Genomic DNA, 56648 nt, shown 5'->3' on the forward strand with positions numbered 1-56648 from the left:
AGGAGGGCGCGAGAACGTAAGATAAACATCTGAGATGAATTTCAGACCCACGCCTGCGCGATGCGGCGTCGCTGAAATGACCGGGAAGGAACATCGGACCCGAAGTTTACGAGGCCAAGGACCCGATTGTTCCCTCCCCAACTCCGCGTTAGCAGCGTTGTGCGAATCACCTACGCGGCCCGACTGCTACCATGCAAGGCCGTCTATCCACAGCGCTGCTCCTTTCTGTGAATCCCGAGTCGGATTCAATCAAGGAGGCAGCAATGCCCTCATACAAGCCCGGATCGAATACCGGCCGCAACGGCGGTATCTTCCAGGAACAGGGGCCGCGTGGCGGCTCCCGCCCCAACTACACGACGGTCCCGGACAACACCCGGCTTCCGCCGACGACGACCCCAGGCTCGACCTGGAAGCCGTCGCACCGCACGCCTGACAGCAAGCGGTAGGAGGCGCGCGTGACCTACATTCCTCGTCCGCCGACCATCCCGACCCATCGGCCGTCGTTTCCGGGACGGCCTACGCCGGCCCCGATTCCACGCCCGCGCTACTAGTCGGCCCCAAGGGCGCGCGGCCTCGGCTGCGCGCCTGCTCCCCACCATCATCTGTCATCGAGAAAATCCACCATGGCTGACGCTCAAGTCACCTGCATCAACAAGCTGCCGCGCAACAACACCCACGAAGGCATCACCCATCTGGGTGGCACCGGATGGAAGTGGACCCGGCAGCAGGTCATCGACTCCATCGAGGCGAAGTCCAACACGTTCTACACGCTCGTCGGCGGCAAGCGCGCCAACGTCGAGGTCATCAACGGCCCCAACGGCAAGTACCTGCGTACCCGCGCCGACGGCACGCTGAACGACAACCTCCTGTCCCTGCCCGAATGCGCCTGAACAGGTGGCCGGCGCTTCGCGCGCCGGCCACCTACCGCACGTCTGCCGGAAAGCGCTCCTTCGCGGACATGCCGAGGAATTCGTCGAGAGCCGAGAGCGTGACGCTAGTCGGCTTCCACTCCCCGCGCTCCCAGCGCAGCCAGGTGCCTGGATCGACCCCCGTCTCTTCGGCCGCGCGCTCCACGCTCAGTCCCCTGCGCCGCCGTTCGGCGAGCAATGCCTCAGCCAAGTTCGTCGGTTCGGTCCAGGGCTCGTAGCCCAGCAGGTCAACGATCGCCGGATAGGCCCGAACGAATGGCAACCGTTCATCGCGCTCCCACCACATGAGCGTCTTCGGGTCCGTCCCGAGGCGCTCCGCCGCCTCCTTCATCTGGAGGCCGAGCTCGCGCCGCCTCCGGCGAAGCCGCGCGCCGAGCGAGTCGCCCTGATCCCGGAGCAGCTCGGGCTTGAACGCCTGCAGGTGGATCGGAAGGCCCGGCATCAACAAAGCACCGCACCCATGCAAGTGCGGCCATGGCGGGGCCGGTCGCGGCCATTGCGGCCGGGCGCCGCGCTGCCAGGTCGACTATCAGGCCAAGGTCTCCGGCCCGTTCATGGACCGCATAGACCTGCAGATCGAGGTCCCGCCGGTCACCGCCGCCGACCTGGCCCTGCCCGCCCCGGCCGAGGGCACGGCCGAAGCCGCCGCGCGGGTGGCCGCCGCCCGCGAGCTGCAGGCCGAACGCGCGGCCAAGGCCGACGACGCCCGCGCCACGCCCTTGAACGCCCGGGCCGAGGGGGACTGGCTGGAGACCATCGCCGACCTCGATCCCCCCGCCCGCGCCCTGCTGGCCCAGGCCGCGGAGGCCGGGGGCCTCACCGCCCGCGGCTGGACCCGGACCCTGCGGCTGGCCCGCACCATCGCCGACCTCGAAGGCTCGGGCGGGGTGCGGCGCATCCATGTGGCGGAGGCCCTGATCTATCGACGGGTGGGCGCCATGGCGGGGGTGTCGGCCTAAGCGGCCGCCCGCACGAACCGGGTCGGCAGGGTCTTGAAGCCCTGCAGGACATTGTTGCGGATCCGTTTGGCGGGGCCCGTCTCGATCCGCTCGACCTGGCGGACCAGGGCTTGAAGCAGGATCTCCATCTCCAGGCGCGCAAGGTGCATGCCGACGCAGGTGTGCGCCCCGTGGCCCCACCCGACATGATCACGCGGGTTGCGGGTCACATCGAAACGGTCCGGATCCGCATAGTGGCGCTCGTCACGATTGGCGCTGGCATAGAGGACGAGGACCCTCTCCCCTTGGGGGATGGTGACCTCGCCCACCGGATAGGCCTCGGCGGCCAGGCGCGTGAAGCCGCGCAGGGGAGAGCCGATCCTCACGGACTCGTTCACGACGCCCGGTATGAGGGCGGGATCGGCGCGCACCTGGTCATAGGCGCCCGGGGTGGTCGCCAGCCGCCAGACCATCTCCCCCACCGCCAGGATCGTCGTATCCAGGGCGGGGCCGACATAGTCGATGACCATGGCCTGGGCCTCGGCCTGCGAGATATCGCCCCGCTCGGCGGCCTCGAACAGCCGGTCGGCCCAGCCTCCCGGCGTGACGCTGCTGCGCGACAGGCCGCGCACATAGCGCCCCAGGTCGAGCACGCGGGGCATGGCGGCGATCCCGCGGGCGTTCATGACACCCAGCGCATCGAAGGTCGCCGCCGCCCAGCGCAACATGTTCTTTCGCCCGGCCGCGTTCAGCCCGACCAGTTCGGCGACCACGGTCACCGGCAGGTGCGCCGCGAACCGGCTCATGGCGTCGAAGCGCTCCAGCCCGGACAAGGCCGCCACCAGCTGTTCGGCCTCGGCCTCGAGGCGCGGTCGGAGCGCCTTCAGAGGGCCCGGCATCACGGGCTGAATCAGGGTCAGGCGGCGTCGGGCGTGCGTCTCGCCGTCGCTGGTCAGGGTGATGGGGTTCTCGGCGCTGTTCACGAGGTCATTGGCCGCGACGCCCCGGCCGCTGACCAGGATGTCGTCGGCCCGGAGCGCCGCGCGCACATCTTCGAAGCGGCCCAGCAGCCACAGGCCGCGCCTCGGCGACCATACCGCGGGGCCCGCATCTCGGATTCGGCGATAGGCCGGATAGGGATCGGATATCGCGGTCGCGCCGTACAGATCGCCCTGAAAGATAGGCCTCATCCGCCCCTCCATTTAATGACCATATGGTCATTATGCAGGGCCGAGAGACAAGAGGATTTGTTGTGGGCCGCATATTTGATGAGGTCATAAGCGGATATCGATATGACCATCACGTCATATTGGATCGATCACGCGCCTGAAGAACTGTAGGCCGCCACATTCGGCCCTGCCCTTTTTCAGGGCGTGCGGCCCTCGAGCCAGGCCGCCAGTTCCGCGTCCCAGCCATAGACGTCCGGGCGGAACAGCACCCCGCCCATCACGTCGGGAACGACGGTGCGATAGACCACGAACAGCGGCAGGTGCTGATCCAGGTCCACCCGACGCGTGTCCCCCTTGGCGATGGCGGCGGCGATGGCGGCGTCGTCCCAGCCCTGGGCCTTCAAAAGCGCCACAGCCAGCTCCCTGGGCTTCTCCAGGCGCATGCAGCCGTGGCTCAGGGCGCGGCGCGGCCGGGCGAAGGCGCTCTTGGCGGGGGTGTCGTGCAGATAGACGCCGAACGGACTGTCGAGGTCGAATTTCACCTGGCCCAGCGAGTTCTCCGGCCCCGGGGCCTGCACCAGCCGGCCGTTCGCCCAGACGAAATCGTGCTTGGCCAGATAGCCGGGCTCCCGCGCCTCGCGCGGCATGAGCTCGGCCTTGGTGATCGAGAGCGGCACGTTCCAGGGCGGATTGATCACCACCGTCTCCAGCGCCGAGGCGAAGATCGGGGTCTCGTGCTTGGTGTCACCGACCACCACGCGCATGGTCAGGCTGGCCTGTCCCCCCTGGTACAGGACGGCCTCGGCCGAGGCGATGTCGACCTCCAGCCGGTCGGCGGGCATCACCGCCGGCAGCCAGCGGGCCCGCTCCAGATTGGCCTCGATCTGGGCGACCCGCGCGGCGGGCGGAATGTCCAGTTCGGCCCGCACCGCCTTGCCCAGCACCCCGTCGGGCTCCAGGCCATGGCGGAACTGATAGCTCGCCAGGGCCGCGGCCAGGTCGGCGTCGAACAGGTTCGGATCCGCCGGCGCGATGGCGGGGCCGTAGCCCTCCGCCTGCAGGCGCTCCCGCAGGGCGAGGACCGCCGGCCCGCTGGCGCCGAGGCGCAGGGCCCGTCCGGGCGGCAGGCTCGACCAGCTCATCCCCGCATAGCGCTGGGCGGCGGCGCGCAGGGCCAGGGTCGCCGGATCGTTGGGGTCCAGGACGGCGCCCTCGGGCGGGACCAGGGCCCAGAGGCGGTTGATCTCGGCCGGACGGACCGTCGCGGTCTGGGAAAGGACCGGTGGGGTCTGGGAAAGGTCCGGTGGGATCGCGGGCGCCACAGGAGCCTGGGCGCGCGCGCCGACCGCCAGCGCCAGGCCCAGCGCCAGCATCGCCCCGGACAAGCGGTTCATCGGTCGGCCGGCGCCTGGGGCGAACAGCCGTGCGCCTGGGCCACGCCCTTGAGATAGGCGCGGCGCACAATGCCGGCCAGCACATAGGCGCGCAGGTCGCGATCGCGGGTCTCGGCCCCCGACAACCAGCGAACCACGCCGCGGAACGGCAGGCCCACCGCGTCGCGGATCGCGCCCCCGACCAGGGCGCCCGCCATATTGTTCAGCGAGTTCACGGACTCCGGATTGTCGACGTCCTGGCCCAGGACCATGTCGAGCTCGGCGATGCGATTGGCGAGACCGGCGCAGGTGGCCGGCTCCGGCGTCGCATAAGGGGCCGCCCGCGCCGACATCAGGGCCGGCGAGGGATCGACCCGCATCACGCTCAGATCGCGGAGCGGCTGGGTGAAGGCCTGATCGATCGCCCCGGCCTCGGGGGCGCCGGAGGCCGTGGGCGCAGGGCGCGGCGACGCGGGCTTGGCGGGCGCGGTGGCGCAGCCGGCCAGGGCCAGCAGGATCAGGACCGCGGCGGGGGCGGGGTGACGGGTCATCAGACGGCGTGCATGCCGCCGTCCACGGCGAAGACCGCCCCGTTCAGATAGACGGCGTCGTCGGAGCCCAGGAAGGCCACCAGCCGGGCCACCTCCTCCGGCGTGCCATACCGCCCGACCGGGATCGTCTGGGCGAACTGGTCATGCGCCTTCTGCGGGCCGGCCGGGGCGACGCCGCCCTCGATGGAGCGCATCATCCGGCTCTCGATCGGGCCCGGATTGACCGTGTTGACGCGCACCCCATGGGCCGCCCATTCCGCCGCGGCCGAACGGGTCAGGCCGATCACCGCATGCTTGGAGGCGACATAGGCCGATAGGCCCGGCGAGCCGATCAGACCGGCGACGCTCGACATGTTGATGATCGCCCCGCCCTCCTGGGCGACCATGATCGGGATGATGTGCTTCATGCCCAGGAAGACCCCCGTGACATTGACCGCCATCACCCGCTGGAACTCGGCCAGGGGATAGTCGGGGATGGTCTTCACCACCCCCTCGATCCCGGCGTTGTTGAAGAAGATGTCGATGCGGCCGAAGGACTTGCGCGCCAGGTCGACATAGTCGGCGACCTGAGCCTCGTCGGTCACGTCGGCCTCCAGGGTGACCAGGCTGGCGGCCTCGCCGCAGACCTCGATCAGCGGCTTGAAGGAGACGCCGGGCCGATCGACGGCCGCGACGGACGCGCCACGGTCCAGCATCAGCTTGACGGTCGCCGCCCCGATCGCTCCGGCCGCGCCGGTCACCACGGCCACCTTGCCGGCCAGATCGTTTCGCTCGCCCATGGCTTGTCCTCCTCAGTCTGCCGGCCGCCGCGCCGGTCGTTAGACACAGAATGAGGACAGGGCCGCTCGCCCGCCTTGAACCAGATCAAGTCTCCGGTCGCGGCGGCCCGACGGTTCGCCGGTCGCGCCGGAACATCCAGGCGCCCACCGCCAGCGCGCCCAGCACCAGATAGCTCCAGATCACCAGGCCGCGGAAATAGGCCAGCGTCCGCACGCCCCGGTCCACCGCGATGGCGATATGGGTCATGACCGCCAGCAGCTGAAAGGCGGCGGCGAACAGCAGCCAGTTGCGGTCGGTGGTCATGGCCAGGACGGCCAGCAGGACCAGAAAGGCCACGTCGACCAGGAACACGCCCCACTGCGGGTCGATCAGGTCGTTCCGATAGGCCAGGGGGGTGAGGATCCAGGCCAGCACATTGGCCACGGCCACCCACCGCTCGGGCCGCCCGCCGCGCCACAGGGCGAAGCCGGAGACCAGAAGCATGGACAGGGTCCAGATCTGTTGGGCGGGGGTGACGAAGACCAAGAGGGGACCCTCAGGCGCGAGCCCGAAGGTCCCCCATCTTGGGGCGATCCGCAATCGCTCAGGCGACCCGATCGGCGACCGATCGCAGGCTTCGCTCGGCCTCCATGCTGGGCGGCTTGGGCAGGGAGTCGCCGTACATCACGGCCCCCAGGCCGATCTGCTTCTGGGCGACGCTCAGTTCGCGGTGGGTCTCGCAGATCGCGCGCCGGGCCTGGGCCAGCGCCGCATAGGCCTCGCTCGCCCGCTCCACGGCCTGCTGGCCGATCAGGGCCGAGAGGCCGGCTTCCTGGCGCAGGCCAGGCATCAGGCCGGCGAGCTGGGCGGCCTTGGCCAGGGCCGCGTCAATGGCCCCTTCGGCCTCGAACAGGCTGGCGGCCACCTGGTCGGCGATAAGACGACGTTGCTTCAGCATGAGAGATCTCCTGCACGCCGGCCAGGGGCCGGCGCGTTGTGGTCTTCGGGGTGGATGGAAACTCGCCGGAGCGAGATCTTCGGGAGCGCAGACTCCCTAAGCGTGGGGCGCGGCCCTAGGGGCTTGCGCGATAAAGGGATCGGGACATGAGGCGGCTCCCGCGCCGGACCGGCGCGTCAGGTGGAACGGACGTGAAGGGGATGGCGCTAGGCCAGGTCCTGCAAGGCGTGCAGCCCGGCCAGCACCGCGCCGAAGGCGAGCGCGGTCAGCACCGCGATGGCGCCGATCAGGCCCAGCCGGGACAGCGGGTCTAGAGCGTTTCGGCCCCGCCCCCGGGCTCCGGCTGAAAGCCCTCGTCCAGCAGCGCCCAGGTCATGCAGAGGATCTCCCGCAAGACCATCTCCGGCGGCTTGAAACGTGAAAGCTTGCGGGTTCCGGACACCAGGTCCCGCGCCATGGCCGACTTGATGGGATCGCCGGCCAGGTCCGCCAGCTGACGCTCCAGCTGGCTCCAGCTGAACGTCGGCATCGGAACCTCGTCCGTCGTCGGACCCGACCACCGCCGCTCGAAGGCCTCGACGTCCTGGCGCAGGGCCAGGGCCCGCCTCAGCGCCGATTGATGGTCCTGATCCATCTGGCCCAGGGCCAGGGGATCCACGTCCAGCAGGTTTCGAACCCAGTCGTCCATGAACCGCGTCTCCAGTTGCGATCTCATGGAACGCGTCCGCCCCGGCCCTGTCTGTCCTGATCGTGTCCTGTCCTGACGCGATCAGGACATGGCGGTCGAAGTCCGCGAGGCGGCGCGCCGCCTCGTAGCGGTCGCCGGCGCCCAGCTTGCGGCGGGCGCGGTCGCAATAGGTGTCGACGGAGGTCTTGGACATGCCCAGCTCGCGGGCGATCTGCTTGGAGCTCAGATGCCGGTCCACCAGGCGCAGACATTCGCGCTCTCGCGGCGTCAACAGAAGGACAGGGTCCCCTGACATGTCTTGCGCCCCGCCCATAAGGCGAACAAGCTAGCGTTGCGCGCCCTTTGGCGTCCAGCGCCATGGTAAAGCCGGAATGCTGATCCATGGACGTGCTGGAAAGAGGAGGCCCTATGCCCCTAGACGACGCACTGAGCCCGGATCCCGTCGACATGGCGATTGGCGCGCGGATCCGACTGCGGCGAAAATCCCTCGGCCTGACCCAGGGCGCCCTGGCCGGCCGGATCGGCGTGACCTTCCAGCAGGTGCAGAAATACGAGCGCGGCGCCAACCGGGTGTCCGGCTCGACCCTGGTCGCCGTAGCCCATGCCCTGGACACCACCGTCGGCTGGCTGGTCGGCGAGGAAAGCCCCGGCGACGGCGAGGCCGAGGCCCTGCTGCAGTCCCTGGCCACGCCGGGCGCGCTGGAGCTGCTGGAAGCCTATGCCGGCATCGACCGGTCCGGCGCCCGCCAGGCCCTGATCGCGCTCGCCCGCGAGATGGGCGCGCGCGGGGTTTGACCCCCCGTTAAACCCCGGCGCCCTAGATTGGGCGGCGATGGACACCAAGCCCGATCCCCGCGACGCCCGCGTCACCGCCGAGCAGCTCGCCTCGCTGAGCCACGAGTTCCGCACCCCCCTGAACGGGGTGCTGGGCATGGCCCGGCTGCTGGAAGGGACCGGCCTGACCGACGAACAGCGCACCTATGTCGCCGCCCTGCGCGAAAGCGGCGAACATCTGCTGGGCCTGGTCAATGACGTGCTGGACTTCGCCAAGCTCGGCGCCGGCAAGGTCGAGCTGATGCCGGCGCGGTTCGAGATCGAGGGCCTGCTGCGCGGCGTCTGCGAACTGCTCGCCCCCCGCGCCCAGGAAAAGGGCCTGGAGATCGCCTGGGCAGCGCCCGCCGGCGTGGGCCAGGCCCTGGCCGACGAGGGCCGGCTGCGCCAGATCCTGCTGAACTTCGCCGGTAACGCCATCAAGTTCACGCCCGCGGGCGGAGTCCTGGTCAGCGTCGCCGAGACCGGCCCGGACCGGCTGAGGTTCACCGTCGAGGACACCGGTCCCGGCGTGAGCCCCGCCCACCGCGAGAAGATCTTCGAGGCCTTCGGCCAAGCCGATCCGGCCTATGACAGCGTCCAGCTGGGCGGGGCCGGCCTGGGCCTCACCATCGCCCGCACCCTGGCCCTCGCCATGGGCGGGGACGTCGGCGTCGACACCGCGCCAGGCGGCGGGGCCGCCTTCTGGATCGAGGCCCAGATTCCCCACACGCCCGCGACCGCCGAGCTGGTCCTGGAGGGGCGCGTCGTGGGCGTGGCCACCGACAATCCGGTCACCGCCGAGGCCGCGCGCCGCCAGATCGAGGCCTGCGGCGGAGGCGTGATCGCCGCCGACCATCCCGCCGGTCTCGGACCCGAGGCCGAGGTACTGCTGATCGATCACGAGCTCGCGCCCGCAGGCCCGCCCGACGCCCGGCCGGCCCTCATCCTGATCAATCCCGAGGCCCGCAACCGCATCGCCGACTATCGGGCCCGCGGCTTCGCCGGCTATCTGATCAAGCCGCTGCGCCGCGCCTCGGTCGCCGAGCGGGTGCTGGCCGCCGCCGGCCTCGAGACCCGCAAGGCCGCCCACGAGGACGAGCGCGTCGCCGCCGCCGTGGCCACCGGGGTCCGGGTGCTGCTGGTCGAGGACAATGCGATCAACGCCCTGCTCGCCAAGACCCTGCTGACCCGCGAGGGCTGCACGGTCGACCATGCGGCGGGCGGAGAGGAGGCCCTCGCCGCCCTGGCGGTCGGCGGCTACGACCTGGTCCTCATGGATATGCGCATGCCGGGCCTGTCGGGCCTGGAGACGACGCGGCGCCTGCGCGACCTGGGCATCGCCACCCCGGTCGTCGCGCTCACCGCCAACGCCTTCGAGGACGACCGCCACGCCTGCCTGGACGCCGGCATGGACGACTTCCTGGTCAAGCCGCTCGCCAGCGACGCCCTGCGCGCCGTCCTGACCCGGCTGAGCCGCGGCGGCTGGACGCAGACCCCGGCGCGCGCCAAGCTCGGCTGACCGCGGCGGCCGCCCCCATGGCCACGCGCCAGGGGGAGCACCGCCAATGACCGACACGCCCGCAGCCGCGCCCAAGCGCAGCGTCTGGGAGGCCATCGCCGTCTATGGCGAACGCCGCGCCCTGGTCATGCTGGCCCTCGGCTTCGCCTCCGGCCTGCCCAACCTCCTGATCTTCGACACCCTGTCGGCCTGGCTGCGCGACGCCGGCCTTTCGCTGGAGGTGATCGGCTTCTTCAGCCTGGCGACCCTCGCCTATTCCCTGAAGCTGCTCTGGGCGCCCTTGGTCGACCGGGCGACCATCCCGATCCTGACCCGCTGGCTCGGCCACCGCCGCTCCTGGATGCTGGCCTGCCAGGCCCTGATCATGCTGGGCCTGTGGCTGATCTCGGGCGGGAATCCGAAGACCGGCCTGCCGATGATGGCGGCCTTCGCGGTGTTCGTGGGCTTCGTCTCCGCGACCCAGGACATCGTCATCGACGCCTGGCGGATCGAGGCCGCACCTCAGGAGAAGCAGGGCGCCATGGCCGCCGCCTATCAGTGGGGCTATCGCATCGCCATGATCGTGGCCGGGGTGGCCCCCCTGCTGATGTCCGAGGCCGTGGGCTGGAACCTGTCCTATGCGGTCATGGCGGCCCTGATGGGCCTGGGCGTGCTCGGCGTGCTCGGCGCCCCGCGCGAGATCGAGCATCAGGTCCGGCCGATCGACTATGCCGACGCGCCCGAGGCGCCGGCCCGCGACGGGATCGAATGGGCCCTGCGCCTGGCCCTGGTGGTGCTGGGCGCCCTGATCTTCGGCTCGGGCCTGGCCGGCGACGCCACCCTCTTGTCGACCCTGATGGCCCGGATCGGCCAGGGCCCGGCGGGCGAGAGCCTGGCCGCCGCCTGGAGCGCCAAGGGCTCCGGGGTCTTCATCCAGATGGCCGGCATACTGGTCGGGGCCTGTGTGATCGTGGCCGCGGCCATGCCCCTGCCCGGATTCAAGACCCGGCCGGGCATCTATCTGTCCAGCGCGCTCGCCAGCCCCTTCGTCGATTTCTTCCGGCGCTATTCGGGGGTCGCCGGCCTGATCCTGGCCTTGATCTGCGTCTACCGGCTGAGCGATTTCGTGCTCAACATCATGAACCCGTTCTACATCGACCTCGGCTTCAACAAGCTGCAGATCGCCGAGGTCCGCAAAGGCCTGGGCGTGGTCATGTCGGTCGTGGGCGTGGGCCTTGGCGGCTTCTCGGTGGCGCGTCTGGGCCTGATGCGCTCCATGATCATCGGCGCCTTCGCCGGCCCCGCCTCCAACCTGATCTTCGCCTGGCTGGCCTTGCAGGGCCCCCAGGTCTGGGCCCTGTCGGTAGCGATCGGGGTCGACAACATCGCCTCGGGTTTCGCCGGCACCTGCCTGATCGCCTACATGTCCAGCCTGACCGGCGAGGGCTTCACCGCCACCCAGTACGCCATGTTCTCGTCCTTCTACGCCCTGCTTGGAAAGCTGGTCGCCTCCCAGTCGGGGCGCATTGTCGAGGGGGCCGCGGCGGCGGCGGACCACGGGGGCTTCGCCGCCCTCAAGGGTCTGTTCGCCCGCCTGCCGCCCAACGCCTTCGCCAGCGCCCTGGAGAAGAGCCACGTCTCCTCGGCGGCGCTAGGATCGGGCTATGTGGTGTTCTTCTGTTACTCCGCCCTGATCGGGGTCGCCGGGATCGCGCTCACCCTGATGGTCGCGGCCCGCAGCCCCAAGACCCCGTCCGGGGGCGCCGAACCGGTCGCCGATCCGGCCTAGGTGGTCGGCGCGTTGGTCGCCAAGCAGATGACCTGAGCCACCCGCAGGTCGCGGCGCAGGGCGTCGGCGACCCGGCCGTAATTGTCGGTGGTCACCGACTCGCCCATGGCGAAGGCGGCGGGATGCTCGTGGGCCTCGTTGAGGGTGGCGGCCAGGGTCTCCGGCGCGGTGGTGTAGATCCGGCCCCGACGCGGCGCCTCCGCCACGGTCACCCCGATCACCCGCCCGGCGCTGTCGAGCGCGGGCGCGCCGGACAGGCCGGCCAGCGTACCCTTCAGGCCGTCGGTGCGGCCGGTCTCGGCCCAGACCAGCACCGGCTCGGTGCGGGCGCCGCGGCCGCGGACCACAAGGTTCTCACGCCCCAGTAGCCGCGAAGTCGCCTCGCCGGCATGGCCCTGGGGGAAGCCCGGATGATAGGCCCGGTCGCCCCGGCGCAGCTTGAGCGCCAGGCCCAGAGGCAGGGGCGGGGCGCCCCCTCGGTGGTCAGGACGGCGGCCTCGCTGTGCGGATCGATATGGACGGTCGCCTCGACGCCGCGACCCTCGGCCACCACGATGGCGGCCTTGCTGCAGCCATCGACCACGTGGCGGGCGGTCACCCAGACCCCGCGGTCGGCGATGGAGAAGGCGGTGCCGGTCCCGGGTTCGGCCTTGCCCGGCACATCCACCACGACGGAAGGGTCGAAGGGTGAGGCGGGGCCGAGCGGCACGCCTTCCTCGCCGGGCACCGGCGGCGGCGGCGGCGGGGCGTCGGCCCGCTCCTGGCGCCCGACAGCGGCGATCAACAGGCCAAGCACCACGGCGGCGTAGACCAGCCAGTCGGGCAGCTTGGGAAAATGCATCAGAGCAGCAACAACGAGATACTGGGCGTCACAGCCGTTCCGCCCTCAGCCCGCGACCGCCGCGGCCAGGATCAGGGCGGTGGCGAGCTTGGCGCCGACCAGCAGGGCGGCGGCGGAGACCTCGCCCTCCTGGATGCGCTGGGGCAAGCCGCGCAGCACCAGGTCGACCAGGCGGAAGATCAGGAGCTGCACCATCACCGTGGCCGCGCCCCAGATGCCGATCTCGATGATCGAGGTCGAGGCCGTCAGCGACACCGCCAGCGGAATGGCCAGGCCAAGCATCACCCCGCCGAGCGAGATGGCGGCGGCGGCATTGCCCTCGCGGATCAGGGTGATCTCCTTGTGCGGGGTCAGCAGCACATAGAGCGCGCTGCCCAGAAACAGGATCAGCACCGTCACGCCCGCATGCATCAGGGTGAGCGGGAAGCCGGTGGCGAAGGCCTGGATTTCCGGAGACTGGAGCTGGGAAGGCATGAGGGTCCGTTCGGGGTCCGTTCGCTTGAGGGTTAGCACGACCAGCGCGGGGCGGGGCAACCGCCTTCGCGCAGCGGGCGCTATTCGGCCGCCGCCTCCAGCTTGCGCCGTTCGCTGGCCCGCATCTTCTCGCTTTCGCTCTTCAGCTGGCCGCAAGCGGCCAGGATGTCGCGGCCGCGCGGCGTGCGGATCGGCGAGGCGTAGCCGGCCCGGTTGAGGATCGCGGCGAAAGCCTCGATCGCCCCCCAGTCAGAGCACTGGTAGTTCGAGCCGGGCCAGGGATTGAACGGGATCAGATTGATCTTGGCCGGTATGCCCTTCAGCAGGTTGACCAGGGCGCGGGCCTCGGCCGGGCTGTCGTTCACGCCCTTCAGCATCACATATTCGAAGGTCACCCGCCGGGCGTTGGACAGGCCCGGATAGGCGCGGATGCCGGCCATCAGCTCGGCGATCGGGTACTTCTTGTTCAGCGGCACCAGCTCGTTGCGGAGCGGATCATTGGTGGCGTGCAGCGAGATGGCCAGCATGGCCTGGGTGCGGGCGCCAAGCGCCTCGAGCTCGGGGACCACGCCGGAGGTCGAGACCGTGATCCGCCGACGCGAGATCGCGATGCCCTCATTGTCGGCGATGATGTCGATGGCGTCGGCGACATTGTCGAGATTGTAGAGCGGCTCGCCCATGCCCATGAACACGATGTTGGAGAGTCGGCGGTCCTCCTTGGGACTCGGCCATTCCTCCAGGTCGTCGCGGGCGATCTGCACCTGGGCCACGATCTCGGCGGCGGTCAGGTTGCGGACCAGGGCCTGGGTGCCGGTGTGGCAGAAGGTGCAGTTGAGCGTGCAGCCGACCTGGCTGGAGACGCACAGCGCCCCGGCCCGGCCGACGTCGGGGATATAGACCGTCTCGACCTCGATGCCCGGCGCCATGCGGATCAGCCACTTGCGGGTGCCATCCCTGGACACCTGGCGCTCGACCACCTCGGGGCGGGCCAGGCTGAAGCGCTCGGCGATGGCGGCGCGGGTCTCCTTGGCCACGTCGGTCATGGCGTCGAAATCGGTGACGCCATAGTGGTGGATCCAGCGCCACAGCTGGTTGGCCCGCATCTTGGCCTTGTCGGCGCGGACCACGTCGGCGGCGATCAGGGTCTCGACCAGACCCTTGCGGGTCAGGCCCGACAGGTTCGGCTTAACAGGGGCGCTTTTGGGTGCGCGCGTAAGGTCGAGGGTGACGCCCAAGGGGGATGCTCGCTGGCTGGAGAGCCCCCTATATATACAAAGGCGTTGCGGCCTCCAAATGCGGGCCCCGGGACCTTACTTCAAACAAATGTTCGTCTGCGGCCTTCCGCCCGCCGCGAGGCTGAGATAGCGTCCGCCAAACTCGATTTTCGACTGGGAGGACGGACATGAAGGCGTTGTTGAGCAAGGTCGTGGGCGGGCCGGAGACGCTGGTCTTCGAAGACGTTCCCGCGCTCTCGGCCGGACCGGGCCAGGCCCTGGTGGCGGTCAAGGCCGTCGGCATCAACTTCCCCGACGTGCTGATCATCGAGGACAAGTATCAGTTCAAGCCGCCGCGCCCGTTCTCCCCCGGCGGCGAACTGTCCGGCGTGGTCAAGGCCGTCGGCGAGGGCGTGACCCATGTGAAGGTCGGCGACCGTATCCTGGCCCAGATGGGCAATGGCGCCCTGGCCGAGGAAGTCCTGGTCCCGGCCAACCGCCTGACCAAGATCCCGGACTCCATGCCCTTCGACGAAGCGGCCGCCTTCCTGATGACCTATGGCACCTCGTTCCACGCCCTGGTCGACCGCGCCCATCTGAAGGCCGGCGAGACCATGCTGGTCCTGGGCGCGCCGGCGGCGTCGGCCTGGCGGCCGTCGAGCTCGGCAAGGCCATGGGCGCCCGCGTCGTGGCCGGCTGCTCCACCCAGGAAAAGGTCGACCTGGCCATCGCCCGCGGCGCGGACGCCGGCGTGGTCTATGGCCGCGGCCCCTTCGACCGCGACGGCCAGAAGGCGCTGGGCGCCCTCTTCAAGGAAGCCGGCGGCGCGGACGGCTATGACGTGATCTATGACGCCATCGGCGACGCCTATGCCGAGCCGGCCCTGCGCTCCATCGCCTGGGAAGGCCGCTATCTGGTGGTCGGCTTCGCGGCCGGCGAAATCCCGAAGATCCCGCTGAACCTCGCCCTGCTGAAGGGCTGCGACATCGTCGGCGTGTTCTGGGGCGCCTGGACCGCAAAGAACCCCGACAAGTTCCAGCAGTCGATCAAGGACCTCCTGGCCCTCTACGCCGACGGCAAGGTCAAGCCCTACGTCTCAGAGCACTTCCCCCTGTCCAAGGGCGCCGACGCCATCGCCCACCTGGGCAGCCGCAAGGCCATGGGCAAGGTCGTCGTGACCGTCGACTGATCTGACGTTCCGGCGTCGAGCGGGTGAAAACGCGCTCGACGCTGAGCCGGCTCACGGCTAGTTATCAACGATAACCTGAACAATCAGGGGTCTTAGGGAGCGGAATATGGCGGGACGTCTGGACGGCAAGGTCGCGGTGATCACCGGCGGCGTGTCAGGCATCGGCCTGGGAACGGTCGAGCTGTTCGTGGCCGAGGGCGCAAGCGTCGTCGCCGCCGACATCCAGGACGAGAAGGGGGCGATGCTGGAAAAGCGCTTCCCCGGCAAGGTCCGCTATTCCCACTGCGACGTGACCCAGGAATCCGAGATCGCCGCCACCATGGCGCTCGCCAAGGAGGCCTTCGGCGGGCTCGACATCCTGTTCAACAACGCCGGCATCTCCGACCGCATGGGGGCCATCACCGAGGTCACCGCCGACGGCTGGAACTGGATTTTCGACATTCTGGTGCGCGGCCCGGCCCTGGGCATGAAGCACGCCGTGCCCCTGATGCTGGAGCGCGGCGGCGGATCGATCGTCAACACCGCCTCGATCGCCGGGCTGCAAGCAGGCTTCGGGCCCATCGCCTATTCGACCGCCAAGGCGGGCGTAATTCACATGAGCCGCTGCGCCGCGGCCCAGCTGTCGCCCCAGAAGATCCGCGTCAACGCCATCTGCCCGGGTCTGATCGCCACCTCGATCTTCGGCGCCACCATGGGCCTGCCGCGCGAGGGCGCCGACCAGCTGGCCGCCATGGTCGCCCAGAACGCCGCCTCGGCCCAGCCGGTGCCCAAGGCCGGCCTGCCGGACGACATCGCCCAGGCCGCCCTCTATCTGGCCTCCGACGCCGCGGCCTTCGTCTCCGGCATCCACCTGGTGGTGGACGGCGGCATCACGGTCGGCGGCCGTCACAGCTGGGATCCCAATGCGGGCTCGCCCTTCGCCCAGATCTTCGGCGAGACCTTCATGGCCCAGATGGCGGGCGCGGACGCGGGGTGACCGCGACGCCCGCCGCCCCGGCCGAAGGCCTCGCGCCGAACGTCCGGGGCGCCCTGTGGATGCTGGCCTCCGCCCTGGCCTTCACGGTGATGACCACGCTCGTAAAGTTCCTCGGCGCCGACTATCCGCCGGCCCTTCAGACCTTCTATCGCCAGGCCGCCGGGTTCGCGATCCTGCTGCCGGTGATCGCCCGCCACCGCAGCGCGGCCTTCGCCACCACCCGGCCCGGCATCCTGCTGTTCCGGTCGAGCGCCGGCACCATCGGCCTGATCCTGTCCTTCTACGCCTTCCAGAAGATGCCGCTGGCCGACGCCAATGCGCTCTCCTTCACCCGCACCCTCTGGCTGGTGCCGCTCGCCGCCTTCGTGGTGCGCGAGAAGGTGGGGCCTTTGCGGATCGGCGCGGCCCTGGTTGGGTTCGCGGGCGTGCTGATCATGATCCGGCCAGGCGCCGGCGGCCATTTCGCCATCGGCCTGCCGGCGCTCGCCATGCTGGCCTCATCCTTCCTGTTCGCGCTCACCATCACCGGCATGAAGGTGATGACGCGGGACCATTCGCCCACCGTCCTGCTGGTCTGGGCCGCGACGCTCGGGCTTATCTTCGCCCTGCCCGGCGCCTTCATGGCCTGGCGCTGGCCCGCGCCCATGGACCTGGTCCTGCTCTGCGTGATGGGCGCCATGGGGACGGTGACCCAGGCCTGCTACATCCAGGGCATGGCCATTGGCGACGCGGGCGCCATGGCGCCGATCGACTATGTCCGCCTGGTGTTCACGACACTCGCCGGCCTCGTCCTGTTCCACGAAATCCCCGGCGTCCCGACCCTGGTCGGCGCCGGAATCGTCGTCGCCTCGACCCTGTTCATCACCTGGCGCGAGCAGGTGGCGGCGAAGCAGGCCAGGGCGGCTATTGCGGCGGCGCGAGACCTGCCAGAAGCGCCTTGAGCACGGTCTTGGCGGCGGCGTCCCCGCCCATCTCGGCCGAGGCGTTGTCGATCACCAGGCCGCCGTTCCCGGTCTCGGGGAACAGCACGACATAGGCGAACCAGTAACCGTCCGACCCGCCATGGATCAGGGCCGGACCCTTGCGGCCGGCGATCGAGGACTGGACGCCCCAGTCGAGCCCGTTCGGGGCGTGGGGCTGCTGGGTCTGCATCAGCCGGTAGGACGCCGCCGAGAGCAGGCGGCCACGGCCCTTGGCGCCGGCCAGCTGGTCGGCGTTGAACTTCGCCCAGTCGCCGAGGCTCATGTGCAGATTGCCGGCCGGCGCGAACATGTCCGGATTGCTCGGCCCGACGGGCTTGCCCTTGTCATGCCCCATGGGCTGGCCGGGCCCCGTGGCCGCGAAGCCCGCCGTCGTCATGCCGAGCGGCGCGAACACCTCCTGGCGGATCAGGGTCTCATAGGTCTTGACTGTGGCGCGCTCGGCGACAGCCGCGGCGATCAGGAAGCCGGTGTTGCTGTAGCCGGAATCGGTCCCCGGCGCGTAGGCCGGCGCCTCGGCGAGCGCACGGGCGATATAGTCCAGCCGCTGGGCGGAGACCGGACGGGGGTCCTTGAAATAGGCCTCGACGACGGACAGGTCGGCGATGTTCTCCGGCAGGCCGGACTGGTGCGACAGGAGCTGGACCAGGGTCACCGCGCGGTATTCCGGGCGCATCTTCTCCGCCAGGTCGGGCAGCATCTTCGCCAGCGGCGCATCCCAGCTCATCACGCCGCGATCGACCAGCCGGGCGATCAGGGCGGCGGTCTGCGGCTTGGCGGTGGAGCCGATGATCCAGCTGTCCGTCAGTTGGACCGCCGCGGGCTGGTCGGCGCGGCGGACGCCCCGCACGGCCATGGCCTCGATCTTGCCGTCCCGGATCACCGCCGCGCCCATGGCCGGGACGTGGCCGCCCGCCATGGCCGAGGCCAGCAAGGTCTGCAGATCCTGCGCGGTCTCTGCCCGGGCCCCGGCGGCCAGACCCATCAGGCCCACGCTCGCCAGCGCGGCGATCCATCTCGACAACATGCCCCGGCTCCCGTTCGACCTCAGAGGCTGCGGCCTAGGCCAAGCAGCCGACAACGCAAGTGAACTTCCGTTCAGGTCAGTCGGACTGACGCCCTAGGCGTCGCCGCCGAGCTTCGCGAGCAGGGCCTCGGCGGCTTGCCTGTGAGCGGGCTTGAGGTTCTTGCCGACCAGGGCGACGACGGCGGCCAGCACGGCGGCGTCATCGGTAAAGCCGATCACCCCCAGAAAATCGGGAAGGGCGTCGGTCGGCAGGACGAAATAGGCCAGAGCCGCCATCATCAGCCCCTTGGCGGCGACCGGGGTCTCCGGATCGCGGGCGCAGTACCAGACCGACAGAAGGTCCGGGGCGAAGGGAATCTTCGTCGCCACCTTGCGGATCTTCGGCCAGAAGCCCGCCGCGACCCTGCGCTCATTGACCTGGACCACCGACGGAATCAGGGCTTTCGACGGATCGATCACCTCCGCGGGGTCGAATCCGCCGCCCTTGACGTGGCGTGAGTCTTTTGGAGCGGCGCTCATCGGGCTAAAGGCTCGGCTTCGAACGGTTTTAGCAGTCTAACCGAGAACGGGAGCGCAGCGTCCATGAAACTCGATTCCTCCATTTCCGCCGTCATCACCGGCGGCGCCTCTGGCCTCGGCGAAGCCACCGCCCGGGCGCTGGCCGCCCAAGGCGTCAAGGTCGCCATCTTCGACATGAACGAAGCCAAGGGCGAAGCGGTCGCCAAGGAGCTGGGCGGCGTGTTCTGCAAGGTCAATGTGACCTCGGAAGAAGACGTCGACGCCGGCTTCGCCAAGGCCCGCGCCGCCATCGGCCAGGAGCGCATCCTGGTCAACTGCGCCGGCACCGGCAACGCCATCAAGACCGCCAGCCGCGACAAGGCGACCGGCGCCGTGAAGCACTTCCCGCTCGACGCCTTCAACCTGATCATCCAGATCAACCTGGTCGGCACCTTCCGCTGCATCGCCAAGTCGGCGGCCGGCATGCTGACCCTGGACCCGCTGGAAGACGGCGACCGCGGCGCGATCGTCAACACCGCCTCGGTGGCGGCGGAAGACGGCCAGATCGGCCAGGCGGCCTATTCGGCGTCCAAGGGCGGCGTGGTCGGCATGACCCTGCCCATCGCCCGCGACCTGTCGAATGACGGCATCCGGGTGAACACCATCCTGCCCGGCATCTTCAACACCCCGCTGCTGGCCGCCGCGCCGGAAGCGGTGAAGGCCGCCCTGGGCGCCCAGGTTCCGCACCCGAAGCGCCTCGGCAACCCCGAGGAATACGCCCAGCTGGCGCTCACCATGATCACCAATGGCTATTTCAATGGCGAGGACGTCCGTCTGGACGGCGCATCCGGATGGCGCCGCGCTAAAACCGCGGAACGAACACGACACCTATGCGTTCCCCCGGCCTTGGGGCTCAGTGTAATGAGCCCAGGGGTCGGGGGACGTCTGCACTATGAGCGCACCGTGGGCCGGACGCTTCTCCAAGGCCCTTGAGCGGCCCCCCATCGCCTATGCCGCCATCCTGCTCGCCGTCGTCCTGGCGGCCCTGATGCGCGGTTTCGTCGGGATGTTCATGCCGAACGCCCCGAATTTCATGGCCTTCTTTCCGGCCATCATGTTCGCCGCCATGGTCGCCGGCGCGTCGGGCGGCGCCCTGGCCACCCTGGCCAGCGTCTCCCTGGTCTGGATCTTCTTCCTGCATGACGAAAGCGCCGCCGAGCTGTGGCGGGCCGAGCGCGTCCAGCTGGCCCTGTTCGCGGTCACCGCGGGCTTCACGGTCTGGCTGACCACCGTCCTGCGCCGCGCGCTCCGCCGCAGCGCCGTGATCGAGCAACGGCTGGCGGTGGTGCAGGCCCAGGCGCTCGACTCCTTCGTCATCCTCGAGCCGATCCGCGCCGACAGCGCCGTGGTGGACTTCACCTGGATCTATTCCAATGTCGCCGCCGACCGCACGACCCCCAGCGCCAAGGGCGGCCTGACCGGCCGCCGCGTCCTCGACGTCTTTCCGGACCAGACCGGCGTCGACATGGTGCGCCGCCTGGCCTCCGCCCTGGAGGCGGGAGGACCGGACGATATCGAGGTGCCCCGGGTGATCGAGGGCCGGGAACGCTGGATGCGCTCCTCGGCCCTGCCCCTGGGCGACAGCGTCGCCGTCACCTTCCGCGACATCACCGCCCAGCGCGAGGCCGAGGCGGAGGCGATCCGCAGCCGAGACCGCTTCGAGCACATCGCCAACGCCGCCCCGGTGATGATCTGGATGAGCGGACCCCAATTGGGCGGCTCATGGTTCAACGCCTCCTGGCTGACCTTCACCGGGCGCAGCCTGGACGACGAGATGGGCCGCGGCTGGACGGATGGCGTCCACCCCGACGACCTCGACCGGCTGCTGGCCGCCTATGCAGAAGGCTTCGAACACCGCCAGACCCTGCGCATCGAGTACCGGCTGCGCAACGCCCAGGGCCAGTATCGCTGGCTCGACGAGGTGGCCACCCCCTGCTTCGACGCCGACGGTGCCTTCACGGGCTATATCGGCTCCTGCGTCGACGTCACCGATCGGCGGACCGCCGAACAGGCCCTGCGCAGCGGCGAGGCCCGCGTCCGGGCCCTGGTCGACTCCCTGCCGCAACTCCTGTGGTCCAACCGGGTCGATGGCTTCTGCGACTATCTCAGCCCGCAATGGGTCGCCTATACCGGCGTGCCCGCCGAACAGCATCGCGGCGATGGCTGGCTTGACGCCATCCATCCGGACGACCGCGACCACGTCCAGGCCGCCTGGGCGCGGGCGGTGGCCGGGATCGAGCCCCTGAACGTGGAATACCGGATCCGCCGCCATGACGGGGTCTGGCGCTGGTTCAGCGGCCGGGCCGCCGCCATCCTCGAGGACGACGGCACCGTCCGGCGCTGGTTCGGCTCGTCCTCGGACATCACCGAGATCGTCGAGGCCCGCAGCGACCTCGAGGCGGCGGTCGCCACCCGCACCCGCGAGCTCGAAGAAAGCCTGGAGGAGCGCGCCCGCGCCGAGGCGGCGCTCGCCCAGGCGCACCGGCTGGAGACGCTCGGGCGGCTCACCGGCGGGGTGGCCCACGACTTCAACAACCTGCTGACCGTGATCATCGGCGGCCTGGACATGATTCTCAAACGGCCCGCCGACACCGAGCGCGTCAGCCACCTGGCCGACGCGGCCATGTCCGCCGGCCGCCGCGGCGAGCGGCTGACCCGCCAGCTGCTGGCCTTCGCCCGCCGCCAGGAGCTCAAGCCCGAGGTCGTCGACCTGACTCAGCTCGTCACCCAGGCCGAGCCCCTGTTGTTGCGGGCGGTGGGGGCCGGCGCGGACCTGACCCTCGATCTTCCGCCGGATCTCGGCGCGGCGCGGCTCGACCCCGCCCAGTTCGAGGCCGCCCTGCTGAACCTCGTGGTCAATGCGGCGGACGCGATCGGCGAGCATGGCCAGGTGACGATCCGCGCGCGGCGCCGCCAGCTGGCGGCCGGCGAGGTGCAGACGGTCGGGGCCGGAGCCTATGTGGCGATCGCGGTCAGCGACACCGGACCGGGCATGAGCCCCGAAACCCTGCAACGCGCCTTCGAGCCCTTCTTCACCACCAAGGAGGTGGGCAAGGGCACCGGCCTGGGCCTGGCCCAGGTCTACGGCTTCATCACCCAGGCCGGCGGCGCCGTCACCATTGACAGCGCCCTGGGCGAGGGCGCGACGGTCACCCTCTATGTGCCGGTCACCGACGCCCCGGCCGACGCGCAGGCCGAGGTCGCCGATCCGGCTCCCGCCGGCGGGCGGCTGAGCGCCCATATCCTGCTGGTCGAGGACGACGACGGCGTGCGGGCGGTCACCGAGGGCCTGCTGGCGGACCTGGGCTGCCGGGTGACCTCGGAGCCGGACGCCCAGAGCGCCCTGAAGCGCCTGACCTCGGGCGAGGTCTTCGACCTGATGCTGTCGGACATCGTCATGCCGGGCGGAATGAACGGGGTGGAGCTGGCCCGCGCGGCCGCGGCCCGCGCCCCCGACCTGCCCATCGTGCTGACCACGGGATACGCCGGAGACCGGTTCGGCGACGCCTCGGGCGAGACGCCCTGGCCGGTCCTGCGCAAGCCGTTCCGCGCCGATCAGCTGGAGGCCGTGGTCCGCGACGTGCTGGCCGTCGCGGAACAGGACTAGCGGCGACGCCCCCGGCTGCTGGCGCTCAGGCCGCCCAGCACGCCGCGGATCAGTTCCCGTCCGACCTGGGTTCCGATGGTGCGGACCATGGACATGGCGAAGGCCTCGACCGCCGTCTGGCGGCCGGAGGTCCGGGTCCGCGGCGCAGGCGCCTCTTCACGGGGGGTGACCGGGACCGAGGCGCGCCGGGGCGCCGGGACTTCCTCGGGCGGACGGGCCGCATCGGCGCGGGCCTTGAGGGTCTCGAAGGCCGACTCCCGATCCTGCACCTGGTCATAGAGCCCGCGCACAGGGCTGCGGGCGATGACCGCCGCCCGCTCGTCCGGCGTCAGCGGTCCCAGCCGCGAATTTGGCGGACGGATCAGGGTCTTCTCGACCATGGTCGGGGCGCCGCGCTCGTCGAGCACCGAGACCAGGGCCTCGCCCACGCCCAAGCCCTGGATCGCCTCGGCGGTGTCGAAGGCCGGGTTGGGTCGGAAACTGTCGGCCGCCGCCCGCAGCCCCCGCTGCTCGACGGGGGTGTAGGCGCGCAGCGCATGCTGGATGCGGTTGCCCAACTGGCCCAGCACCGTCTCTGGAATGTCGGCCGGGTTCTGGGTGACGAAATAGACGCCGACCCCCTTGGAGCGGATCAGGCGCACCACCTGCTCCACCTTCTCCAGCAGCGGCTTGGGCGCGTCGCGGAACAGGAGGTGGGCCTCGTCGAAGAAGAACACCAGCTTGGGCTTTTCCGGATCGCCCACCTCGGGCAGCTCCTCGAACAGCTCCGACAGCAGCCACAACAGGAAGGTGGCGTAGAGCCGGGGGCTGGCGATCAGCTTGTCGGCGGCCAGCACATTGACATAGCCGCGGCCGGACCCGTCCGCGCGCATCAGGTCGGAGAGCGCCAGCGCCGGCTCGCCGAACAGCTTGGCGCCGCCCTGGTCCTCCAGCACCAGCAGCTTGCGCTGGATGGTGGCCACCGTGGCCGCCGAGACATTGCCGTACTTGGCGCCCAGTTCGGCGGCGTGTTCGGCGGCGAAGGACAGGGCCGCCTGCAGGTCCTTGAGGTCCAGCAGCAGCAGGCCCTCGTCGTCGGCGGCGCGGAACACCACCGTGAGCACCCCCTCCTGGACGTCGTTGAGCTCCAGCATGCGGGCGATCAGCAAGGGCCCCATCTCCGAGACCGTGGCGCGGATCGGATGGCCCTGGTCGCCGAACAGATCCCAGAACACCACCGGGGCGGCGTCGGGATGCAGGGTCAGGTTCATGGCCGCCGCCCGGGCGAGCATCTTGTCGTTCGGCTGGCCGGGCGCAGCCACCCCGCAGAGGTCGCCCTTCACGTCGGCGCAGAACACCGGCACGCCCGCGTCGGACAGGCCCTGGGCCAGGGTCTGCAGGGTGACGGTCTTGCCGGTCCCCGTGGCCCCGGCCACCAGGCCATGGCGATTGGCCCGGTCGAGCCGAAGGGTCTGGGCATGATCGGAAAAGCCGATCAGTACGCCGTCGTCCGCCATGGTCATGTCCTCAAGCTTGCGCGAAGCGCCCAGGCTAGCGACCCGCCCGGACCCGCGCCACCGCCCCGCCCGCCCAGGCCGGGTTCAGGAGCAAGAAATTCGAGGACGGGCGGGGGCGGCGGGACGGGCCATGCGCGTCCCCGCGACCTTTCGTCAAAGAAAGCCGCCTTTTTGCCCGGTGACTCGGTCTAGAAACGGGTTTCATGTCGCTGATCGCCACAGCGATAGGGAGACCGCATGCCCGACGCCGACGCCAGGCCTCACGCGCACCCGACCCAGGTCATCCTGGCGGTCCTCGCCTCCGGCGCCGCGCTCTACGCCCTGGCCGACATCCTGACGCCCCCGGCCATGGCCCTGTTCCTGGCCATCGTCATCGACGGCTTCGCGCGCGTGCTGGAGCGGCGGGTGACCTGGATCTCCAAGCGCTCGGCCATGCCGATCGCCATCGTGCTCTCGACCCTGCTGTTCGGGGCGGCGGTGTTCGTGGTGGCCGACAACGCCACCAGCTTCGCCAACAAGCTGATCACCTATCTGCCCAAGCTCAACGCCCTGATCGCCCGGGGCGCGGGGGTCGCGCACCTAGACGTGGCGCCCACGGTCGACCAGCTGATCGACCGCCTGAACCCGTCGAAATATCTCGGCGACGTCGCCAAGGGCTTCCAGAACTTCGCCTCCAACGCCGTCTTCATCCTGATCTATCTGGGCTTCATCCTGGCCTCGCGCCGGTCCTTCGAGCGCAAGCTGATCAATCTGTCGGGCAATCGCGCCCAGCGGCACGGCGCCATGGAGGCCTTCAACCGCATCCGCGACGGGGTCGAGCAGTATCTCTGGGTCCAGACCGTGACCGGAGTGATGATCGCCGTCGGCTCCTGGGCGGTGATGGCGGCGCTCGGCCTGGAGAACGCGGTCTTCTGGGCCTTCCTGATCTTCATCGCCTCCTACATTCCGATCATCGGCGGCGCGATCGGCATCCTGGCGCCGCCCCTGTTCGCCCTCGTCCAGTACGACACCCTCTGGCAGGCGGCGGTGCTGATCAGCGTGCTCCAGACCATCCAGTTCGTGGTCGGCAACGTGGTGCTGCCCCGCATGCAGGGCGACAGCCTGAACATCGACCCGGTGGTGGTGCTGCTGTCCCTGGCCTTCTGGGGCGCGATCTGGGGCGTGCCCGGCATGTTCCTGTCCACGCCGCTCACCGTCATCGCCATGGTCGTCTGCGCCCAATTCGAAGGCGCGCGCTGGGTCGCGGTGCTGCTGTCGGCCAACGGCGCGCCGGAAAAACTCAAGGACCGCAAGTCGCCGTCCAGTCCTGACGACGGTCCGCCCTCCAAGCTTGGCCGTGACGTCACGCAAGCGTGAAGACTACACAACTCAGGGGTCTTAAACTTGGCCGCTCACTCCCTATCTAAGTTTGGCTCGGGCAAGTCCCGACTTAGCGACGCCCGCCAATACAGCCCCCGGGCGCTGCGAGCACCGAGTGTTCCGCCTCCCCCCAAAGGCGGGACCACACGCCGCCGGACACTCTCCTCCGGCGGCGTTCTCGCGTCTGAGGCCCAACGCGAGATCGCCCAATGACTCAAGCCCCCCGCACCCACGCCGCCGCCGTGAAGGCGCTGAAGGCCGCCTTCGCCGAGATCGCCGACGGCCCGGCGACCCAGGCCTTTGTCGAGCAGGTCGGCCGCGACCTCGCCCCGGACGAACTGCCGGAGCTGAGCGCCGAGGCCCTGGCCGACGCCCTGGTCGCGTTCTGGACCTTCGGCGCCCAGCGCAAGGGGACCGGCCCCGCCGTTCGCCTGACGTCCATGGAGCCGGGCCTGGACCGGCTGGAGATCGTCCAGCCCGACGCCCCCTTCCTGGTCGACAGCGTCATGGGCGAGATCGCCGAGCAGGGCCTGTCCGTGCGGGCCATGTTCCACCCGGTCGTCGAGGTGGCCCGTGACCGCAAGGGCGTCCGGGTCGAGGGGGGAACTCCGCACCGGGAATCCATGATCCTGGTCATGCTCGAGCGCGTGGGCGCCGACCGCGAGGCCGCCCTGATCGAGGGCGTCCGGGCCGCGCTGGGCGATGTCCGCGCCGCCGTCGACGATTTCCCCGCCATGCTGGCCCTGATGGGCCGCACCATCACCGAGGTGAAGGCCCTGCCGCTCACCGGCAAGGAGGCCGCCCGTCGCGACGAGGACGCCGCCTTCCTGGCCTGGCTGAAGGACGAGCACTTCGTCTATCTGGGCGCCCGGGTCTACGAGTACCCGCGCCTGCCCAATGGCGACTACGCGAAGGAGGAGCCGCTTTATCAGCCGCAGGACGGCCTGGGCGTGCTGCGCGATCCGGCCCGCACGGTGCTGCGCCGGACATCGGAGCCGGCCGTGCTGTCGGCCCAGATCCGCAACCGCCTGGCCGACCCCATGGTGGTGGTGGCCAAGTCCAATGTCCGCTCCCGCGTCCATCGCCGCGGCTACATGGACTATGTGGGGGTCAAGCGGTACGGCGCCGACGGCAAGCCCTCGGGCGAGATCCGCTTCGTCGGCCTGTTCACCTCCGAGGCCTATGACCAGCCAGTCGCCGAGGTGCCGATGATCCGCGCCAAGGTCGATCGGGTCCTGGCCCGGGCCCACGCCATGCCGGGCAGCCACAACGCCAAGCGGCTGAAGAACATCCTCGAGAACCACCCGCGCGACGAGCTGTTCCAGACCACCGAGGACGAACTCAAGGACCTCGCGCTCGGCGTGCTGCACCTCTACGACCGCCCGCGCGTGCGCCTGTTCGAGCGCCGCGACCCCTATGACCGCTTCGCCGCCGTGCTGATGTACGTGCCCCGCGAACGCTATGATTCCGGCCTGCGCGCCCGGGCCGGCGCCATGCTCGCCGAGGCCTATGGCGGCCGGGTCTCGGCCTATTACCCCTATTTCTCCGACACCCCCCTGGCCCGGGTCTATTTCATCATCGGCTTCACGCCGGGCGACCACAGGGTTCCGAACTTCAAGGCCCTGGAGGCCCAGATCGCCGCGGCGCGCGGACCTGGGAAGACCGGTTCAGCGACGCCGTGCGGCTGTCAGGCCGCTCCAGCGACCAGGTCGCCGACGTCCTGGCCCGCTATGGCCAGGCCTTCCCGGCCGGCTACCGCGATCGCTACGACGCCGCCGAGGCCCTGTCCGACCTGGCGGTGATCGAGGCCCGCGGCGCCAGCGAGGCCATCCAGGTCCGCGCCTATCGCAGCACCGGCGACGGCAAGACCCAGTTCCGCTTCAAACTCTATCGCCAGGGCGAGCCCGCCCCCCTGGCCGACGTCCTGCCGATCCTGGAGAATATGGGCCTCAAGGCCATGGTCGAGACCGGCTTCCCGATCACCCGGGCGAACGCCGCGCCGATCTGGGTCCACGACTTCGACCTGCTGGACGAGCGCGGCGAGCACCTCGTGTTCGCCGATGTGAAACAGGCCTTCGAGGAGGCCTTCATCGCCGTCTGGGACGGCCGCACCGAGAATGACGGCTTCAACCGCCTGGTGCTGGAGCTGTCGATCTCCTGGCGCGACGCCGCCCTGATCCGGGCCCTGGCCCGCTACCGCCAGCAGTCGGGCCTGGACCCCAGCCAGAGGGTGCAGGAGGCCGCGCTCGCCAACAATCCCGGCGTCGTCCGGCTGATCCTCGACCTCTTCCGCACCAAGTTCCATCCGGCGATCCGCGCCGACCTCGCCGAGCGCCGCAAGCAGGCGGCCGAGGTCATGGCCGAGATCGTGGAGGCCCTGCAGCTGGTCGAGAGCCTGGACGAGGACCGGGTGCTGCGCCGCCTGGCCCTGCTGGTCGGGGCGATCCTGCGGACCAACTATTACCAGCCGGCCGCCGACGGGACCCCGCGCAGCTATATCAGCTTCAAGGTGGCCTCCGGCGAGCTGGCCGATCTGCCGGCCCCCAAGCCGTTCCGCGAGATCTTCGTCTGGGCGACCCATGTGGAGGGCATCCACCTGCGCTTCGGCCCCGTCGCCCGCGGCGGCCTGCGCTGGAGCGACCGTCGCGACGACTTCCGCACCGAGGTGCTGGGTCTCGTAAAGGCCCAGCAGGTCAAGAACGCGGTGATCGTGCCCGTCGGCTCCAAGGGCGGCTTCTATCCCAAGCAGCTGCCCAAGGCGGGCTCCGCCGAGGCGGTGCGGGCCGAAGGGATCCGCGCCTATACGACCTTCCTGAGCGGCCTGTTGGACATCACCGACAACCTCACCCCCGACGGCAAGGTGGTCCACCCGGCCAATGTCATCGTCCACGATGGGGACGATCCCTATCTGGTGGTCGCGGCCGACAAGGGCACGGCGACCTTCTCCGACATCGCCAACGGCATCGCCGAATCCTACGGTTTCTGGCTGGGCGACGCCTTCGCGTCGGGCGGCTCGGCGGGCTACGACCACAAGGTCATGGGCATCACCGCCCGCGGCGCCTGGGAGGCCGTCAAGCGCCACTTCCGCGAGCTGGGCAAGGATATCCAGACCGAGCCCTTCACCGTGGTCGGCGTCGGCGACATGTCGGGCGACGTGTTCGGCAACGGCATGCTGCTGTCGCGGCACACCCGGCTGCTGGCCGCCTTCGACCACCGCCACATCTTCATCGACCCCGATCCGGACGAGGCGGCTTCCTACGCCGAACGCGAGCGCATGTTCGCCCTGCCCCGCTCGTCCTGGGACGACTATGACCGCAAGGCGATCTCCAAGGGCGGCGGGATCTTCCCCCGCAGCCAGAAGGCCATCGAGCTGACCCCCGAGATCCGCGCCCTGCTGGAGATCGCGGCCGAGACGGTGACGCCGGCCGAGCTGATGACCGCCATCCTCAAGGCGCCGGCGGAGCTGCTCTATCTCGGCGGCATCGGCACCTATGTGAAGGCCAAGGCCGAGGGCCACGCCGAGGTCGGCGACAAGGCCAATGACGCCGTGCGCGTCAACGGCGCCGAGCTGCGGGTCAAGGTCGTGGGCGAAGGGGCCAATCTCGGCCTCACCCAGGCCGGCCGCATCGAGTTCGCGCTGAAGGGCGCGGGGGGTCTCGGCGGCAAGATCAACACCGACGCCATCGACAATTCCGCGGGCGTCGATTCCTCCGACCACGAGGTCAATATCAAGATCGCCACCGGGGTGCTGGAGCGCACCGGCGTTCTGACCCGGCGCAAGCGCGACAAGCTGCTCCGGTCCATGACCGCCGACGTGGCCGCCCACGTCCTGACGCACAACACCGACCAGACTCTGGCCCTGTCGCTGATGGACATGGACACGGTGGGCGAGCTCGAACCCCACGCCCAGTTCATGGCCAAGCTGGAGGCCGAGGGCCGGCTGGACCGCGCGGTCGAGGGCCTGCCCGACGCCGCCGCCATCGCCGAGCGCGCCGCCGCCGGCAAGGGCCTGACCCGGCCGGAGGAGGCCATGCTGCTGGCCTATGGCAAGCTGGAGCTCAGCCACGACATGGTGGCCTCGACGGCGCCGGACGACCCCTGGTTCGAGCAGATCCTGGAGGGTTATTTCCCCAAGGCCCTGCGCAAATATTCCGACGTGCTGAAGCGCCACCGGCTGCGGCGCGAGATCATCGCCACCGTGGTCGCCAATGACGCCATCAACCGCTGCGGCCCCTCGTTCCCGACGAGGCTGATGGCGGCCGCCTCCTGCGACGCGCGCGCCTTCGTCACCGGCTATGAGGCCGCCAAGGTGGTGCTCGACCTGCCGCGACTGTGGGACGCGGTGGCGGCGCTCGACAACCAGATCCCCGCCGCCGGCCAGATGGCCCTGTTCCGCCGCCTGGCCTACACCCTGCGCGGCCAGACCTTCTGGCTGGCCCGCCGCGCCTTCCGCGAGGGCCTGAAGGTCGAGGCCCTGATCGGCCGTTACGCCGCCGGCGCCGCGACGCTCAAGAAGCTGGGCGCCGAGATCCTGTCGCCGGTCGAACAGGGCCAGCTGGAGGATCAGGTCGCCAAGCTGGTCGCCGCCGGCGCCCCCGAGCCCCTGGCCCGCCAGGTCGCCGCCCTGCAGCCCCTCACCATCACCGCCGATCTGGTCGACCTGGGCGAGGCCTCCAGCTGGTCCCTGCCCCATGTGGCGCGGCTCTATTACGAGACCGGATCCCGGTTCGCCTTTGACCGCCTGCGGGCGGCGGCCGGCGGCTTCACGGCGGGCGACGCTTTCGAGCGGGTGGCGGTGCGCCGGCTGCTGGAGGATCTGCTGGCCGAGCAGGCGGCGGTCACCCGCACCATCATGGCCTTCGCCGGCTCGGCCCAGGCCGGCGCCGACGCCGAGAAGGCCGCCGCCGCCGTCGCCTCTTGGGCGGCGCTGCGTCGCGAGACCGTGGAGAGCGCCCGCAAGGCCATCGAGGAGATTGAGGCCGCCGGCGGCGGCTGGACCTTCGCCAAGCTCACCATCGCCAACGCCGCCCTGCGAGAGCTGGCGGCGGAAGGGCCGAAAGGGAAGCGCTGACCCATTCCTCTCCCCGCCTGCGGGGAGAGGTTAGGTGAGGGGCCCGGAGCGAAGCGGAGGGTCTTTCGGCGGAGGCTAAGGGAGCGGCGATTCAGCAAGGCCCCTCACCCTGCCCTCTCCCCGCAAAGCGGGGCGAGGGTTCAGAGAGCTCGTCAGACCGCCGCCCGCTTACACCAGCGGTCGAGGTCCCGCTCCCGGCCCATCAGGGCCAGGCCCGAGGCGATGGATTCCAGTTCGCTGCCGCTCTCGATCTTCGCCGGATCGAAGCGGCGGGTGAAGATCTGGCGCACCGCCGGGACCAGGGACGAGCCTCCGGTCAGGAAGATGCGGTCAATGCCGTCGGGACCCAGGCCCGCGTCGGCCAGGGCCCGGTCGACGGCCTTGTCGATCGCCTCCAGCTCCGGGGCGATCCAGCCCTCGAACTCGGTGCGGGCCACCGTACGGGCCAGCGAGATGGTCCCCGCCTCGAACCGGAACTCGGCGGCCGTGTCGCTGGACAGGGCCTCCTTCAGCCGGGAGACCGAGCGGTACAGCAGGTAGCCGTAGTTCTCGTCCAGGGTCTCGACCAGGCGCTCGATCTTCTCCGGCTCGTCGGCTTCGCGCACCAGCTTGCGGATCTCGCGCATGTCGCGGCTGGCCCGCATCAGGGCCAGCTGGTCCCAGCGCGCGAAGGCCGAATAGTAGCGGTTGGGTATCGGCAGGGTCTTGCCGAAGCTCGTATAGCTCGACCCCTTGCCGAGGCTGGGCGAGACCAGATGATCGATGATCCGATAGTCGAAGGCGTCCCCGGCCACGCCCACGCCGGAGCGCCCCAGCGGGGTGGAGCGGATCTCGCCCGCCTCGCGGTGGAAGCGGATGATCGAGAAGTCGGAGGTGCCGCCGCCGAAGTCGCCCACCAGCACGGTGGCGTCCTCCTTGAGCTCGCGGGCGAAGAAGAAGGCCGCCCCCACCGGCTCATAGGCATATAGGATCTCCTCGAAGCCCAGCCGCTTGAACGCCGCCTCGTAGCGGGTGAGCGCCAGCGCCTCGCTGGGGGCCGCGCCGGCGAAGGTGACCGGGCGGCCGACGATCAGTCGCCTGGGCCAGTCGGCGTGGCCGCCCTTCACGTGGTCGCGCATCTTCAGCAGGAAGGCCGCCAGCAGGTCCTCGAACTGGTAGCGCTTGCCCAGGATCTGGGTCTCGCTGAAGCTGGCCGAGGCGCGAAGCTCTTGAAGGACTGGATGAACCGCGTCTCCAGCGGGTCTTCCACATAGGCCTCGATCGCCCAGGGCCCGGCCTCCACCGTGCGGTCGGAGGGCCGTTCGGGCGGGGCGTGGAAGCTGATCGCCGAGCGGAAGGCGAAGACGTCGCGTTCCGGGGCCGGGAAGGTCACCAGCTGGGCTGGCCCGTCGGCGCCGGCGAGCGCCACGACGGTGTTGGTGGTGCCGAAATCGACGCCGAGACTGAGGCCGGTCATCGGGAGCTCCTGTTCGAAGGGGGAGGACGACGGATCGTCCGCCCCCTTGCAAAGGCGCCCGATCCGCTAGTTCGTGGGGCGCATCAGCTCTGAGCCTCCAGGACGTCCTGCTCATAGGCGGCGAGCGTCGCCATCTGCAGGATCTTGGACACCGAGGCCGAGAGCGGCGCGATCTGCACCGCCTTGGAGAGGCCCAGCAGGATCGGGCCGATGACCGTGGCGCCGCCGATCGACTGCACCAGCTGGGTCGAGATCGCCGCCGAGTGAATGGCCGGCATGATCAGCACATTGGCCGGTCCGGTCAGGCGCATGAACGGGTAATTGACCCGACGTTCCGGCTCCAGGGCCAGTTCGGGGGACATCTCGCCCTCATATTCGAAGTCGACCCCCATCTCGTCGAGCATGGAGACCGCCTCGATCACCTTTTCGGACCTCTGGCCCATGGGGTTGCCGAAGGTGGAATAGGACATGAAGGCCACGCGCGGGGCATAGCCCAGGGTCTTCACCGCCTGGGCGGCGCCGACCGCGATCTCCACCAAGTCCTCGGCGTCGGGCATCTCGGTGACCGAGGTGTCGGCGACGAACAGGGTGTGACCCTTGGCCAGCACCACGCTCATGCCCATGATCCGGCGGCCGGATCGGGATCGATGACCCGCAGCACCTCTTCCAGCACCTGGTCATAGGAGCGGGTCACCCCGGTCACCATGCCGTCGGCGTGACCCAGGGCCACCATGGAGGCGGCGAAGGAGTTGCGGTCCTGGTTGATCAGCCGCTGGACGTCGCGCTTCAGGTAACCCTGGCGCGCGAGGCGGGCGTAGAGGAAGTCGACGAACTCGGGATTGTGCTCGGAGACCCGCGCATTGACGATCTCGATGTTGACCTCGGTCGGATCGAGACCCGCGGCCTTCATGTTCTCCAGCACCAGGTCCTCGCGGCCGACCAGGATGGCGCGGCCGAGGCCGGCGCTCTGGAAGCCATGGGCGGCGCGGATCACGCTGGGCTCCTCGCCCTCGGCGAAGACGATGCGCTTCTTCGGCGCCTTCAGCACCGCGCCCTGCAGCTTCTGCAGGAAGGCGGCGGAGGGGTCGAGCCGCTGGGCCAGGCTGGCGCGATAGGCGTCCATGTCCGGGATCGGCTTGCGGGCCACGCCGGTGTCCATGGCCGCCTGGGCCACGAAGGGCGGGATGTAGGCCATCAGCCGCGGATCGAAGGGCGAAGGGATGATGTATTCCGGGCCGAACTTCAGCTGGCGGCCATGATAGGCGGCGGCCACCTCGTCCGGCACGTCCTCGCGGGCGAGCTGGGCCAGGGCGTTGGCGCAGGCGATCTTCATCTCCAGGTTCACCCGCCGGGCCCGCACGTCCAGCGCGCCGCGGAAGATGTAGGGGAAGCCCAGGACGTTGTTGACCTGGTTCGGATAGTCGCTGCGGCCGGTGCCGACGATGGCGTCGGGACGCACGGCGTGGACCTCTTCCGGGGTGATCTCCGGGTCGGGATTGGCCATGGCGAAGATCAGCGGATTGGGCGCCATCTTCATGATCATGTCCTGGGTGAGCACGCCCTTGGCGGACAGGCCCAGGAACACGTCGGCGCCCACCAGGGCCTCGGCCAGGGTGCGCGCGTCGGTGTCGACGGCGTGGGCCGATTTCCACTGGTTCATGCCGGCCGTACGGCCGCGATAGATGACCCCGGTGTTGTCGACGGCGATGCAGTTGTCTGCCCGCACGCCCATGGCCTTGATCAGGTCCAGGCTGGCGATGCCGGCGGCGCCAGCGCCGCACAGCACCACCTTCACGTCGGCCAGATTGCGGCCGGTGATGTGGCAGGCGTTGATCAGGCCGGCGGCGGAGATGATCGCCGTTCCGTGCTGGTCGTCATGGAACACCGGGATGTCGAGCAGCTCCTGCAGCTCGGTCTCGATGCGGAAGCATTCGGGGCTCTTGATGTCCTCGAGATTGATGCCGCCGAAGGTCACGCCGATGTTCTTCACCACCGTGATGATCTCGTCCGGATCGGTGGCCGAGACCTCGATGTCGATCGAGTCCACGTCGGCGAAGCGCTTGAAGAGGACGCTCTTGCCTTCCATCACCGGCTTGGAGGCGAGCGCCCCCAGATTGCCCAGGCCCAGGATGGCGGTGCCGTTGGAGATCACCGCCACCAGGTTGCCCTTGGAGGTGTAGTCGTAGGCGGTCTCGGGATCCTCGGCGATCTTCAGCACCGGCACCGCGACACCCGGCGAATAGGCCAGGCTCAGATCGCGCTGAGTGGCCATGGGCTTGGTCGCCACGATGGCGATCTTGCCCGGGGTGGGGTGCTTGTGGAAGCTCAGGGCTTCCTCGTCGGTGAAGGTGCGTTTTTCAGCGTCGCTCATGACAGCGGCGGATCCTCGGGTCGGCATTTCTATTGAAGGGCGCCAACCTACAGAGGCCGGCGCCGGCGAACAACCTGTGGAATCCCCCGTAACCCAGGGGAATCCGGTGTTTCTCAGCCCCCGCGGGCGGCCAGGGCGGCCCGCATCTCGCCCACCACCTTGATCACGGCGGCGTCGGACTGGACCCGCGCCCAATAGGCGTGGAGCTTGCCGTGGCCGGCCAGCAGGTCGCCCTTGCCGAACACGTGGCCGAACACCCCCAGGAACACCAGGATCGGGACGAGCGCGCAGTCGGCGGTCGTGATGGTGTCGCCCACCGCATAGGCGTCCTCGGTGGCGAACAGATTGAGGTGGGTCAGTCCGCTTTCGAGCTGGGCGAAGGCCGCCTCGACCGCGGCGGCGTCGCGGGTCGCCGGGTTCATCTGGCCGAACAGGGCCGCGCCGGAGGCCATGACATAGAGCTCGGCCACCCGGGCCAGCAGGCGCGCGCGCGCCGTCGCCTCGGCGCCCTTGGGCCGCAGGCCGCTCTGGGGGAAGGCGTCGGCCAGATATTCGACGATGGTGTCGCTCTCCGGGATCACCGTGCCGTCGGCCAGGACCAGGGCCGGGATCTTGCCCATCGGATTAATCGCCAAGTAGTCGGCGCTCTTGGTGTCGCCGCCGGGTGGGGGCAGGATCTCCACGGCCAGGCCCTTGGCGTAGATGGCGAGCCGCACGCGCGCGGCGAAGGGCGAGAGGTCGGCGGAATAGAGCTTCATGGCGTTTCCCGGGGCTTTGCCGTCCGGTCGGACTCCGCCGGGCGCTTTCGTCTTTAGACATGAAGCATGGCTGTAACGCCACCGCCGTGACGGGGATCAAGGCCGCGGCGCCTAACCGGTTGACCAAGGGGGCGGGGGCGCGGGACAAGCGGGCGCCCTCAAGTCCTGGAGACGCCCCATGACCGCTCCGATCCGTATCGCCATCGCCGGCGCCCTCGGCCGCATGGGTCAGGCCGTCGCCAAGGTCATCGAGGACCGCGAGGACGCCGTGGTCGCCGCACGGTTCGACCGGCCGGGCGCGACCGGCGAGGGCCTGGTCCGCCAGGACGAAGCCCTCTCCGTCAGCGACGTGGTCATCGACTTCACCACCCCGGCCAGCTCCGTCGCCTTGGGCCAGGCCTGTGCGGCGCGGGGCGGTCCGGCCCTGGTGATCGGCTCCACCGGCCTGGCCGAGGCGGACCTCGCGGTCCTGGCCCAGGTCGCGGCCAAGGTGCCGATGGTCCAGACCGGCAACTATTCGCTGGGGGTCAACATGCTGGTCGGCCTGGTGGAACAGGCCGCCCGGGCGCTCGCCGCCCAGGACTATGACGTCGAGATCTTCGAGGCCCATCACAAGCGCAAGGTCGACGCCCCCTCCGGCACCGCCCTGATGCTCGGCGAGGCGGCCGCCCGCGGACGGGGCCTGAACCTGCTGACCGTGGCCCAGCGCGTGCGCGACGGCATCACCGGCCCCCGGCCGCCTGGCGAGATCGGCTTTTCCGTCATGCGCGGCGGCGGCATCGTCGGCGAGCATTCGGTGTCCTTCGTCGCCGAGGACGAGATCCTGACCCTCAGCCACTCGGCCCGCGACCGGGGCCTGTTCGCCCGCGGCGCGGTGGCGGCCGCCATCTGGGTCGCGACGCGCCCGCCCGGCGCCTATGACATGCAGGACGTTTTGGGGTTGAAACACAGGCCCTGATCTCGCCACTCTGAATAGTGAGAAGGGGGTCGAGACCAACCTCAGGGGGGAGACATTGGCGCCGCGCGACATCCTCGAACAGGACGCCACCGACCAGTTGCTCTCGCTGGCCTCCAAGCAGATCTCGGCCGTCGAACTGCTGAAACTGGCCCTTGGCCGTCACGAGAAGACCCACAGGCGGCTGAACGCCGTGATCGCCGCCGACCTGGAGCGCGCGCTGGAGACCGCCCAGGTGGTCGACGACCGCCGGGCCCGCGGCGAACTGCTGGGGCCTCTGGCCGGCCTGCCCATGACCATCAAGGACGGGCTGGACGTCGAGCACATGCCCGCCTCATCCGGCGTCGAGGCCTGGCGTCACCGCTGGTGCGAGGACGCCGACGCGGTCGCCCACGCCCGGCGGGCCGGGGCGGTGATCTGGGGGAAGACCAATGTGCCGGTGATGCTCTCGGACTGGCAGAGCTACAATCCCATCTATGGGACCACCAACAACCCCTGGGACCTCAAGCGGACCAGCGGCGGCTCGTCGGGCGGGGCGGCGGCGGCGCTGGCGGCCCGAGTCACGGCCCTGGAGATCGGCTCCGACATCGGCGGCTCCCTGCGGGTTCCGGCCAGCTTCTGCGGGGTGTTCAGCCACAAGCCGACCTATGGCCTGGTCTCTCAGCGCGGCCACGTGCCCCCCGCTCCCGGCGCCTTCGCCGAGCCCGACCTCAATGTGGTGGGCCCCATGGCGCGGTCGGCGCGGGATACGCGCCTGCTGCTGTCGGTGATCTCCGGCGCGGGCCAGGCCAAGGCCGCGCCCGCCGACCTCAGCCGGCTGAAGATCGGTCTGTGGCTGAACGATCCCCTGCTGCCGGTCGATGCGGACTCCGTCGAGGTGATCGAGACGCTCGCCCAGGACATGCGCCGGGCCGGCGCCGAGATCGAGCCGATCAAGAGCCCGGTCCCCGTCGACCAGCTGATGGCGGCCTATATGGTCCTGCTGGGCGGACCGACCGGGGCGGGCCTGCCGCCCAGGCAGCTGCGCGCCATGCAGCGGATGCGGCCTCTGGCCAAGCTCGCCCGGGCGTTCGGGGCGGCGGGCGGCGGAAGCTCCTGGGCCGGCCTCGTCCTGGCCTACACCCCGACCCACGCCGAATGGCTGGCCGCGAATGAGACCCGCGAGCGGCTCTCGCGCCAGCTGGACGAGGTGTTCACCAAATATGACGTGATCTTCGCCCCGGCGACGCCGCGCGCCGCCTTCCCGCACGACCACCGGGCCTTCCAGGGCCGCCGCCTGAAGTTCGAGGACGGCCGCACCGTCCCCTATGCTTCCATCCTCGGCTGGATCAGCCTGGCCACCGCCTGCCGTCTGCCCGCCAGCATGGTCCCGGCCGGCCTGACCCCGCAGGGCCTGCCGGTCGGCATGCAGATCATCGGGCCCTATGGCGCCGACACCAAGACGCTCGCCGTCGCCGAGGCGATCGACGAGAACTTCCGCGGCTTCCTGATCCCGCCAGGATTCTAGAACGCGTAGTTCGGCCGCAGGTGGGCGGTCTCGTTCAGGCTCAGCACATTGCGCTGGCCGCCGCGGGCGCACATGAACCGGTGGACGCTGGTGTAGGCCGGCTCGAAGAACATGCGCGGCGCCATGCCCAGGACGTGGGCGGTCCAGACATTGATCACCCCGCCATGGCAGAACACCGCCACCCGCTGGCCCGGGTGATCGGCGATGATCTCCTCCATCGCCCCCACCACCACCGACTGGAAGGCGGCGACGTCGATGCCGTGGTCGCCGTCCGCCAGGGCCTTCCAGGCCGCATAGTCCTCGCGCTTCAGCTGCTCCATGGGAACATAGGCGCCCGAGCCCTTGTCGAACTCGACGATGCCGTGATGCAGGCGCAGGTCGTGCCCCTTGGCCGCCACGAAGGGCTCGGCGGTCTGGACGGCGCGGATCATCGAGCTGGAGCAGACCGCGTCGATCTTCTCGTCGGTCAGCCAGTGGGCCACGCGGCGGGCCTGGTCCTGGCCCTCCGGCGACAGCGGCGGATCATCTGTGGCGGCGCTGCGGATCGGCAGGCCATGACGGATCAGGATCAGTTCCAAGGCGGTTTCCCCAAGATCGCGGCGGGTTCTCGCCCCGCCTTGTCGTGTCGGTCTATTGCGCGCCGGTGGACCCGAAGCCCCCGGCCCCACGCGCGGTGTCGTCCAGGCTCTCGACCTCAGTCCAGGCGGCCTGGGTGACCGGCGCAATCACCAGCTGGGCGATGCGGTCGCCGCGGCGGATGTGGAAGGCCTCCGCCCCCAAATTGATCAGGATGACCTTCACCTCGCCGCGATAGTCGGCGTCGATGGTGCCCGGCGCATTGGCCACCGTGATCCCCGACTTGAAGGCAAGTCCCGAGCGCGGCCGCACTTGGCCCTCGAAGCCGGTCGGGATGGCGATGGCCAGCCCCGTCTCCACGGCGATCCGGGCGCCCGGTTGCAGCAGGATCGGCTGGTCCGCCGGCACGGCGGCGCGCAGGTCCATGCCGGCGGCGTCGGCGGTCTCATAGGCCGGCAGCGGCAGGTCGGAATTATGCGCCAGGCGGCGGAGCGGGATGACAGGCTTCACGGGAATTCCTTGGCCATGCGTTGGGCGAGACGCCGGGCCACCTCGGCCTTGGGCGCCCGCTCCCATCGCTCGATTCCGCCGCCCGTGACGATAGCCACGGCGTTGTCGTCGCCGCCCATGGTGCCGGCGATGGAGACGTCATTGGCGACGATCCAGTCGCAGCCCTTCCTGGCGAGCTTGGCCTGGGCGTAGGTCTCGACCTCGTGGGTCTCGGCCGCGAAGCCGACCACCAGCTTCGGCCGCCGGGCGGCGCGCGACAGGGTCGCCAGGATGTCCGGATTTTCGACCAGGGCCACGGTCGGCGGGCCCTCGCCGGTCTTCTTGGTCTTCTGCGGCGACACGGTCTCGGGACGCCAATCGGACACCGCCGCGACGCAGACCGCGATATCGGCCGGCAGGGCCGCCTCGCAGGCCGCCAGCATCTCGCGCGCCGTCTCGACATCGACCCGCGTCACGCCCAGGGGCGTCGGCTGGGCCACCGGCCCGGCCACCAGGGTCACCTCGCAGCCCAGCTCGGCGAGCGCCGCGGCGATGGCGAAGCCCTGCTTGCCGCTGGAGCGGTTGGTCAGCAACCGCACCGGATCCAACGGCTCGGCGGTCGGCCCTGCCGTGATGATGGCGCGGCGGCCGGCCAGGGGCCGGGCGGCCGGACCGGCCAGGGCGGCCTGGATGGCGCTGAGGATCACCGCCGGCTCGGCCATGCGGCCGGGGCCGAACTCGCCGCACGCCATTGCGCCCTCGTCAGGGCCGACGAACAGCACGCCGTCGGCCTTGAGCGTCGCCAGGTTCCGCTGGGTGGCCGCATGGGTCCACATGCGCACGTTCATGGCCGGGGCCATCAGCACCGGCTTGTCGGTGGCGAGCAGGGTGGTCGTGGCCAGATCCCCGGCCAGGCCGCTCGCCGCCTTGGCCATCAGGTCGGCGGTCGCCGGGACCACCACCACAAGATCGGCCGAGCGCGACAGCTCGATGTGGCCCATCTCCGCCTCGTCGGTCAGGGAGAAGAGCTCGGAATAGACCCTGTCCTCGCTGAGCGCCGCCAGCGACAGGGGGGTGACGAACTGGGCGCCCGCCTGAGTGAGGATCGGGCGCACCGCCAGCCCCGCCTTGCGGGCCAGCCGCACCAGTTCGAGGGCCTTATAGGCGGCGATCCCGCCGCCCACGATCAACAGAATCCGCTTTTCCGACAAGGCTTCGCGCGCTCCCGAACAGGACCTCGCTCTTAAGCCATAGACAGGCTCTGGACAAACCCGTCGATCTGTTCTTAATTTGTTCCAATTCAACCTGACCGTGCCGGAGGGAGCGGAACATGTCGAAATTCAAGTGGGTGTTGTGCGCGGGGGCGGCCGCCCTGGTCCTGGCCGGATGCGAACGGTCCTCGGCCGTGGCGAGCAAGGACGGATCGGCCTCGGCGCGAGCTCGCGGAGCGATCCTATGGCGGCGGTTCCGACCGCGCGCGGGAGGACCGCGGCCAGGTCGAAGACGCCGACGTCCCCATGGTGGCCGGCAAGCCCATGTGGTCTTCCAGCCGCAAGGGCTCGGCCGAGGAGAACGCCCAGCGCAGCTTCGAGCGCAATGGCGAGGCCTTCGGGGCCAGCGACCTCGACGCCTTTGTCCGCAAGGCCCACGCCTTTGTCGACCACCCGCCGGCCGGGACCGAGACCCTGAAGCGGCCCAATGGCGACACGCTGTTCTATGACGGCAAGGACAACATCTTCGCCGTGGCCAACAAGGACGGCGTGCCCCGCACCATGTTCAAGCCCGACGAGGGCGCGGCCTATTGGGACAAGCAGAAGGCCAATCAAGGCCGCCGCGAAACCGCCCGCGCCGACCGCAAGAGCCGCGCGGGGGATGAGGGGTAGGAGCGGGTTAGCGCAGCAGCGCCGCGAGCGCGAAGGCCAGGCCCGCCACCGCCGCGCCCATCGCGAACCAGAGGCCGGGATGGGCGTCTCGCTCCTCGACCACCGCAACAGAGGTTATGGGTGGGGTCTCGATCAGCCGGGCCAGGTTGCGGATCGCGGCCAGGGCCTCGTCGGCGAAGCGCTTGGCCTGGGCCGCGGGGGACAGCTCGCGCATCATCCAGCGGCGGACCACCGGGTCTGCGGCTGCCCAGATGTCGTGCTCGGGGTCGATGCGGCGGGCCACGCCCTCGACCGTCATCATGGTCTTCTGCAGCAGGACCAGCTCCGGGCGCAGCCGCATCTCGAACAGGGCGGTGATCTCGAACAGCTGGATCAGCACCCGGCTCATCGGCACCTGGCTGGCCGGGCGGCCGAACACCGCCTCGCCCACCGCCCGCAGGGCCTGGGCGAAGCCGGCCACGTTCTGGGTGCGCGGCACATAGCCGGCTTCGAAATGCACCCGCGCGACCCGGTCATAGTCCCGCTCGAGGAAGCCCCACAGGATCTCGGCCAGATAGCGCCGCTCGGGCGCCCCCAGCCGGCCGATGATCCCATAGTCCACCGCCGTCAGCCGGGCCGGCGCCTGGACGAACAGATTGCCTTCGTGCGGATCGGCGTGGAACACCCCGTGGTCCAGGGCCTGGCTGAGGAAAGCGCGCGTCAGGTTGGTGGCGAGCGCCGGTCGGTCGAGGCCCGGAAGCTCCAGGGCGGCGGGATCGGAGAGGGCCACGCCCTGCGCCCATTCCAGGGTCAGCACCCGCTTGCCGACGCCGTCCCAGATCACCTTGGGCGCGGACATGTAGCCGTCACGGGCCATGACCTCGGCGAGCTCGTCGCAGCCGGCGGCCTCCAGCCGCAGGTCGAGCTCCAGCTCGGTCGCCTGGATGACGGTCGCCGCCAGGGCGCGGGGCTCCAGGCGGCGCGCCGCGACGCTCCAGCGCTCCACCAGCCCGGCGGCCAGCCTCAGCACGTCCGCATCCTCGGCCACCCGGCGGGCGATGCCGGGCCGCAGCACCTTCACCGCCACCTTGCGGCCGTCCTTCAGCCAGGCCGGATGGGCCTGGGCGAGCGAGGCCGCGGCCACCGGCGGGCCGAAATCGGAGAACAGGCTCTCGACCGGCTGGCCCAGGGTCAGCTCGATCTCGCGCCGCGCGATCTCGAGGGGAAAGGGGGCCAACTGGTCCTTCAGCCGCGACAGGTCCTCGGCGAACTGGACGCCGAAGATGTCGGCCCGGGTCGACAAAAGCTGGCCGAGCTTGATCGCCACCGGGCCCAGATGCTCCAGGCTGCGGGCCAGGCGCTCGCCCGGCCGGCCGTGGCGGGCCTCGGACCCGGCCAGCAGGCGCAAGCCGTTGGCGAGGGTCCGCACCCCGGCGGGATAGAGATCGTCGAGTTCGCGCGGCAGCAGGGCGTCGTTCCGCGCCAGCCGCCAGCCCGCCCCGATCAGCCGGCCGAAGGCCGCGACGCCGCCCATGCCTAGATCGCCCAGCCCTGGTGCAGGGCCGCCACGCCGCCGGTGAAGTTGGTGTAGCTGGCGCGGGCGAAGCCGGCCTTGGTGATCATGCCGACAAAGGTCTTCTGGTCGGGGAAGCGGCGGATGCTCTCCACCAGATACTGGTATGAGGCCCGGTCCTTGGCCACCAGCTCGCCGATCGCCGGGATGACCTTGAAGCTGTAGGCGTCATAGGCCTTGCGCAGGAGCTCGGTGGCCGGATGCGAAAACTCCAGGCACAGGAACCGGCCGCCGGGCTTCAGCACGCGGCGCGCCTCGACCAGGGCGGCCTGGACGTCGGTGACATTGCGGATGCCGAACGAGATGACATAGGCGTCGGCGCAGGCGTCGGGCAGCGGCAGGCGCTGGGCGTCGCCAACGCCCCAGGCCATTTCCGGCTCTCCGCCCTTGGCGCGACCGGCGGCGATCATCTCGGCGTTGTAGTCGAGCACGAAGACCTTGGCGTCCTCCCCGCCCCGGCGCTGTTGGGCTGCGCGGGCCATCTTGGAGAACCGGCGCGCCATGTCGCCGGTGCCGCCGGCGATATCGAGAATGACCTCGCCGGGCTGGGGGTTGAGACGGGCGGCGACCGCGTCCTTCCAGAGCCGGTGCACGCCCGCGCTCATCAGGTCGTTCATCAGGTCGTAGCGGCTGGCGACGGAATCGAACACGCCGCGCACCAGACGGGGCTTCTCGGCGGGATCGACGTCGCGGAATCCGAATGTCGCTTCGGGCATGGGGCCTCTTAACGCCGGACCGGCTCGGGCGCCACCCGCCTTCGCGCCGATCTCCGTTGCGCGCGCGCGTCTGCCTGTGCCAAGCCCAGCACATGCCTGAACTCCCAGAGGTCGAAACCGTTCGCCGCGGCCTGCAGCCGGTGCTGGAGGGCCGCCGCCTGACGCGCGTCGAGGCCCGCCGCCCGGACCTGCGCTTTCCGTTTCCCGAGGGCTTCGTCCAGCGCCTGACCGGGGCGCGGCTCGTCGCCCTGAACCGCCGCGCCAAATATCTGATGGCCGAACTCGATCGCGGCGAGACCCTGGTCATGCATCTGGGCATGAGCGGCCGTTTCGAGATCGCGCGACCGGAAGGCGCCGTGCGCCCCGGCGAATTCCACTACGCCGCCGACCCGAACCCCAAGCACGCCCATGTGGTGTTCGAGACCGAGGACGGCGGGCGCGTCACCTATTACGACCCACGCCGGTTCGGCTACATGGACCTGATCGAGACCGCGACCCTCAACGACCATCCCTGGTTCAAGGGGCTGGGCCCGGAACCCCTGTCCGAGGCCTTCGACGCCCGGCGCCTGGAAACCGCCTTCGCCGGCCGCAAGCAGGGCCCCAAGACCCTGCTGCTCGACCAGAGGGTCGTGGCGGGGCTGGGCAATATCTATGTCTGCGAGGCCCTGAACCGGTCGAGGATCTCCCCCTTCCGGCCGGCGGGCGAGATCCCGCGCAAGAAACTTGGGCCGCTGGTCGAGACCATCCGCGAGGTGCTGGGCGAGGCCATCGAGGCCGGCGGGTCCACCCTGCGCGACTACGCCGCCGCCGACGGCGCGCTCGGCTATTTCCAGCATCGGTTCCGCGCCTATGACCGGGAGGGCGAGACCTGCCTCAATCCCGGCTGCGGCGGGACCATAGCCCGCGAGGTCCAGGCCGGACGGTCCACCTTCTTCTGCCCGCGCTGCCAGAAGTGACATGGCGCCCCGCCGCCTGAGCCCCTAGATTCCGGCTCATGTGGAAGCTTACGCGCCTCTGGGCGACCCTCAGCGGCCTCGCCGCCGCCCTCGCCCTGGCCTCGCCGGCCCTCGCCAAGCCCCCGGTCTGGATCGTCCGCGACGCGGATTCGGAGATCGTGCTGTTCGGCTCGATCCATGTCCTGCCGCCCGGACTGGATTGGCGCCCCGCCGCCCTGGACCAGGCCATGGCCGCCGCCGACGACATCTGGTTCGAGCTGCCGATCGATCCGGCCTCGGAGGCCGAGACCGGCCGGCTCGCCGCCGCCAAGGGCTATCTGCCCGCTGACCAGTCCCTCAACGCCCTGCTCTCGCCCAAGGCCCGGACCCGGCTGGCCGCGGCCTGCGTGAAATATGGCCTGAGCCCCGACCAGATCGATCGCCTGGAGCCCTGGTACGCCGAGGTCGCCCTGGCCGTCGCCCAGTTCCGCGGCGAAGGGGCCAATACGGATGTGGGGGTCGAGAAGACCCTTTCCGCCGCCGCCCCGGCCACCGCGGCCCGCCGCGCCTTCGAGACCCCGGCCCAGCAGATCGACATGTTCGACGCCGCCCCGCGTGCGGCCCAGGTCGCCTCGCTGGAGGAAAGCCTGGCCGAGCTGGAGACCGATCCCAAGGCCTATGGAAAGCTGCTGTCGGCCTGGATGAAGGGCGACGTGCGCCGGCTGGACAAGGAAGCCCTGGCCCCCCTGCGCCGGGCCTCGCCGGCCATCTTCGAGCGCCTGGTCACCGCCCGCAACAAGGCCTGGACCCAGACCCTGGACGCCCGGCTGAAGGGCAAGGGCCGCACCGTGGTGGTGGTCGGCGTCGGCCACCTGATCGGCCCCGGCGGCGTGCCGGCAAGGCTGCGGGCGCTTGGCTATTCGGTCGAGGGGCCTTAAGCCGCTTCCAGACCAAAACTGGAGCCGGACATGGCCTATGACACCCTGCTCGTGACGACCGAAGCCGGCGTCACCCTCATCCGCCTCAACCGGCCCGAGGCGCTGAACGCCCTGAACAGCCACCTCCTGGGCGAGCTCTGCCAGGCCCTGGACGCCGCCGAGGCCGACCAGGCCGTCCGCTGCCTGGTCCTCACCGGATCGGATCGCGCCTTCGCCGCCGGCGCCGACATCAAGGAGATGTCGGACAAGTCCTATGCCGACATGTTCAAGACCGACTTCTTCGGCGCCGCCGCCCGGCGGATCGAACAGTTCCGGAAGCCGATCATCGCCGCGGTCGCCGGCTACGCCCTGGGCGGCGGCTGCGAGCTGGCCATGCTGTGCGACTTCATCATCGCCGCCGAGACCGCCAAGTTCGGCCAGCCCGAGATCAATCTCGGCGTCGCCCCCGGCATCGGCGGCACCCAGCGCCTGACCCGCGCGGTCGGCAAGTCCAAGGCCATGGAGATGATCCTGACCGGCCGAATGATGGACGCCGCCGAGGCCGAGCGCGGCGGGCTGGTGTCGCGCGTCGTCCCCGCCGACAAGCTTCTGGACGAGGCCCAGGCCGCGGCCGCCAAGATCGCCGGCCAGTCGCCGCTCGCCGTCATGATGAACAAGGAGCTGGTCGAGGCCGCCTTCGAGACCACGCTGACCGCCGGGGTCGCCCTGGAGCGGCGCCTGTTCCACTCCCTCTTCGCCTTCGACGACCAGAAGGAGGGCATGGCCGCCTTCATCGAGAAGCGGAAGCCCGACTTCAAGGGCCAGTAGCCTGTGCGGCTGATCGCCTTTGGCGACAGCGTCGTCGCCGGCGCCGGCGACCCGGACCATCTGGGCTGGGTCGGCCGGGCCCTGGCCGGACGACGTGAGATCACCCTCTATAATCTGGGCGTCCGGCGGGAGACCTCGTCCGACATCGCCGCCCGCTGGCGGGCCGAGGCCCTCCCGCGGATGACCGCCGACGAGCCCATGCGGATCGTCTTCGCCTTCGGGATCAATGACGCCAATCTGGCGGACGGGGCGCCGCGGGTCAGCGCGGTCCAGACGCTGAAGAACGCCCAAGCGATCCTGACCGCCGCCCAGGCGCTCTGTCCGGTCCTGATGGTCGGTCCGCCGCCGGTGGCCGACGCCGGGCTCTGCGCCCGCGTGGAGGCCCTGGGCGAGGCCCTGATGGCGCTCTGCGGGCGGCTGAGGGTTCCCTATATCGACGTCTTCCGTCCCCTCGCGGCCGGGGGCCTGTGGCAGGCCGAGGCGCTCGCCTGGGACGGCGCCCATCCCGGCGCCGGCGGCTATCAACAGCTGGCCGACCTCGTCGCCGCCCACCCCGCCTGGCTGCGATTCACCGCGGTGTCAGATTAGCTCAGCCAGCGCATTGACCCGGCCGGGCCCTTCCCGTATATCCGCGCCTCCATTTTACCGCCGGGCCTTGGGGTCGGGCGCGATCCGTTTTGAGAGCTGAAGCATGGCCAATAACCCCGGCGCCAAGAAAGCGGTCCGCAAGATCGCCCGTCGCACGGAAGTCAACAAGGCGCGCCGCTCGCGCGTTCGCACCTACCTGCGCAAGTTCGAAGAGGCCCTGGCCGCCGGCGACGCCGGGCTCGCCAAGGCGGCCTTCGTCGAGGCCCAGTCCGAGCTGATGCGGGCGGTGTCCAAGGGCGTGGTTCACAAGAACACCGGGTCGCGGAAAGTGTCGCGCCTGGCCGCTCAGCTGAAGAAGCTGGCCGTCGCCTGAACTTTCGGCGCCAGCCCTGTGGCTGGCCTATAAGTTCCTGAAATTACTGCGTTAAGTGACACACCCGCTGACCGAAAGGTTGGCGGGTGTTTCTGTTCGCCTCACCCAAAATGGTGGGTGTCCTGCGACAAAGGCGCTCAGTTAACGGAAGGTCAAAAACGGGATTCCCTTGCCGCGCGAGGGCTCGTTTTGAGTCAACGAAAATATCCGCAAAATGGGTGAAGAATCTCCGTTGACCCCCCTCCGCCCCTGGCTAGTGTTCAACCTCTAAAGACGATCTTCCATCTGAACTCGGATGAAAAACCCGACGGCGAGAGTCTACTCTCACGACGGCTAGGAGATTGTTTTTCTTAATCTAAGGCCGATCGGGTCGTGGGGGCCCGGCCGGCCCGGCTGTTGACAGGGGTGAATTTCAGATGACGAGCGGGGGGATCGCGGAAACGATGGCGACGTCGCCGGCCGGGGCTGTCTGGACGAAGACGTGCCAGGCCCTGAAACGCGAGTTGGGCGAGGCCACCTTCGGCTCCTGGCTTGGTCAGGCCGCGCTGCGCGAGCACGGCGACGATGTCTGCCTGGTCGCCGCCACCGGCGTCGCCCGTGACTGGATCCGCCGGCACGCCTGGCGTCGCATCGGCGAGCTCTGGGCCCAGAACGACCCCATGGGTCGTCGCCTCGACCTGAAGTCCCGGATGGAGTTCGACGCCCTCGGCGGCGTCGCCCCCATCCCCGCTCCGGCGTCCGCCGCGCCCGTTTCGGCCGCTGTGACGTTCACGCCGGACGACACCGGTGTCATCGAGATCGAGGTCGACCTGGCCGCGCCTGAGCCCGCCAAGGCCGCCCGTCAGCAGGGCCTGCAGGAACGCTTTTCCTTCGAGACCTTCGTCCCCGGCCCGGCCAATGAATTCGCCTTCGCCGTGGCCCGCCGCGTCGCCTCCTGGGCGGACGGCCATTTCAATCCGGTCCTGTTCCACGGCCCCTATGGCTTCGGGAAGACCCACCTGCTGAACGCGCTCGCCTGGGAGGCCATGCGCACCGGCCCCGGCAAGCGGGTGGTCTATCTGACCGCCGAGCGCTTCACCTCGACCTTCGTGAAGGCCCTGCAGGACCGCCAGACCGCCGCCTTCAAGGAAGAGCTGCGCACCGCCGACCTGTTGCTGATCGACGACGTCCAGTTCGTGGCCGGCAAGTCCTCCACCCAGGAGGAGCTGTTCCACACCCTCATCGCCCTGGTCGAGGACGGCCGCCGCGTGGTCATGACCGCCGACCGCTCGCCGGCCGAGCTGTCGGAGATGGAGCCGCGCCTGCGCAGCCACCTCCAGGCCGGTCTGGTCTGCGGCATCGAGCCCGCCGACCGCACCCTTCGCCTGGGCATCCTGGAGCGCAAGCTGGCGACCCTGGCCCAGCAGGGCCGCTTCGTCCCCTCGGCCCGCGCCGAGGTGCTGCAATTCCTCGCCGACCGCTTCACCGACAGCGTGCGCGAGCTGGAAGGGGCCCTCAACACCCTGGTGGCCCGCGTGGGCGGCGAGATCGCCCGCCTGACCCTGGACGAGGCCCAGGCCATCCTGCGGCCCCACCTGGCCTGCAATGACCGTCGGGTGACCGTCGACCAGATCCAGAAGGCCGTGGCCGAGCACTATCAGCTCAAGCAGGCCGACCTGATCTCCGAGCGCCGCGCCCGCGCCGTGGCCCGGCCCCGCCAGGCGGCCATGTGGCTGGCCAAGCAGATCACCACTCGCTCCCTGCCCGACATCGGTCGCCGGTTCGGCGGGCGCGACCACACCACGGTGCTGCACGCCGTCCGCCGCATCGAGGCGCTGAAGGCCGAGGATCCGGCCCTGCAGCGGGACCTGGACGTGCTGCTGCGAAAGCTGCGTGGGTGAGGAGCGGCGTTCCGCTCTTGCGGGGCGCATGCGATCGACAATGGTTTGTCGATCGTCGCGACGAACGCCCGGAGCGCAAGCGGAGGGCGGGAAGTCCTCCAACAGGTTGAAATGCAGAAGGCCCGCCCTCACCGGCGAGCCTTTCGCGTTGCGAAGCCTTCTCCCTCGCCCCGCGTCGCGGGGAGAGGGTTGGGGTGAGGGGCTGGCGGATCGACCAGGCTCAGAGCCTATCGCGCCACACCTAAGTCACCGCTCGCCCAAGAGCGAGCGCCCCTCACCTAACCTCTCCCCGCAAGCGGGGAGAGGAAGTGATCAGCCCGCCCGCGCCGCATAGGCCTGGAGCATGGCCGGATAGTCCGCCATCCCGGGAAATTCGTCGAAGCTATAGGCGGCCGGCAGGGCGACCCAGGAAAGCTTGTCCTTCACGCAGGTCTCCATGAACGGGGCAAACCCGGCAGGCTCGTCCAGCAGGGTCGCCCGGACATTGACCAGGTGGGGCGCATCGTCGGCCGGGTGAACATCCAGCTCATGCAGTGCGGGCAGTGGAAGTGCTTGGGCGAGCCATGCAGGCCGCCGATCACCGGCTCGCCCGCCGTGACCGTGAACCCGGCCGCGGGAACCAGGACGCTGAGCGAGAAGGCGCTGGCGGTCATGCGCTGGCAGCCGCGGCAATGGCAGGCCATGGTGATCAAGGGCGGCGCGGAAATCTCGAACCGGACCTGGCCGCAGCGACAGCCGCCGGCGAGGGGAAGCGGGGGCATGAGGTCCTCCTGGGATGATGCCGCCCCAGCACGCGCATGACCCTGTCCGGCCCGCAAGCCCGTCCTGAAACCAAAAGGGCGGCCGCATCGCTGCGGCCGCCCCCTGAAGTCTTTGGCTGAGTGAGGAGACTTTACGCCTCTTCGGTCTCGGCGCCTTCCTTCTTGGAGAGGTCTTCGCCGGTTTCCTGGTCGACGACCTTCATGGACAGACGGGTCTTGCCGCGATCGTCGAAGCCCAGGAGCTTCACCTTCACGGCCTGACCTTCCTGGAGGACGTCAGAGACCTTGCCGACGCGCTCGTTGGAGATCTGGCTCACGTGAACCAGGCCGTCCTTGGCGCCGAAGAAGTTCACGAAGGCGCCGAAGTCGACGATCTTCACGACCTTGCCGGTGTAGATCTGGCCGATCTCCGGTTCCGAGGCGATGGACTTGATCCACTCCTTGGCCGCGTCGATCTTGGACTGCTCGGCGGCCGCGATCTTGATCGTGCCGTCTTCGCCGATGTCGATCTTGGCGCCGGTCTCGGCGGTGATCTCGCGGATCACCTTGCCGCCCGAACCGATCACTTCACGGATCTTGTCGACCGCGATCTTGATGGTTTCGATCTTGGGCGCGTGCTCGCCCAGCTCGGCGCGCGGGGCTTCCATGGCCTTGGCCATTTCGCCGAGGATGTGCTGACGCCCACCCTTCGCCTGTTCAAGAGCCTGCTTCATGATCGCTTCGGTGATGCCGGCGATCTTGATGTCCATCTGCAGCGAGGTGATGCCGTCCTCGGTGCCGGCGACCTTGAAGTCCATGTCGCCCAGGTGGTCTTCGTCACCCAGGATGTCCGACAGAACCGCGAAGCCGTCCTTCTCGAGGATCAGGCCCATGGCGATGCCGGAGACCGGCTTCTTCAGGGGCACGCCCGCGTCCATCAGGGCCAGCGAGGAGCCGCAGACCGAGGCCATCGAGGAGGAGCCGTTGGACTCCAGGATCTCGGAGACCAGGCGGATGGTGTAGGGGAAGTCTTCCTGGCTGGGCAGCATGGGGCGGATGGCGCGCCAGGCAAGCTTGCCGTGGCCCACTTCCCGACGCCCGGGAGCGCCCATGCGGCCCGTTTCACCCACCGAGAAGGGGGGGAAATTGTAGTGCAGCATGAACTTCTCGTAGTACTTGCCTTCCAGCGCGTCGATCAGCTGCTCGTCGTCGCCGGTGCCCAGGGTGGCCACGACCAGGGCCTGGGTTTCACCACGGGTGAACAGGGCCGAGCCGTGGGCGCGGGACAGAACGCCCACTTCCGAGACGATCTGGCGGACCTTGTCGACGGTGCGGCCGTCGATGCGGATGCCGGTGTCCAGGATGTTGCGACGAACGACGTCGGCTTCCAGCTCCTTGAACACGCCGCCCAGCTTGTCGGGGGCGTAGCCGGTCGGATTGGCGTCGGACTTGCCGAACTTCTCGGTGGCCTTGGCCTTGGCGGCGGCCACGGCGTCCTGACGGGCGCCCTTGGCGACGATCTTGTAGGCCGCGGCCAGATCCTTGCCGATCAGCTTCTTCACTTCGGCCTTGATGGCGTCGGTGTCGTCCGGGGTGAACTCGAAGGGCTCCTTGGCGGAGTGTTCGGCCAGTTCGATGATCGCGTCGATCACCGGCTGGATGCCGTTGTGGGCGAACATGACGCCCTTCAGCACTTCGTCTTCGCTCAGTTCCTGGATCTCGGATTCGACCATCATCACCGCCTCGGCGGTGGAGGCGACCACGAGGTCCATCTTGCTTTCCTTCTGCTCGTCGAGCGTCGGGTTCAGCACATATTCGCCGTTGATATAGCCGACGCGGGCGCCGCCGATCGGGCCCATGAAGGGCGCGCCGGAGATCACCAGGGCGGCGGAGGCCGCGACCATGGCGACGATGTCGGGATCATTTTCCAGGTCGTGGGCCAGCACGGTGCAGACCACCTGGACTTCGTTCTTGAAGCCCTTGACGAACAGCGGGCGGATCGGACGGTCGATCAGGCGCGAGGTCAGGGTTTCCTTCTGGCTCGGCGCGGCTTCGCGGCGAGGGAAGGAGCCGGGGATCTTGCCCGCGGCGTAGAACTTTTCCTGATAATTGACGGTGAGCGGGAAGAAGTCCTGACCGGGCTTCGCGCTCTTGGCGTAGACGGCGGTCGCCAGGACCATGGTCTCGCCATAGGTGGCCAGGACGGCGCCGTCGGCTTGACGGGCCATGCGGCCGGTCTCGAGGGTCAGCGTCTTACCGCCCCACTCGATGGTCTTTCTTTTGATGTCGAACATTTTCTCTTCTTTCTCGTCCCGCGGGCGTATTCCCGGCGGGGGCGGACAGGGCGTCGGACTTCCGAAATCCTCTCCAGACGACAGGCGGTGAGGATCTCGTTGAACCCTCGGCGTGTAGTGACCGGCTTCCATCCGAAGGAATCCGGTTCGCCGCCTGACCCCGGCCTGTCACGGGGCGAAGCGGCGCTTTAGTCGCAGTACCTGATACGCAAAGCCCCCGGTTTCCCGGGGGCCGACCTTGGTCTTAGCGACGCAGGCCCAGCTTCTCGATCAGAGCCTGATAGCGGCCCTCGTCGGACTTCTTCAGGTGGTCGAGCAACGACCGGCGGTGGGAAACCAGCTTGAGCAGGCCCCGACGCGAGTGGTTGTCCTTCTTGTGCATCTTGAAGTGCTCGGTGAGATTGGCGATCCGTTCGGACAGGATCGCCACCTGCACTTCAGCGCTGCCGGTGTCGGCCTCGGTGCGGCCGTGGGTCTTGATGAGGTCGGCCTTGCGGTCGGTCGTAATCGACATCGGTTAGTCTCCGCTCTTGTCCAGATGGAAGACCCGCGTGGGCTCGAGCTTGCCCGCACGCATCTCGCAGAGCGCCACCATCACGCCGCCGGCCAGGGTTGAAACGGTTCGAGAACCGGGCGTGAGCCGGGCTTTCAAGGCTTCGACCTGTCGGGGAACGAGAACGATCGGTCGTCCCTGCTTTAATCTGAAAGCGTCTTCGGCGGTCACGGCCAGCTCCGGGATGTCGTCCAGGGCGGTCTCAACCGGAAGCAGGTGCTCCAGATGCGCGGCCTTATGCCCGAATTCCTCAAGCAATTCCAGCGTTATCGCCAGGTCCTCGGTGAAGGGGCCGACCCGCGTGCGGCGCAGCGCGCTGACATGGCCGCAGGCGCCGAGCGCCAGGGCCAGGTCGCGGACGATGGCGCGGACATAGGTGCCCTTGCCGCACTCGATCTCGATCTCGATGTGGTCGGCGTCGGGGACGTCCGAGACCCGGGCGTTGTGGATCACCACGGGCCGGGGCTTGAGCTCCGGCGTCTCCCCGGCGCGGGCCAGGTCATAGGAGCGTTCGCCATCGACCTTGATCGCCGAATAGATCGGCGGGATCTGCTGGATCTCGCCGACGAAGGCCGGCAGGGCGGCCTCGACCGCGGCCCGGTCGGGGCGCACGTCGGACTGGTCGATGACCTCGCCCTCGCGGTCATAGGTGGCCGTGGTCCGGCCCCAGGCGATGGTGAAACGATAGGCCTTGTCGGCGTCGACCAGGAACGGGACCGTCTTGGTCGCCTCGCCGAGCGCGATCGGCAGGATGCCGGTGGCCAGGGGATCGAGGGTGCCGGCGTGGCCCGCCTTCTGGGCGTTGAACAGGCGGCGGACCCGGCCCACGGCGTGGGTCGAGGTCAGGTCATAGGGCTTGTCGAGGCAGATCCAGCCGGAGACGGCCTCGCCCTTCTTGCGGCGGGCCATCAGGCGTCGCCGTCTTCGTCGTCGCGGGCCTCAAGGTCCTGGCGCACGCGCGGGTCGTCGAACAGCCGCATCAGCCGGGTGGCCTCGTCGAAGCTCTCGTCGTGCAGGAACTTCAGGTCGGGGGTGAACTTCATGTCGATCATCCGGCCGAGGCGCCCGCGCAGGAACTTGGCGTGGCGGTTCAGGGCCTTGACCACCTGGGGCGCATGGCCGCCGCCGAGCGGTTCGATGAAGCAGTTGGCGTGGCGCAGGTCCGGGCTCATCCGGATCTGGGTGACGGTCACCGACACGCCCTCCAGGTCAGGATCGGCGAAGTCTTCCTCGCGGAGGATCTCGACCAGGGCGTGGCGGACAAGCTCCCCGGCGCGCAGCTGGCGCTGGGTGGGGCCGGCGGGCGCAGGGCGGCCGCGGCTGATGGGACGTTTCATAGGATCTCGGCCTCGATGAGCCTGAGGCGGGGATCGGACGCGCCCTCAGGGAAGGCGCGGCTTCTAGTGCGAGGCCGCGCCCTTGTCCACCGTCGGCGCCGATCAGGCCCCGGTCCGTTCCTTGAAGAAGGCGATGACCCGTTGCTCGGCGGCCTTGGACGGCCCGTCGTCCTTCAGGTGAATGGTCAGGACCGAATGGGGCGGGCGTTCCGAGGGCCGGGCGTCCTCGTCCTCCAGCTCGATCGCCTCGAACTTGTCGCCGAACTCGCGCTTGTAGGTCTCGAAGCGAGCGTCGGGGACCAGGGCGTCGCTCTTGAACCTCAGGCCGATCATCGACAGGCCCTCGTCAGCGAACCTCTGCTTGGCGCAGGCGATCTCGCGGGGCGAGGCGTCGATGCCGGCGGCGCGGGTCTTCGAGCCGGCCGCCATGGGCATGGAGGGCTGGGACAGGACCGGCGCCACCACGCTGGGCTCGGTCATCATGGCTAGAGCGAAGCCGCCGGTGAAGCACATGCCGACCGCGCCCACGCCCTTGCCGCCGCATTCGGCGTGGGCCTTGCGGGCGAGCGCCCGCAGCCATTCGACCACCGGGCTCGACTTGCCGGCCTGCCAGACATTGAACTCGCGGCGGATGCAGATGGCGTTGAACATGGAGCCCAGCGCATAGCCCGTGGTCACCGGTCGCCCCGGTTCGCCGAACAGGCTGGGCAGAAACACCGTCATGCCCTGGGCGGCCACCCGGTCGGCGAAGGCGACGACCAGGGGGTGGAGGCCGGGGATCTCATGGATGATGATCACCGCGGGGCCGGAGCCCCGGCGATAGACCGGCCGGGTCCAGGGGCCGTCGGTGAACTCGAACTTCTGGTACTCGGAAAGCGCCGCCTCGTAGCCCATCACGTCCCCCTGTCGGTTTGGGGGAGCTTGGCTGATCAGAGCTTGATGCGCAGCATGGAAATGTCGCCCTCGAAGCCGGAAAGCTTCCAGACCCCCTGGGTCTCGGTGAAGATCAGCATGCAGGGGCCGTTCTTGGACTTGGTCGCGCAGACCCGCCCGTCCTTCAGCGGCTTGAGCGAGCCGGCGATGGCGATGGCGCCCGGCAGGGGGGTGTCGGGCTTGTAGCCGTAATATTCGGCCACCTGGCGGAACACCCGGGGCTGGACCAGGGCGTCACCGGCGATGTCGGCCAGGGCCGGGGCGAGCATGGCGCCGAGCGCCTTCCAGCTGTCCTTGCCCTTCATCTCATGGGTGCGGTCGACCAGGCGGCTCTCGATCTCGGCCTTGAGCGCCGGGCGGTCGACATGGGCGTCGAAGGCCGTGCGGTCATTGTCGCGGATCGAGACCAGCAGGGCGTGGACGTCGTTGGCGGCCGAGAGCCGCTGGGCCGTGGCGCAGGCCGAGAGGCCGAGCGCGAGGGCGATCACCAGGATGAGCCGCACTTTGATCTCCTCTGTCCCCGCCGATCGGTTAGGCCAAAAATGGGGTGGCTTCGTGGCCTTCGCCAGGGCGTTTCATACAGTTGTTGAACAGGTGGCCCTAGGGGGTTCGATATATCGAAAGGGCCCCCTCGATTCCTCGAGGAGGCCCTTTCAGATGTCGATCCGGTCCCGGGGGGACTAGAGGCTGCGCTTGACCTCTTCGAGGGTGAAGCACTCGATGGTGTCGCCTTCCTTGATGTCCTGGAACCCTTGGAAGAACATGCCGCACTCCTGGCCGGACTGGACCTCGTTGACCTCGTCCTTGAAGCGCTTGAGCGTCTGCAGGGTGCCGAGTTCGAGGACCACGATGTCCTTGCGGATGATCCGGACGCGGGCGCCCTTGCGGACGGTGCCTTCCGTGACCTTACAGCCGGCGACGCGCCCGACCTTGGTGATGTCGAACACCTGCAGGACTTCGGCGTTGCCCAGGAAGGTTTCGCGTTGTTCCGGCGCCAGCATGCCCGAGAGCACGCCCTTGATGTCGTCCAACAGGTCGTAGATCACCGAGTAGTAGCGGATCTCCACCCCCTCGCGCTCGGCGAGCTGGCGGGCTTGGCTGGAGGCGCGGACGTTGAAGCCGAGGATCGGCGAATTCGCCCCCTTGGCCAGCATGACGTCGCTTTCGCTGATCGCGCCGGCGCCCGACAGGATGATCCGCGCGCGGACCTCGTCGGTGCCGATCTTGTCCAGCGAGCCGACAATGGCTTCGGCGGAGCCTTGCACGTCGGCCTTGATGATGACCGGCAGCTCCGAGACCTTCTTGTCCTGCAGCTTGGCCATGAAGTCGGCCATGGTCACGCCGGCGTTGGTCGGGGCGCCGGCCTTCTCGCGCTTCAGACGGGTGCGGTAGTCGGTCAGCTCGCGGGCGCGGGCCTCGTTCTCCACCACGGCGAAGGCTTCGCCCGGCGCCGGGGTGCCGTCGAGACCCAGGATCTCCACGGGCACCGACGGACCGGCGCTCGGCAGCTGTTCGTCGCGCTCGTTGAACAGGGCGCGGACGCGGCCGAAGTTCGAGCCAGCCACGACGATGTCGCCACGCTTCAGGGTGCCGCGCTTGACCAGCACGGTCGAGACGGCGCCGCGACCGCGGTCGAGCTTGGCCTCGATCACCACGCCGTCGGCGGTGCGGTCGGGATTGGCCTTCAGGTCCATCAGCTGGGCCTGCAGCAGGATCGCCTCGATCAGATCGTCGAGACCCATCTTCTGGGTGGCCGAGACCTGGATCATCTGGGTGTCGCCGCCCAGGCTTTCCGCGACGATCTCGTGCTGGAGCAGCTCGTTGATCACGCGGGTCGGATCGGCGCCCGGCTTGTCGATCTTGTTGATGGCCACGATGATCGGGGCGCCCGACGCCTTGGCGTGCTGGATGGCCTCGATCGTCTGGGGCATGACGCCGTCGTCGGCGGCCACCACCAGCACCACGATGTCGGTCACGTCGGCGCCGCGGGCCCGCATGGCCGAGAAGGCCGCGTGGCCAGGGGTGTCGAGGAAGGTGACGGACTCGCCGCTTTCCAGACGCACCTGATAGGCGCCGATGTGCTGGGTGATCCCGCCATGTTCGCCGCTGGCGACATCGGCGGACCGCAGGGCGTCCAGCAGCGAGGTCTTGCCGTGGTCGACGTGGCCCATCACGGCCACGACCGGCGGACGCGGCAGCAGATGATCGTCCACGTCCTCGGCGCCGATGAAGCCTTCTTCGACGTCGGCTTCCGACACGCGGCGGACGGTGTGGCCGAATTCGGTGGCCACCAGTTCGGCGGTGTCGTTGTCGATCACGTCGTTGATCTTCAGCATCACGCCCTGACGCATCAGGAACTTGATGATGTCGACGCCGCGGGTCGCCATCCGGTTGCGAGCTCGGCCACGGTGATGACGTCGGGGATGACGACTTCGCGGGCCGCGCGGGCCTGCTCCTGGCCGCCGCCCTTGCGCTTTTCACGTTCGCGTTCGCGCGCCCGACGGACCGAGGCGAGGGAGCGCATCCGTTCGACGGCGCCCTCATCGTCACCGGCCACGGCCTGGATGGTGAGACGGCCTTCGCGGCGCTGAGCGGCGCCCTTGACCCGGCTGATCGCCTTGTTGGCCGGGGCGTTCGCCGCCTTGCGGCGCGTATCGTCATCATCGTCGGGACGACGGTCGAGATTGGCCGAACCGGGCCGCGGGGCCTGGCGGGTGGCGCGTTGAATTTCCGGCGTGGCCGGCGGGGCG

Annotated in this window: 45 protein-coding genes and 9 pseudogenes (1 of these 54 only partly in view); 23 read left to right on the forward strand and 31 right to left on the reverse strand. The window is 69.6% G+C overall.

Annotated features, from left to right (window positions below; translation table 11 throughout):
* The first annotated feature begins 263 nt into the window (after positions 1-263).
* Complete coding sequence (locus MQH10_RS12740; RefSeq protein WP_242564422.1) at positions 264-446, forward strand: hypothetical protein; 183 nt, start codon at positions 264-266, stop codon at positions 444-446.
* Positions 447-623: 177 nt separating this feature from the next.
* Positions 624-890, forward strand: a complete 267-nt coding sequence (locus tag MQH10_RS12745; protein ID WP_242564423.1) for a DUF3892 domain-containing protein — start codon at positions 624-626, stop codon at positions 888-890.
* Between the two features lie 31 nt (positions 891-921).
* On the opposite strand, the gene MQH10_RS12750 is transcribed toward MQH10_RS12745, so the two are convergent.
* Positions 922-1371, reverse strand: a complete 450-nt coding sequence (locus MQH10_RS12750) for a helix-turn-helix domain-containing protein (protein ID WP_242564424.1) — start codon at positions 1369-1371, stop codon at positions 922-924.
* A gap of 7 nt (positions 1372-1378) precedes the next feature.
* Here MQH10_RS12750 and MQH10_RS12755 point away from each other — a divergent pair.
* Positions 1379-1888: pseudogene (locus tag MQH10_RS12755) on the forward strand (magnesium chelatase subunit ChlI family protein); the annotation flags it as partial.
* On the opposite strand, the gene MQH10_RS12760 reads toward MQH10_RS12755, so the two are convergent.
* The 6 genes from MQH10_RS12760 to MQH10_RS12785 form a co-directional block, all read right to left on the reverse strand.
* On the reverse strand, positions 1885-3057 hold the full coding sequence (locus MQH10_RS12760) for a cytochrome P450 (RefSeq protein WP_242564425.1): 1173 nt from the start codon (positions 3055-3057) through the stop codon (positions 1885-1887). The pseudogene MQH10_RS12755 and the gene MQH10_RS12760 sit on opposite strands and share 4 nt — an antisense overlap.
* Positions 3058-3233: 176 nt before the next feature.
* The gene (locus MQH10_RS12765; protein ID WP_242564426.1) at positions 3234-4430 is read right to left on the reverse strand and encodes a L,D-transpeptidase family protein; all 1197 of its coding nucleotides are present in this window, start codon (positions 4428-4430) and stop codon (positions 3234-3236) included.
* Complete coding sequence (locus MQH10_RS12770) at positions 4427-4960, reverse strand: hypothetical protein (RefSeq protein WP_242564427.1); 534 nt, start codon at positions 4958-4960, stop codon at positions 4427-4429. Before MQH10_RS12770 ends, MQH10_RS12765 begins: the two co-directional genes overlap by 4 nt.
* Positions 4960-5739 carry an SDR family NAD(P)-dependent oxidoreductase gene (locus MQH10_RS12775; protein ID WP_242564428.1) on the reverse strand — a complete coding sequence of 260 codons (780 nt, stop codon included), beginning with the start codon at positions 5737-5739 and terminating at the stop codon, positions 4960-4962. The genes MQH10_RS12770 and MQH10_RS12775 overlap by 1 nt, the downstream gene beginning before the upstream one ends.
* 85 nt (positions 5740-5824) lie before the next feature.
* Positions 5825-6265: a hypothetical protein gene (locus MQH10_RS12780; protein WP_242564429.1), complete on the reverse strand. Its 441-nt coding sequence runs from the start codon at positions 6263-6265 to the stop codon at positions 5825-5827.
* 58 nt (positions 6266-6323) lie between these two features.
* Complete coding sequence (locus MQH10_RS12785) at positions 6324-6677, reverse strand: hypothetical protein (RefSeq protein WP_242564430.1); 354 nt, start codon at positions 6675-6677, stop codon at positions 6324-6326.
* Between the two features lie 146 nt (positions 6678-6823).
* Here MQH10_RS12785 and MQH10_RS12790 point away from each other — a divergent pair, with 146 nt between their 5' ends.
* Positions 6824-6991: a hypothetical protein gene (locus MQH10_RS12790; protein WP_242564431.1), complete on the forward strand. Its 168-nt coding sequence runs from the start codon at positions 6824-6826 to the stop codon at positions 6989-6991.
* On the opposite strand, the gene MQH10_RS12795 is transcribed toward MQH10_RS12790, so the two are convergent.
* Both MQH10_RS12795 and MQH10_RS12800 read right to left on the reverse strand, forming a co-directional pair.
* Positions 6988-7392, reverse strand: coding sequence for a hypothetical protein (locus MQH10_RS12795; RefSeq protein WP_242564432.1), 405 nt, complete (start codon positions 7390-7392; stop codon positions 6988-6990). The genes MQH10_RS12790 and MQH10_RS12795 overlap by 4 nt on opposite strands.
* Before the next feature lie 97 nt (positions 7393-7489).
* Positions 7490-7678 (reverse strand): annotated as a pseudogene (locus MQH10_RS12800) (response regulator transcription factor); the annotation flags it as partial.
* Positions 7679-7773: 95 nt separating this feature from the next.
* Between MQH10_RS12800 and MQH10_RS12805 the strand changes: the two are divergent.
* The 3 genes from MQH10_RS12805 to MQH10_RS12815 are packed head-to-tail and all read left to right on the forward strand — an operon-like array spanning position 7774 to position 11465.
* Entirely contained in the window at positions 7774-8160 is a 387-nt protein-coding gene (locus tag MQH10_RS12805; protein WP_242564433.1) for a helix-turn-helix domain-containing protein, read from the forward strand.
* A 37-nt stretch (positions 8161-8197) separates the two neighbouring features.
* Positions 8198-9697: a response regulator gene (locus MQH10_RS12810; protein WP_242564434.1), complete on the forward strand. Its 1500-nt coding sequence runs from the start codon at positions 8198-8200 to the stop codon at positions 9695-9697.
* 46 nt (positions 9698-9743) lie between these two features.
* Positions 9744-11465, forward strand: coding sequence for an AmpG family muropeptide MFS transporter (locus MQH10_RS12815; protein WP_242564435.1), 1722 nt, complete (start codon positions 9744-9746; stop codon positions 11463-11465).
* Here MQH10_RS12815 and MQH10_RS12820 read toward each other — a convergent pair.
* From MQH10_RS12820 to rlmN, 3 genes and pseudogenes are all read right to left on the reverse strand, one after another.
* Positions 11462-12306 (reverse strand): annotated as a pseudogene (locus MQH10_RS12820) (S1 family peptidase). The gene MQH10_RS12815 and the pseudogene MQH10_RS12820 sit on opposite strands and share 4 nt — an antisense overlap.
* A 45-nt stretch (positions 12307-12351) precedes the next feature.
* On the reverse strand, positions 12352-12780 hold the full coding sequence (locus MQH10_RS12825; protein WP_242564436.1) for a DUF350 domain-containing protein: 429 nt from the start codon (positions 12778-12780) through the stop codon (positions 12352-12354).
* An 80-nt stretch (positions 12781-12860) separates the two neighbouring features.
* Positions 12861-14015, reverse strand: a complete 1155-nt coding sequence (gene rlmN, locus MQH10_RS12830; RefSeq protein ID WP_242564437.1) for a dual-specificity RNA methyltransferase RlmN — start codon at positions 14013-14015, stop codon at positions 12861-12863.
* 167 nt (positions 14016-14182) lie between these two features.
* Between rlmN and MQH10_RS12835 the strand changes: the two are divergent.
* The 3 genes and pseudogenes from MQH10_RS12835 (at position 14183) to MQH10_RS12845 (ending at position 17100) form a co-directional block, all read left to right on the forward strand.
* Positions 14183-15183: pseudogene (locus MQH10_RS12835) on the forward strand (NADPH:quinone oxidoreductase family protein).
* Positions 15184-15289: 106 nt separating this feature from the next.
* Entirely contained in the window at positions 15290-16159 is an 870-nt protein-coding gene (locus tag MQH10_RS12840; protein ID WP_242564438.1) for an SDR family NAD(P)-dependent oxidoreductase, read from the forward strand.
* The gene (locus tag MQH10_RS12845; RefSeq protein WP_336605094.1) at positions 16156-17100 is read left to right on the forward strand and encodes a DMT family transporter; all 945 of its coding nucleotides are present in this window, start codon (positions 16156-16158) and stop codon (positions 17098-17100) included. Before MQH10_RS12840 ends, MQH10_RS12845 begins: the two co-directional genes overlap by 4 nt.
* Here the strand turns inward: MQH10_RS12845 and MQH10_RS12850 are convergent.
* Together MQH10_RS12850 and MQH10_RS12855 are read right to left on the reverse strand one after the other, a co-directional pair.
* Positions 17063-18166, reverse strand: coding sequence for a serine hydrolase domain-containing protein (locus tag MQH10_RS12850; protein ID WP_242564439.1), 1104 nt, complete (start codon positions 18164-18166; stop codon positions 17063-17065). The genes MQH10_RS12845 and MQH10_RS12850 overlap by 38 nt on opposite strands.
* 93 nt (positions 18167-18259) lie before the next feature.
* On the reverse strand, positions 18260-18685 hold the full coding sequence (locus tag MQH10_RS12855) for a YkvA family protein (RefSeq protein WP_242564440.1): 426 nt from the start codon (positions 18683-18685) through the stop codon (positions 18260-18262).
* A gap of 63 nt (positions 18686-18748) precedes the next feature.
* Between MQH10_RS12855 and MQH10_RS12860 the strand changes: the two are divergent.
* A pseudogene (locus MQH10_RS12860) lies at positions 18749-19530 on the forward strand (SDR family NAD(P)-dependent oxidoreductase).
* An 86-nt stretch (positions 19531-19616) separates the two neighbouring features.
* On the forward strand, positions 19617-22331 hold the full coding sequence (locus MQH10_RS12865) for a PAS domain-containing protein (RefSeq protein ID WP_272886899.1): 2715 nt from the start codon (positions 19617-19619) through the stop codon (positions 22329-22331).
* Here MQH10_RS12865 and MQH10_RS12875 read toward each other — a convergent pair.
* Positions 22328-23833: a helicase HerA-like domain-containing protein gene (locus tag MQH10_RS12875; protein WP_242564441.1), complete on the reverse strand. Its 1506-nt coding sequence runs from the start codon at positions 23831-23833 to the stop codon at positions 22328-22330. The two genes, MQH10_RS12865 and MQH10_RS12875, sit on opposite strands and share 4 nt — an antisense overlap.
* Positions 23834-24064: 231 nt before the next feature.
* Between MQH10_RS12875 and MQH10_RS12880 the strand changes: the two genes are divergently transcribed.
* Positions 24065-25183 (forward strand): AI-2E family transporter, encoded by a 1119-nt coding sequence (locus tag MQH10_RS12880; RefSeq protein WP_242564442.1) that lies wholly within the window; start codon positions 24065-24067, stop codon positions 25181-25183.
* A 212-nt stretch (positions 25184-25395) separates the two neighbouring features.
* Positions 25396-30257: pseudogene (locus MQH10_RS12885) on the forward strand (NAD-glutamate dehydrogenase).
* Positions 30258-30409: 152 nt separating this feature from the next.
* Here the strand turns inward: MQH10_RS12885 and MQH10_RS12890 are convergent.
* The 3 genes and pseudogenes from MQH10_RS12890 to MQH10_RS12900 form a co-directional block, all read right to left on the reverse strand.
* Positions 30410-31713, reverse strand: a pseudogene (locus tag MQH10_RS12890) (Hsp70 family protein).
* Between the two features lie 83 nt (positions 31714-31796).
* Positions 31797-34111 (reverse strand): annotated as a pseudogene (locus tag MQH10_RS12895) (NADP-dependent malic enzyme).
* Between the two features lie 86 nt (positions 34112-34197).
* Positions 34198-34842 (reverse strand): glutathione S-transferase family protein, encoded by a 645-nt coding sequence (locus MQH10_RS12900; protein ID WP_242564443.1) that lies wholly within the window; start codon positions 34840-34842, stop codon positions 34198-34200.
* A gap of 178 nt (positions 34843-35020) precedes the next feature.
* On the opposite strand from MQH10_RS12900, the gene dapB reads away from it, so the two are divergent.
* Positions 35021-35800 carry a 4-hydroxy-tetrahydrodipicolinate reductase gene (gene dapB / locus MQH10_RS12905; protein ID WP_242564444.1) on the forward strand — a complete coding sequence of 260 codons (780 nt, stop codon included), beginning with the start codon at positions 35021-35023 and terminating at the stop codon, positions 35798-35800.
* Between the two features lie 55 nt (positions 35801-35855).
* Positions 35856-37304 (forward strand): amidase family protein, encoded by a 1449-nt coding sequence (locus MQH10_RS12910; RefSeq protein WP_242564445.1) that lies wholly within the window; start codon positions 35856-35858, stop codon positions 37302-37304.
* Here MQH10_RS12910 and MQH10_RS12915 read toward each other — a convergent pair.
* The 3 genes from MQH10_RS12915 to coaBC are packed head-to-tail and all read right to left on the reverse strand — an operon-like array spanning position 37301 to position 39580.
* On the reverse strand, positions 37301-37882 hold the full coding sequence (locus tag MQH10_RS12915) for a histidine phosphatase family protein (protein ID WP_242564446.1): 582 nt from the start codon (positions 37880-37882) through the stop codon (positions 37301-37303). The two genes, MQH10_RS12910 and MQH10_RS12915, sit on opposite strands and share 4 nt — an antisense overlap.
* Before the next feature lie 52 nt (positions 37883-37934).
* Positions 37935-38456, reverse strand: coding sequence for a dUTP diphosphatase (gene dut / locus MQH10_RS12920; RefSeq protein WP_419720773.1), 522 nt, complete (start codon positions 38454-38456; stop codon positions 37935-37937).
* A complete protein-coding gene (gene coaBC / locus MQH10_RS12925) occupies positions 38387-39580 on the reverse strand; it encodes a bifunctional phosphopantothenoylcysteine decarboxylase/phosphopantothenate--cysteine ligase CoaBC (protein ID WP_242564448.1) in 1194 nt (397 codons plus the stop codon). Before coaBC ends, dut begins: the two co-directional genes overlap by 70 nt.
* A 306-nt stretch (positions 39581-39886) precedes the next feature.
* Here coaBC and MQH10_RS12930 point away from each other — a divergent pair, with 306 nt between their 5' ends.
* A complete protein-coding gene (locus MQH10_RS12930; RefSeq protein ID WP_336605095.1) occupies positions 39887-40252 on the forward strand; it encodes a hypothetical protein in 366 nt (121 codons plus the stop codon).
* A 7-nt stretch (positions 40253-40259) separates the two neighbouring features.
* Here the strand turns inward: MQH10_RS12930 and ubiB are convergent, their stop codons facing one another.
* Both ubiB and MQH10_RS12940 read right to left on the reverse strand, forming a co-directional pair.
* Positions 40260-41765: a 2-polyprenylphenol 6-hydroxylase gene (ubiB, locus tag MQH10_RS12935; RefSeq protein ID WP_242564449.1), complete on the reverse strand. Its 1506-nt coding sequence runs from the start codon at positions 41763-41765 to the stop codon at positions 40260-40262.
* A gap of 2 nt (positions 41766-41767) precedes the next feature.
* Complete coding sequence (locus MQH10_RS12940; RefSeq protein ID WP_242564450.1) at positions 41768-42520, reverse strand: class I SAM-dependent methyltransferase; 753 nt, start codon at positions 42518-42520, stop codon at positions 41768-41770.
* 92 nt (positions 42521-42612) lie between these two features.
* Here MQH10_RS12940 and mutM point away from each other — a divergent pair, with 92 nt between their 5' ends.
* The 6 genes from mutM (at position 42613) to dnaA (ending at position 48041) form a co-directional block, all read left to right on the forward strand.
* Positions 42613-43476 carry a bifunctional DNA-formamidopyrimidine glycosylase/DNA-(apurinic or apyrimidinic site) lyase gene (gene mutM, locus MQH10_RS12945; protein WP_242564451.1) on the forward strand — a complete coding sequence of 288 codons (864 nt, stop codon included), beginning with the start codon at positions 42613-42615 and terminating at the stop codon, positions 43474-43476.
* Between the two features lie 38 nt (positions 43477-43514).
* Entirely contained in the window at positions 43515-44393 is an 879-nt protein-coding gene (locus MQH10_RS12950) for a TraB/GumN family protein (protein WP_242564452.1), read from the forward strand.
* A gap of 30 nt (positions 44394-44423) precedes the next feature.
* Entirely contained in the window at positions 44424-45200 is a 777-nt protein-coding gene (locus MQH10_RS12955; protein WP_242564453.1) for an enoyl-CoA hydratase, read from the forward strand.
* Positions 45201-45203: 3 nt separating this feature from the next.
* A complete protein-coding gene (locus MQH10_RS12960) occupies positions 45204-45788 on the forward strand; it encodes a GDSL-type esterase/lipase family protein (protein WP_242564454.1) in 585 nt (194 codons plus the stop codon).
* A gap of 103 nt (positions 45789-45891) precedes the next feature.
* Positions 45892-46161, forward strand: a complete 270-nt coding sequence (gene rpsT / locus MQH10_RS12965; RefSeq protein ID WP_242564455.1) for a 30S ribosomal protein S20 — start codon at positions 45892-45894, stop codon at positions 46159-46161.
* A gap of 416 nt (positions 46162-46577) precedes the next feature.
* Positions 46578-48041 carry a chromosomal replication initiator protein DnaA gene (dnaA, locus tag MQH10_RS12970; RefSeq protein ID WP_242564456.1) on the forward strand — a complete coding sequence of 488 codons (1464 nt, stop codon included), beginning with the start codon at positions 46578-46580 and terminating at the stop codon, positions 48039-48041.
* 422 nt (positions 48042-48463) lie between these two features.
* Here dnaA and MQH10_RS12975 read toward each other — a convergent pair whose 3' ends face one another.
* The 8 genes and pseudogenes from MQH10_RS12975 to infB all read right to left on the reverse strand — a co-directional run.
* Positions 48464-48802: a GFA family protein gene (locus tag MQH10_RS12975; protein ID WP_242564457.1), complete on the reverse strand. Its 339-nt coding sequence runs from the start codon at positions 48800-48802 to the stop codon at positions 48464-48466.
* Between the two features lie 131 nt (positions 48803-48933).
* Positions 48934-51075 carry a polyribonucleotide nucleotidyltransferase gene (gene pnp, locus MQH10_RS12980; protein WP_242564458.1) on the reverse strand — a complete coding sequence of 714 codons (2142 nt, stop codon included), beginning with the start codon at positions 51073-51075 and terminating at the stop codon, positions 48934-48936.
* A 244-nt stretch (positions 51076-51319) separates the two neighbouring features.
* On the reverse strand, positions 51320-51589 hold the full coding sequence (rpsO, locus tag MQH10_RS12985) for a 30S ribosomal protein S15 (protein ID WP_242564459.1): 270 nt from the start codon (positions 51587-51589) through the stop codon (positions 51320-51322).
* 3 nt (positions 51590-51592) lie between these two features.
* Positions 51593-52537 carry a tRNA pseudouridine(55) synthase TruB gene (truB, locus tag MQH10_RS12990; RefSeq protein ID WP_242564460.1) on the reverse strand — a complete coding sequence of 315 codons (945 nt, stop codon included), beginning with the start codon at positions 52535-52537 and terminating at the stop codon, positions 51593-51595.
* On the reverse strand, positions 52537-52965 hold the full coding sequence (rbfA, locus tag MQH10_RS12995; protein WP_242564461.1) for a 30S ribosome-binding factor RbfA: 429 nt from the start codon (positions 52963-52965) through the stop codon (positions 52537-52539). Before rbfA ends, truB begins: the two co-directional genes overlap by 1 nt.
* A 102-nt stretch (positions 52966-53067) precedes the next feature.
* Positions 53068-53859, reverse strand: a complete 792-nt coding sequence (locus MQH10_RS13000) for a dienelactone hydrolase family protein (protein ID WP_242564462.1) — start codon at positions 53857-53859, stop codon at positions 53068-53070.
* Positions 53860-53894: 35 nt separating this feature from the next.
* Positions 53895-54401: a DUF2939 domain-containing protein gene (locus MQH10_RS13005; protein WP_336605096.1), complete on the reverse strand. Its 507-nt coding sequence runs from the start codon at positions 54399-54401 to the stop codon at positions 53895-53897.
* Positions 54402-54578: 177 nt separating this feature from the next.
* Positions 54579-56648: pseudogene (infB, locus tag MQH10_RS13010) on the reverse strand (translation initiation factor IF-2); its annotated part runs 425 nt beyond the window's last position; the annotation flags it as partial.

Source organism: Phenylobacterium aquaticum (assembly GCF_022695515.1).
Classification (GTDB): Bacteria; Pseudomonadota; Alphaproteobacteria; order Caulobacterales; family Caulobacteraceae; genus Phenylobacterium; species Phenylobacterium aquaticum.

What these genes read in the sequence shown, in the direction of transcription:
- MQH10_RS12740 (WP_242564422.1), top strand. Translation starts at nt 264, where the DNA reads ATGCCCTCATACAAGCCCGGATCGAATACCGGCCGCAACGGCGGTATC.
- MQH10_RS12745 (WP_242564423.1), top strand. Translation starts at nt 624, where the DNA reads ATGGCTGACGCTCAAGTCACCTGCATCAACAAGCTGCCGCGCAACAAC.
- MQH10_RS12750 (WP_242564424.1), bottom strand. Translation starts at nt 1,371, where the DNA reads ATGCCGGGCCTTCCGATCCACCTGCAGGCGTTCAAGCCCGAGCTGCTC.
- MQH10_RS12760 (WP_242564425.1), bottom strand. Translation starts at nt 3,057, where the DNA reads ATGAGGCCTATCTTTCAGGGCGATCTGTACGGCGCGACCGCGATATCC.
- MQH10_RS12765 (WP_242564426.1), bottom strand. Translation starts at nt 4,430, where the DNA reads ATGAACCGCTTGTCCGGGGCGATGCTGGCGCTGGGCCTGGCGCTGGCG.
- MQH10_RS12770 (WP_242564427.1), bottom strand. Translation starts at nt 4,960, where the DNA reads ATGACCCGTCACCCCGCCCCCGCCGCGGTCCTGATCCTGCTGGCCCTG.
- MQH10_RS12775 (WP_242564428.1), bottom strand. Translation starts at nt 5,739, where the DNA reads ATGGGCGAGCGAAACGATCTGGCCGGCAAGGTGGCCGTGGTGACCGGC.
- MQH10_RS12785 (WP_242564430.1), bottom strand. Translation starts at nt 6,677, where the DNA reads ATGCTGAAGCAACGTCGTCTTATCGCCGACCAGGTGGCCGCCAGCCTG.
- MQH10_RS12790 (WP_242564431.1), top strand. Translation starts at nt 6,824, where the DNA reads ATGAGGCGGCTCCCGCGCCGGACCGGCGCGTCAGGTGGAACGGACGTG.
- MQH10_RS12795 (WP_242564432.1), bottom strand. Translation starts at nt 7,392, where the DNA reads ATGAGATCGCAACTGGAGACGCGGTTCATGGACGACTGGGTTCGAAAC.
- MQH10_RS12805 (WP_242564433.1), top strand. Translation starts at nt 7,774, where the DNA reads ATGCCCCTAGACGACGCACTGAGCCCGGATCCCGTCGACATGGCGATT.
- MQH10_RS12810 (WP_242564434.1), top strand. Translation starts at nt 8,198, where the DNA reads ATGGACACCAAGCCCGATCCCCGCGACGCCCGCGTCACCGCCGAGCAG.
- MQH10_RS12815 (WP_242564435.1), top strand. Translation starts at nt 9,744, where the DNA reads ATGACCGACACGCCCGCAGCCGCGCCCAAGCGCAGCGTCTGGGAGGCC.
- MQH10_RS12825 (WP_242564436.1), bottom strand. Translation starts at nt 12,780, where the DNA reads ATGCCTTCCCAGCTCCAGTCTCCGGAAATCCAGGCCTTCGCCACCGGC.
- MQH10_RS12840 (WP_242564438.1), top strand. Translation starts at nt 15,290, where the DNA reads ATGGCGGGACGTCTGGACGGCAAGGTCGCGGTGATCACCGGCGGCGTG.
- MQH10_RS12850 (WP_242564439.1), bottom strand. Translation starts at nt 18,166, where the DNA reads ATGTTGTCGAGATGGATCGCCGCGCTGGCGAGCGTGGGCCTGATGGGT.
- MQH10_RS12855 (WP_242564440.1), bottom strand. Translation starts at nt 18,685, where the DNA reads ATGAGCGCCGCTCCAAAAGACTCACGCCACGTCAAGGGCGGCGGATTC.
- MQH10_RS12865 (WP_272886899.1), top strand. Translation starts at nt 19,617, where the DNA reads ATGAGCGCACCGTGGGCCGGACGCTTCTCCAAGGCCCTTGAGCGGCCC.
- MQH10_RS12875 (WP_242564441.1), bottom strand. Translation starts at nt 23,833, where the DNA reads ATGACCATGGCGGACGACGGCGTACTGATCGGCTTTTCCGATCATGCC.
- MQH10_RS12880 (WP_242564442.1), top strand. Translation starts at nt 24,065, where the DNA reads ATGCCCGACGCCGACGCCAGGCCTCACGCGCACCCGACCCAGGTCATC.
- MQH10_RS12900 (WP_242564443.1), bottom strand. Translation starts at nt 34,842, where the DNA reads ATGAAGCTCTATTCCGCCGACCTCTCGCCCTTCGCCGCGCGCGTGCGG.
- dapB (WP_242564444.1), top strand. Translation starts at nt 35,021, where the DNA reads ATGACCGCTCCGATCCGTATCGCCATCGCCGGCGCCCTCGGCCGCATG.
- dut (WP_419720773.1), bottom strand. Translation starts at nt 38,456, where the DNA reads ATGGGAGCGGGCGCCCAAGGCCGAGGTGGCCCGGCGTCTCGCCCAACG.
- MQH10_RS12930 (WP_336605095.1), top strand. Translation starts at nt 39,887, where the DNA reads ATGGTGGCCGGCAAGCCCATGTGGTCTTCCAGCCGCAAGGGCTCGGCC.
- ubiB (WP_242564449.1), bottom strand. Translation starts at nt 41,765, where the DNA reads ATGGGCGGCGTCGCGGCCTTCGGCCGGCTGATCGGGGCGGGCTGGCGG.
- MQH10_RS12940 (WP_242564450.1), bottom strand. Translation starts at nt 42,520, where the DNA reads ATGCCCGAAGCGACATTCGGATTCCGCGACGTCGATCCCGCCGAGAAG.
- mutM (WP_242564451.1), top strand. Translation starts at nt 42,613, where the DNA reads ATGCCTGAACTCCCAGAGGTCGAAACCGTTCGCCGCGGCCTGCAGCCG.
- MQH10_RS12950 (WP_242564452.1), top strand. Translation starts at nt 43,515, where the DNA reads ATGTGGAAGCTTACGCGCCTCTGGGCGACCCTCAGCGGCCTCGCCGCC.
- MQH10_RS12955 (WP_242564453.1), top strand. Translation starts at nt 44,424, where the DNA reads ATGGCCTATGACACCCTGCTCGTGACGACCGAAGCCGGCGTCACCCTC.
- rpsT (WP_242564455.1), top strand. Translation starts at nt 45,892, where the DNA reads ATGGCCAATAACCCCGGCGCCAAGAAAGCGGTCCGCAAGATCGCCCGT.
- dnaA (WP_242564456.1), top strand. Translation starts at nt 46,578, where the DNA reads ATGACGAGCGGGGGGATCGCGGAAACGATGGCGACGTCGCCGGCCGGG.
- MQH10_RS12975 (WP_242564457.1), bottom strand. Translation starts at nt 48,802, where the DNA reads ATGCCCCCGCTTCCCCTCGCCGGCGGCTGTCGCTGCGGCCAGGTCCGG.
- pnp (WP_242564458.1), bottom strand. Translation starts at nt 51,075, where the DNA reads ATGTTCGACATCAAAAGAAAGACCATCGAGTGGGGCGGTAAGACGCTG.
- rpsO (WP_242564459.1), bottom strand. Translation starts at nt 51,589, where the DNA reads ATGTCGATTACGACCGACCGCAAGGCCGACCTCATCAAGACCCACGGC.
- truB (WP_242564460.1), bottom strand. Translation starts at nt 52,537, where the DNA reads ATGGCCCGCCGCAAGAAGGGCGAGGCCGTCTCCGGCTGGATCTGCCTC.
- rbfA (WP_242564461.1), bottom strand. Translation starts at nt 52,965, where the DNA reads ATGAAACGTCCCATCAGCCGCGGCCGCCCTGCGCCCGCCGGCCCCACC.
- MQH10_RS13000 (WP_242564462.1), bottom strand. Translation starts at nt 53,859, where the DNA reads ATGGGCTACGAGGCGGCGCTTTCCGAGTACCAGAAGTTCGAGTTCACC.